We start from the raw sequence: 57,671 nt of genomic DNA, 5'->3' as shown, positions 1-57,671 counted from the left end.
TCTTTAAAGTCCTCTTAAAACAGTAGTACTTAATCAATTTAAACTCTTAAACTTGCACAGTCATAATTAATAGTTGATGATGAAGGATTTACAAAAGGCGATACTTTTCATGCTTTTCAGCACACTTGCGTTTGCGATAATGAACGGTGTTGTAAAATATCTATCTGATTTTAGCGCATTTCAATTAGTCTTTTTTAGATCTATTGGATCTTTAATCATCACCATGGTTTACCTTAATTTCAAGAAAATTTCGATTTTAGGTAATAAAAGATGGTTGTTAATTGCTCGTGGCGTCTTCGGTTCGATTTCGCTCTTACTGTTCTTTTTATCACTCAAGTATTTACCGGTAGGTACAGCGGTAACTTTGAGATATTTATCACCCATATTTGCAGCCGTTTTTGCGGTGATATGGCTTAAGGAAAGAATTAAACCTATACAGTGGTTGTTTTTTTTGATAGCTTTTTCTGGTGTATTTATCTTAAAAGGGTATGATGAAAATATATCACTAATCGGTATTGGTTTAGTACTATTATCAGCATTAGGTATGGGATTAGTATTTGTTGTAATCTCTAAAATAGGTAAACAAGATCATCCTATGGTTATCATTAATTACTTTATGGCGATAGGTGTTATAATCGGTGGTCTACTTAGTATTAATAACTGGATTCAACCAGTAGGAGTTGAATGGTTATTATTAGCTAGCTTAGGTATTGTTGGATTTATAGGACAGTTGTTTATGACGCGTTCTTTTCAAATAGCCTCAACTTCATTAGTTGCACCATTAAAGTATTTAGAGGTCATTTTTACGGTATTGATAGGTGCTACTTGGTTTATGGAAATTTATACAATATGGTCTGTATTAGGTATTGCTTTGGTAATAATTGGGTTAGTTCTTAATATACTTTATAAGTCTAAACGAAGCTTATAAAAATGTTCTATTAACCTCTCACTTAAGCAAATTCTCAATAATCCTACCTTTTTAATCAGATTGTTTAAACAAAAGACCTCTTGGATTTGCAATTCCACTATGAATACCTTTATTTTGGACAACCAGATTGGTAAACCAATTTTGATAAGACTGATTTCTATTACCTTATCTTTTAAACTTGACTGATTTATGCTTCAAAGAATTATAGTTCTTGCCTTTTTAATAATGACTGCCACTGCATGCGAGCAAAAGCAAACAGCGATAGAATCTTCTGGTTCAAGTAGTCAACTTCTTTTATCTACTTCAGGAATAAATGCTTTGAAAAATTCTGATAATTCAATAATTAATCAAGCCACAGAAAGTTTAGAGGATAAAGTGCAGGAAATATTAATTGAGCCAGTAATTATTCCACAGCCCGTTGATGCTGGTGGTGGTTATTCTCACGAGAAGCATAAAAGAAATTATGCAGAGTTGTATCAAGTTGCCATTTCATATAACCTAAATCCTAGTGATGAAAAACTAACTTATGTGAAAGAAATGTTTGATGGATATGCTAATATGTATCCTACGTTAGGAATGCATCCTAAAGATAAAGAGAATCATCCAGGTGGTAAATTATACTGGCAAGGCCTCAATGAAGCGGTAACGCTTTTTTACATGATACAGGCTTACGATATGACTCGTGATTTTATGACAGAAGAAGAACGTGCAAAAATTGAAAGTGATTTATTACGCCCTATGGCAAAGTTTTTAAGCGTCGATAGTTATGATGTCTTTAATAAGATTCACAATCACGGGACATGGTCTGTTGCTGCTGTAGGAATGACTGGGATGGTTTTGGGTGATGACGATATGATAGACCGTTCTATTTACGGAAGTAATAAAGATAGTAAAACAGGTTTTATAGCTCAATTAGATCATTTGTTTTCTATTGATGGGTTTTATAGTGAAGGACCTTATTACCATCGTTATGCTATTTTACCATTTATAGCTTTTGCAGAGGCGATTGAGAATAATCGTCCAGATGTGAAAATATTTGAGCATCGTGATGGTATTTTAAGAAAAGCTGTGACTACCTTATTGCAACTTACGGATGAACAAGGTCGTTTTTATCCTATCAATGATGCTATTAAAAGTAAGACATGGGAAAGTGATGAGGTTGTGTTTGCAACAAATATTGCCTATAAACAATATAAGGATGCATCTTTATTACCAGTAATTAAGATGATGAATAAAATATCATTAACAGATGCTGGTGCTATAGCTGCAAATGCTATAACAGATACCACTGAGGATTTTTATGAAAGACCTAGTATGTTCATTGCAGATGGAGTAGACGGTAACAGCGGTGGACTATCATTAATGCGCAGTCCACAAAATACAGCAGGTCAATTACAAACAGTTCTTAAATTCTCTACCCAAGGTATGGGACATGGACATTTTGATAGATTAACTTTATCTGTTTATGATCATGGCAATGAAATTATACCAGATTATGGAGCAGCAAGGTTTCTGAATATAGAAACTAAAAGAGGTGGAAGATATTTACCAGAAAATAAAACCTATGCTCAACACACCATAGCACATGGTGCTGTAGTGCTGGACCAAAAATCACAATATAAAGGAAATGTAAAATATTCTGAAGAGCATATTTCTCAACTTGTCAAAAACGATATGAGTAACGATCGATTACAAGTAACCATAGCAGCAGATACCATGGCATATGATGGTTCAAAATTGTCCAGATCAATCACCATGGTTAATGATGCAGATATCACAAATAGACCATTTATAATTGATTTGTATCATGTGGATTCTAATACAGGCCATCAAATGGATCTAAATTATCCATTCTTCGGTGATATTATCGACACGCAATTTGATTATAATAGACCAGTTAATAAAACTGTTTTAGGAACTGATAATGGATACAATCACCTGGAAGTTCTTGCAAAAGGTTCACCTAAACCTAACAGCACAAACTCTCAATTTACCTTCTTACAAGCTCAGCGATTTTATAGTATCACTAGCGTTACAGATCCGTCGACAGAATTATTCATCACTCAAACTGGTGCAAATGATCCAGAGTTCAATCTTAATCTACAGCGTCAGTATTTAATTAGACAACCATCAGGAAGTAAAAACCACACTTTTGTAAATATTATAGAACCGCATGGCTTCTTTAATCCTATTCAAGAAACGGTGACTTTCCCTAAATCTGCCTTTTCAGAATTAACGCATGAGCAACAAGGCGATTATGATGTGGTAACTTTTAAAATTGGAGAAGAGATTTATTTATACACGCTTTCGCGAAAGCGTGATGGCAAAAACAATCATACAATAACATTTAAAGGGAAATCTTATAGTTGGGATGGACCACATCAATTAATTAAATTATAAATGATGAAAAGATTTAGTGAAAAATACATTTTGACAGACCAAATGGAATGGGAGAATTTAGGAGGTGGAGTCTCTCGTAAATTTTTAGGTTATGACAATCAAATCATGATGGTTCAAGTGAAATTTGAGAAAGGTGCAGAAGGAGCGCCTCATCAACATTTCCATACACAAACAACTTATGTTGCTGCTGGAAAATTTGAATTTGAGATTGATGGAGTAAAGCAAATCGTGAGTGCTGGTGATGGCGTTTATATGGAGCCTAACTTGATGCACAGTGCGGTATGTCTAGAAGAAGGAATGTTAATAGATGTGTTTGCACCAGTGAGAGAAGATTTTCTCGATGGTAGCGGTGTATCTTACTTTGGAGATAAAGAAGCTTAAATAACAACAACAATAAATAAACAATCAATAATATGAGTAATAAAGGTAAAGTAGCCATAGTAACTGGCGCAACTAGCGGAATTGGGTTTGAAGTAGCAAAACGATTAGGAACTGACGGTTATACGGTAGTGTTAAACGGTTTACAAGATGATCAAGGAGCTGAATGTGTGAAAGAATTAACCGCACAAGGTATTACTTGCGAGTACAGCGGTTTCGACGTTACTAGTGAAGAAGCAGTAAGTGCTAGCATTAAAGCAATAGGTGAAAAATATGGTAGAATCGATACACTTGTGAATAATGCAGGTGGATTAGGTGGAAGATCTCGTTTTGAAGAAATGACTACTGACTTTTATAGAAAAGTAATGGCATTAAACTTAGACTCAGTATTTTTTGCGTCTAGAGCAGCTATTCCTTATTTAAAAAATGGTGAGCACCCATCGATCATAAACTATACATCTAATGCAGCATGGAACGCTGGTGGTCCAGGTGCAGGTATCTATGGAACTTCTAAAGCTGGTGTACACGCTATTACTAGAGCTCTTGCAAAGGATCTTGCAGAATACGGAATACGTGTAAATGCAGTATCTCCTGGTACAATTGATACACCTTTTCATGCACAAATTAAATCTACTAAGCCAGAGGTATTTGCTTCATGGGCAAATAACATTTTACTAGGTCGTCTAGGTCAACCAGAAGATGTGTCTGGAGTTGTTTCTTTCCTTGCGAGTAAAGATGCTTCATTTATCACTGCAGAGACTGTCCAGATAGGTGGTGGACAAGCTTTAGGTATTTAATTTAATAGTCATAATAAAATGAGTAAACTTAAAGGTAAAGTAGCTGTTGTAACTGGTGGCGCGCGCGACATAGGGCGTTCTATCTCTATACAACTCGCTGCCGAAGGTGCTAATGTTGTTATCAATTATAACAGTAGTGCTAATCAGGCAGAGGAAACTAAGAAAATGATTGAGGAAGCTGGTGGATCCTGTGCAATTGTACAAGCTGATTTAACTAAAATGGCTGGCGTTAAAAAACTGAAAGACGCAACTGTAGCTGCTTATGGTAGCGAGGTGCATATTTTAGTAAATAATACAGGTGGACTGGTAGCAAGAAAGAAAACAGAAGAAGTAGATGAGGAATTCTTTGATCTATTAGTAGATCTTAATTATAAATCTACCTTTTTTGTAACTCAAGCTATTAGGCCTTTAATGGGAGATGGTGGTTCAATAATTAACTTATCGTCTCTTGCTGGTCGTGATGGTGGTGGTGGTGGTGCTACTCTTTATGCTGCTGCAAAAGGAGCTATCATGACTCTTACTAGAGGTTGGGCAAAAGAATTTGGTCCTGATGGAATACGTGTAAACGCAGTTGCGCCAGGTATGATCGCAACTAAGTTTCATGATGACTTCACACCAGATGAGGTGCGCACTAAGGTTGCTGGAATGGCGCCTTTACGTCGTCAGGGATATGCAGAAGATGTTGCAGACCTAGTTGTTTATCTAGCCACTGATAAGAGTGCTTATATTACTGGTACTAATATTGATATTAATGGTGGACTAGCATTTAGTTAGTCTTTGAATTAGCCAAATATTCAAAACAAAAAAACCTGATAGATTATCTATCAGGTTTTTTTTATACTTATAAAATATGCTGGTTAGTACACTAATTTTAGAGCGATGTTTTCAACTACCTTAATTTCTCCAGAGTTGGTAATCGTGTTGTTGATAGGTTGTTGACCTTTTGCACCCCATAAGACCGCTGTCAGTTTGGTGTGATTATCTTTAAATGTATTGTCCTTAAAAGTTACATTAACGATACCTCTAGTATTCACTAATATTTCATCGCTATCTGTTTTTCCACAATTCATAAAAGTATTACCAGACAGATTTAAAACACCACCTATAGTTGATTCATCATATCCACCACGATAAAAGTCAATCACTTCATTGGATATATTTTCAAAGGTAGAATTAGTAACCGTTAAGAATTCTACGTTATAATCTCCTTTATCATCAGTTTCTTTATCCAGCAAGAAACCGTTTTCACAATTTTTAAACTGAGAATTATTAACTATAATCTCATCTGCAAAGGAACTTTTTGAGGCATCTATAACTGATTTAAAATTAGAAACACTAACATTTTTTAAATGGATTCCATAAGCCATGGACATATTCTCATCTAGCGTATTGAAAAGGTCTTGTTCTGGCGTTCCCAAAATATTTAAATTTTCTAAACTTAATAATCCTTTAGGTTGCATTAAGAAACCAGTTTTTAAGGCATCAAATTGAATTGTTGCTTTATCATTTGCTCCACGTATAGTAAGTTCCTTTGATAGAGGTATGGTTTTATCGATTAAGTAATTACCTTCACTTAAAACGATAACATCCTCAGAATTTGCATTTTCAATCGCGGCTATTAATTCGTTAGTGTTAGTAACCTTATGTGTTTTAATATCTTGATTTCCTGATGCAGCTGTAAACCATTCTGGACCGTAATTATCAGTCATTAATTGTACAGGTTCTTCTTGAATTGGTGGGATAATTGCACCTAAGTAATTTTGATCTTGATTTCTGTTTTTACCTAATGCATCTGTTTCTATAGCATTAAAGTTAAATCCATTGTATAATTCCTTTTCATAGGTTGTAGGAGTGTAGTAGATATCATATGCTGGTTTTAAGTCCGCTTTCGCGAAAGCGAAATAATCCAAATCTGTCGTATTATTATCATATGCAGTGGTCCATAGATTACTTTTAAACTTAACACCGTCAATTTTATCGTAAGCCTTAATAGGATAAGAGGTAGCTGACTGGTTATAAACAAAATTATTTGCAAAAATGACTCTTTCAGGCCTAGCAGATCTAATTTCTGATGGTGGTAGTACTTCGGCTTGATCTAGATTTACACCTACAGAAAAGTGAATAGGTTGCTCGCAGTTGATCCAGCTGTTGTGTGCAATTACAGCATCGGTAACTTGATTGTATCTATTTAGTGGTGATTTAGGGATACCATTCATCACTGCAAGTGCCGCACGAAATTCCTGACCTTTCAAGCCGTAAAAATAATTGTTAGTAATCCAGTGACCGGTATTGATAACTCTTATACCACCTACGTATGGATTATCATTTGCAATAAATAAATTACCACTGATAGTAGCATAATTACCATGACGCGTGACTACAGATCCTTCACTTTCTAAAAATACATTGTTGCTGAAGTTGTTGAAATTAGACTTACTAGATATGATTTCAACCTCACCATTACATTTTTCAAAAAGGTTGTTAGTTACCTGAGTGTAAGATGGAGTCATAGAAGTCATACTAGCTCCTAACTGCATAGTCTCTGCCTTAGGTCCTCCTTTTCTAGGGCGTGGTCCGAAATGATTATCATGAATTTTATGATAATTGTTAATATGTCTATTATCATTTAAATAAACTTTTACGGTTGGACCTTCATTTGATTTTCCAGCGATATAAGAATGGTCTAGCTCGTTATACTGTCCATAAAACTCTACCCAATGATCTTTTCTGTGTCTATCTAGTTGAGTGTAATCTTCTATTACGGTACCTGTAACGCGGCAGTTGTATGCTATAGAATCTGGACTATTGCGGAATATGATAACAGCCTCATCTGGTGTGTAACCATTCTTAAAATATAAATCTTTGACAATTAAGTGTTCTCCACTTATTTTTAAAACAGATTCACCTTCTAGCGTTACTTTTCCTGGCGTTTCTGCTCTCAAGGTTATAGGTTGTTTTTCAGTTCCTGTAGCATGAAATTTTATTTGAGAATTTTTCCATACGCCATTTGATAGAATGATCTCATCACCAGGTTGAGCATTATCAATCGCGTTTTGTAAATCTTCTATATTCTTTACAACTGTATCCGAAACATTATTTTGTTCTTCACTGCAGCTGAAGTTTAAAATTAATAGTAGAATAAGAAGTAGCTTTTTCATATGAGTGATTTAGAATATGAAATTACCTTAAATAGTTGATTTTTTATTTTCAAATTAATCATAGATAGTACAGTATTAGGGGAAAAAACATCCCGATTTACTGGTTTTACTGACTTAAGAAGATATCATATTGTCAGTATTGCTATATGAACAGTATTAATTTGATAATTACAATCTTCAATTTTGAAGATTGTATATCTGTGAATTGAAAAGAAATTTCTTTAACAATATTTAACTTCGTTTAGTTCGGTTGGTTCCGAACTAGTTATATATTTGCATGATTAAATAATGATAATAGGCTAATTTAAATAGAAATGAAAGATTCGATTTGCAAGGAAAAAATGGCGCTTGTTGAAAAATTAGGTGTTCATTTAGAAAATAGGGAACAGCTTGCACCTGTCGCAGCTCGGATATTATCATATATCATACTTACTGGAAAAAAAGGAAGTACGTTTGAAGATCTAGTGACAATTCTATGTGCAAGTAAAAGCACTATATCTACACATCTTAATCATTTACAAGATTTAAATAAGATTCAATACTTCACTAAAGTTGGAGATCGTAAAAAGTATTTTATCATAAAAAAAGATATCATAATTCAGCATATGGATAAAATGGTGAGTCATTGGGATGATGAAAGAGCCATACATGTAGAAATTAAGAACTATAAAGAGGTTATTAATAATAGCAAAATTGAGAATGAAGAAGAAAAATTTGATCTCAATTTTCACACAGATTATATAAAATACATAGACGATGCTACAGCGTCTATTTTAGAATTAAAAAGTAAAATATCAAATAATCAAATCAATATCTAAAGGTAAAAAGTGATGAATAATAGTATAGTTTATAAATTAGTAATGATGGCTTTATTGTTCGTTATCACCAGTTGTGGAGATAACAATGAACAAGCAGCTGCTGCAAAAGAGCAACAAGCTTTACCATTTCCTGTTACTCAATTACAAACCAAAACCGTTACGGGTTATACAGAGTATCCAACAACTATTGAAGGCAAAGTGAATAGTGATGTAAGAGCAAAAACATCTGGATACATAGAAAAAGTATACGTAGACGAAGGTCAAAAAGTGCGTAAAGGACAAGTGCTTTTTAAATTAGAAACACAATCGTTAAGTCAAGATGCAGGAGCAGCAAAAGCACGCGTTAATGTCGCACAGGTAGAGGTTGATAAACTAATTCCTTTAGTAGAAAAAAACATTATTAGTCCAGTACAGTTAGAAACAGCAAAAGCAAATTTAGCGCAAGCAAAAGCTAATTATAGTGGTGTGACTGCAAATATTAGTTATGCTACCATTAAAAGTCCAATTGATGGTTTTGTTGGAGCTATTAATTTTAGAGAAGGCGCATTAATTAGTCCAAGTGATGCAACACCACTCACAACAGTAAGTCAGATAGACGAAGTCTATGCTTTTTTTAGTTTTAACGAAGCGCAATACATTGATCACTTACAACGCTCAGAAGGTCAAAACAAAGCAGAGCGTATTAAAAATTCACCAGACCTAACTTTAGTGTTAGCAAATGGTAAGGAGTATTCTGAAAAAGGGCGTATTCAAACCAGTACAGGACAGATTAACCAAAGTACAGGTACGATTCAAATTAGAGCAGCTTTTGATAATCCAAACGAAATTTTGACTAACGGAAACAGCGGAAAAATCAAATTCCCAATAGAGTATAAAGATGCTATTGTTGTACCACAAACGGCAACTTTTGAGCAACAAGGTAATATTATGATTTTCAAATTAGGAGAAAATAATAAAGTAGAGACTTCTATTTTAAAAATAAAAGGTACTGTAGATAACTTATATGTTGTAGAGTCTGGTGCAACAGCAAACGACAAGATTGTAGTATCTGGTATAGGAAAACTAAGAAGCGGTATGGCAATTGCGCCTCAAGAAACTTCTTTTGAAGAGGCTATAATACCTGTAGCAACATTATTTAGAAATTAGATAACCACCAAACATATTTATCATGTTAAAAATATTTATTGAAAGACCAGTACTTTCAACAGTAATCTCTATTATCATAGTTATGCTAGGTGTTATTAGTATAACTACCTTACCAATAGAGGAATATCCAGATATAGCACCACCAACTATTAAAGTAACTGCAAATTATACAGGTGCAAATGCAGAGACCGTTTTAGAGAGCGTTATTGTACCTATCGAGGAGCAAATTAATGGAGTAGAAGGTATGACCTACATTACCTCTACAGCTTCAAACAATGGTACTGCCGAAATTACGGTATATTTTGATCAAGTAACAGATGCAGATATTGCAGCTGTAAACGTCCAAAACCGTGTAGCTAGAGCCACACCATTATTACCATCAGAGGTAACACAAACAGGAGTTGTAACACAAAAGCAGGAAACCAGTGCTTTGATGTTTATTTCTATGTATTCTGAGAACGATAACTACGATGCTACATTTATTCAGAATTACTTAAAAATTAATGTAATTCCAGCAATGCAACGTATTAGTGGTGTTGGTGATGTTAGTGTGTTTTCACAACAAGATTACGCTATGCGTGTTTGGTTAAATCCAGAAAAATTAGCGTCTTATAATTTAATACCTTCAGATATTACTGCAGCTTTGGCAGAGCAAAATTTAGAAGCAGCAGCAGGTTCTTTAGGTGAAAATAATGGTGAATCATTTTCATATACATTAACCTATAGTGGTCGTTTTAAAGACGAAGCGCAATACAGCGATATTGTAATTAAAGCTTTAGGAAACGGAGAGTTTTTACGCTTAAAAGATGTGGCAACTATAGAGTTAGATGCTCAATCATACTCATCTAATGCCATGAGTATGGGGAATCCAGCAGTTTTTATGGGAATTTTCCAAACTAAAGGATCCAATGCACAAGAAATTATTGAAAACATTAAAGTGACTTTAGAAGATGTAAAAGCAGATCTTCCTGAAGGTTTAGACATTTTTGTACCATACGATACTAGTTTATTCTTAAACGCTTCAATAGAAAAAGTAATTAGCACATTATTAGAAGCTTTTTTACTGGTATTCTTAGTAGTATTTATCTTTTTACAAGATTTCCGTTCTACTTTAATTCCAGCAATTGCAGTACCGGTTTCTATTATAGGTACCTTCTTCTTCTTAAATGTTTTCGGCTATTCTATTAACTTACTTACATTATTTGCCTTAGTACTTGCTATTGGTATTGTAGTAGATGATGCAATTGTTGTTGTTGAAGCTGTTCATGCTAAAATGGACGAAGGAGAACACAACCCGAAAAAGGCAACATTAACTGCAATGAATGAAATTTCTGGAGCCATAATCTCAATTACGTTGGTAATGGCAGCGGTATTTATTCCAGTAACGTTTATTACTGGACCAACAGGTGTTTTTTATGAGCAATTTGGTGTTACGTTAATTATTGCCATTTTAATTTCGGCAGTAAATGCATTAACCTTAAGTCCTGCATTATGTGCTTTATTATTAAAAGAACATAAAGAAGATGAAGAGCTCAAAGGAAAAGGACCATTAAAACGTTTTTATACCTTATTCAATCGTGGATTTAATGCAACCATTAATAGATACGGTAAATCATTACAGTTTTTATATAAAAGAAAATTTGTTTCAGTATTACTATTAATTATTGCAGGTGTTGGTATTTATTGGGCTTCAATGACAACTCCAACAGGTTTTGTACCTAATGAAGATAGAGGAATTGTTTTTGCAAACATCGAATTACCTCCAGGAGCATCATTGGATAGAACAGATGCTGTTTCAAGAAAATTATATGCTCAAATTGAAGGTATAGAAGGTATTGAAGCTGTAAACTTTATAAAAGGTAGAAGTTTAATAAGTGGTGCCGGTAGTAATTATAGTTTTGGTATTATAAAACTTAAAAATTGGGATGAACGTGAAGACGAGTCATTATCTGCACAAGCTATTACAGGAAAATTATTTGGTGTAGCAGCAGGAATACCTGATGCCAATATTATATTCTTTTCACCTCCAAGTATACGTGGTTTTGGTAACTCATCAGGTTTCGAAATCAATTTATTAGATAAATTTGGTGGTGAGTTCACAGATTTAGATCAAGCCAATACAGACTTTTCTATGGCTTTAATGAGTCACCCAGAAATTAAATATGCACAATCTTCTTTTAGTACAAACTATCCACAATATGAAATGGAAGTTAATGTACCGTTAGCAAAAGAAAAAGGCGTATCTGTAAGTAGTATATTTTCAACATTACAAGGTTATATAGGTGGAATTTATGCATCTGATTTTTCTAGATTTGGAAAACAATATAGGGTATACATTCAAGCATTACCGGAAGATAGAGCAGACGAGAATGCCTTAAACAGTATGTTTGTGCGTACAGATTCTGGCGATATGACGCCTGTTACACAGTTTGTAACCTTAGAGCGTGTGTATGGTCCACAATCGGTAACACGTTTTAACCTTTTTAATTCTACCATGATTTCTGGTGCTACTAACGATGGTTATAGTACAGGTGATGCTATTAGAGTTATTGAGGAAGAGGTAGCAAAACTACCAAGTAATTATACAGTTGCTTACTCAGGTTTAACACGTGAAGAGGTAAACGCAGGAAACCAAACGACGTTCATATTTATATTAAGTATCTTATTTGTATACTTTTTATTAAGTGCACAATACGAAAGTTACTTGCTACCATTTGCTGTAGTATTATCATTACCATTTGGTGTATTTGGTGCCTATATAAGTACTAAATTCTTAGGGTTAGAAAACAATATATACTTCCAGATTGCCTTAATCATGCTTATTGGTTTGTTGGCTAAAAATGCGATACTTATTGTTGAGTTTGCTTTACAGCGAAGAAAAAATGGTGAGAGCATTGTAGATGCAGCGATAGATGGTGCTAAGTCACGTTTACGTCCAATTTTAATGACATCGTTTGCCTTTATCTTGGGATTAATGCCTTTAGCATTAGCTTCAGGTGTTGGGTCAGAAGGAAACAACTCTATTGGTTCTGGAGCAGCAGGCGGAATGCTTATTGGTACTATTCTAGGAGTATTTGTTATTCCTATCCTATTTATATTATTCCAATGGTTACAAGAAAAAGTTTCGGGTAAACCAGCAGTACAAACTATTGAAGATTAAAACAATGAAGTCAATAATAAAACATAGAAACTTTAGTAAAGGCGCATTAATATTAGTTGTAGCATTAACACTACAAAGTTGTTTTGTAGCTCAAGATTATGTGAGACCAGATTTACCTGAAGTGACGCAAGAGCTTTATAGAACAGATAACTTGCCTATAGATAGTTTGTCCATGGCAGACTTATCTTGGAAAACAATGTTTAAAGATTCCGTTCTTCAAAATTATATTGAAGAAGGTTTAGAAAATAACATGGACGTTCGAATAGCAATTCAACAAATGAAAGCGGCACAAGCTTATGCAAAACAAGGAAAAGCAGGATTTCAACCTACTTTAAATGTAGGACCCAATTATACTCGTCAGGAATTTTCAGAAAATAGCCAGTTTGGTTCTATTTTTAGTGGTGGACTAAACACCTATGACATTACAGCAAATTTATCATGGGAAGCAGATATTTGGGGTAAAATAAGCAGTAATAATCGAGCTACACAGGCAGCATATTTGCAAAGTGTTGCAGGTCATCAAGCAGTGAAAACTCAGCTTATTTCTAGTATAGCCAGTGCATATTATAATTTATTAGCCTTAGATGCGCAACTAGAAATTACAAAACAAACTATAAAGACAAGGGAAAGTGGTGTAGAAACCATAAAGGCGTTAAAAGATGCAGGGCAGGTAACTCAAGTAGCCGTTGATCAAAATGTGGCTCAGTTTAATAATGCTAGAGCTTTACAGGTGGATATTGAGACAGCTATTTTTAAAACTGAAAATACCTTGAGTATTTTGTTAGGTAAGGGACCGCAAAATTTTGATAGATCAACATTAGAAAGCCAGGTGATTGAAGAAAATATTAAATTAGGTTTTCCTTCTACTTTATTACGTAATAGACCAGATGTAATGGCAGCAGAATATGGTTTAATAAATTCGTTTGAGTTGACCAATGTTGCTAATAGTAGTTTCTATCCATCGTTAACGCTTACGGCTTCTGGAGGTTTACAGAGCTTACAATTAGATGAATTATTGAGTGTTAACTCTCTATTCGCAAATATAGTAGGTGGATTAACCCAGCCAATTTTAAATAAGCGAAAGCTTAAGACGCAAAAAGAAGTTGCTCTTGCGCAACAAGAACAATCACTTTTAGAGTTTAAAAAAACATTGTTGATTGCTGGTAATGAAGTGTCAAATGCATTGTTTAGCTATGAATCAGAAACTAAAAAATATGAATTTAGAGTTAATGAAGTAGAGGCGCTGCGTAAAGCCGAAAGTAATTCTGAAGAATTATTAAAAAACGGCTATGCAAACTATCTTGATTTACTTACCGCCAGAGAAAGTGCATTAACAGCAGAGTTAAATATTATTGATAGTAAATTACAGCAATTAGTAGCAGTCGTTAATCTATATGAAGCCTTAGGAGGTGGATGGAGGTAACTTGATAGAAATATGCTTTTAAAGTAATAACAGTAAAAGCTTTAAAGATGGGATTATTACAATTTGTAATAATCCCATCTTTTATCATTAAAATTTAAGTTTATAGCATAAAAAAGGGTTTCAATTTCTTGAAACCCTTGTTATATCTAGTGACCTCGACAGGATTCAAACCTGTAACCTCTTGAGCCGTAATCAAGTGCGCTATTCAGTTGCGCCACGAGGCCTAGTTTCACGTCCAGCTTAACGCTTTAGCGGCTGCAAATATATACTTTTTGTTCAATTGCAGCAAAGCAGAATCAATAATAATTCAATTAAATTTTACTCTAGATTAATTCGTCTCCTTTTAGGATACTTAACTCGATAAGAAAAATGCTCTTGAACCTGACTACCACTACCGAGGTTGATTTCCCAAGTTAAAATTTGAGTTTCTTTGTCGACTTGTGCCGTTCCCGTTTCTACTTCATCTACTTTGATCTCACTATTGCCACTTATCGGCACACGATCTTGCAGTTTAACCACAACTGTTTTATTACGATTATTTTTTAAAGTAATTTCATAATTCTTAGAAACGATGCGATTGTTACCAAAGAAAGATTTTGCTTTGAAATCTCGTTTATCTTCTCGTTTAACACTTATCTGTGGATCAACACCTAATCCTACTACCAATTCTTCTTTTGTGGTATCGGTGTCAAAATATATTTTACCTATAAATGCATCCTCAAAATAAACATTTGCCTCTCCAGGTATTAAATTCAATGATTCCCAATTAGAAAGAGTAGCGGTCAGAAATACATTTTCATTAATTACAGGAGCAGCATAATAAGCATATGCAGCATCAACATTATTATTTGATATTTCTATATCTGTAGATTCTCCCGTACTAGGTATTGAGTAAAGCTGTGATAAATTAAAGGTGCGCGATGCTATATTCTCTTCAATATCTTCAACTACAGCTGGTACATAATCATCTACTTCAACTTCTTCAGCATCATAATCAAATCTACTTTTCTTTACAGTACGATAGGCTGAAATTACAACTGCATCTAATGATTCTTCCATAGTTACATTGATGTTGGAAGCATATATAGGTGTTTCTTGAGGTGTATAGCCAGCATAACTTATCACAAGTACTTCACCGTCTTCTGCATTGATACTATAGTTACCATCAAAATCGGTAGTCGTTGCTATAGAGGTTCCTTTAATTAATACCGTTGCTCCCAACACAGGTTCGCCAGAACTATCGGTCACTTTACCATTGATAGTTTTAACTAATGGATTATATCGTTTATTACTTCTACCCGTTGCTCTTGCGTTGTAATTCCTACTTACAAAACCTAGACGTTTTGTTTCTAGTTGGGGCATCTGGTTATCCATTTGAGGATCACCAGTTGATATCTTTAATTTTATATTATTCCAGTCTGTGCCAGTAGCTTGATAAGCTTGGGCTTTAAAAGCGAGATTTATTTTGTCATCAGTACCTTGTGCCGTGATATCATATATAGGTACCCATCCAGCGCTATATACATTATAACTAAAGTTGATCGAGTAGCGACGTGTTGATGGTGTGATGACTTTTAACGTTATCGTTCCTCGACGTTCATTAGCCTCGGGATTAAGTTTTTGCTTTTCGGTATTCAACTTATTCAGTTGCTCGCTGGCTTTAGTAATAGCCTCATTATTTGCATTGCGCTCATTAATAATAGCAGCAAATCTGGTACGGTAATAAGAACCAAATTCTTTAATTTGTGCGAGGCTCAATCCGGTATCTTTACTGTTAAGACTACGATTACTTTCTAATAATAATCTCTCTTGGTCCAGACCGCTATTAAGTGCATTTAACTTACCTATCTCATCTTTTACCTCTGCAATTTGAGCGTCTAGTGCTTTAATGTTATTGCTGGTTTCTTTCTTTTCTAATGCAGTAGCACTGTAAGAAAGTCCGTTAAGTCTCATTCCATCTAGATCTGTAATATTGATACTGGCCTCATCAATATCAGGTGATAAATCACTTAATTTAATCTCATGGGTGCCTTTTTTCAATTCTATACTAGTAGTACGTTCTATACGAGCACCTTGTAGGTATAAAGTGACTTCATTAATAGTAGAGGCTGTTTTTAAATCTTGACTATCGACAAATAATGAGGAAAGCAGTATGGTGATAAAAAGAATTCTCATAGTGAAATGTTTGACTCAAATTTAAAGATAAAATAAAAGGAACTTCTTACTTTTAGAAAATGAATAATGAATTTATAGAATCCCACATACACGACATCCCAGATTTTCCTAAAGAAGGAATCATTTTTAAGGATATTTCTCCATTACTCGCTTCCGCGAAAGCGAGATCAATCACCACAGAATTACTCGTTAGAGACTTTAGAGGTCAAACTATTGATGTGGTAGTAGGTATTGAATCAAGAGGTTTTCTTTTTGGAATGCTACTAGCAGATGCGTTAAATGCAAAATTTGTGATGTTGCGTAAACCTGGTAAATTACCTGGTGCAATTATTTCACAAGAGTATGAGCTAGAATATGGTACAGATACACTAGAGCTACAGGAAAATGCAATTTCACCTGGTGATTGTGTTTTGATACACGATGATGTGCTAGCAACAGGAGGAACCGCAATAGCCGCAGCTCAAATCATTCAGAAAGCTGGTGGGAAAGTAGAAGGTTTTAACTTTGTTATAGAACTAGACTTTATCAATGGGCGCGAAAAAATTAAAGATTATAAGATCGCATCAGTACTTCACTATTAAAAATTAAGGCATAAAAAAAGGTCTTAGTAAAACTAAGACCTTTTAAGGGTGGAAGACGGGATTCGAACCCGCGACTTCCGGCACCACAAACCAGCGCTCTAACCAACTGAGCTACAACCACCATATCAATGTGAGTTTTATTAAAGTGGATCTCAAGAATTCAACCACTGCGCCGTTAAGCGGATGCAAATTTAATACATTTCTGAATATTCAAAACACTTTATAAAAATTATTTTAGATCAAATATGCTATTTACTCCTGGATAGCGTTCTGACTTAAATCCTTCGGCGTGTTCTGTACCTAGATAACGACCTAAATTTGCAGCTCTATATTTTATAGAATCAAAGAAATTTTTATTACTTATCGGTGTCTCAGGTTCTTTAGAATTGGGGTCATAAAACTGTGAGCTATAAGCTGCTACAGATTTTATTTTTGTGTCTAGATGACCCGTTATATCGATCAGGATATCTGGTTCCATATCTTGCCATTGTATATAATGATACACGTGTTTAGGTCTCCAGGCTTCTTGAATTTGTCCTTCTAGTTTTGTTTCGATTTTACGTAGTCCCGATAAAAAACAGCTCTTACTTGTCAGTTCAGATCCCATTCCATGATCTGGATGGCGATCATAAATGGCATTACACAACACAATTTCGGGTTTGTACTTTCTTATGATTTTAATAATCTCCAACTGGTGCTGTTCATTATTAACAAAGAATCCATCACGGAAACCTAGATTCTCTCTTACGGATACACCTAATATTTTTGCTGCTGCTGCTGCTTCCTGATCACGTATGTCTGCAGTACCACGTGTACCTAATTCACCACGTGTTAGATCCAGTATTCCGGTTACCTTACCATTGGCAGCTTCTTTTGCAAGTACGCCTGCACAGCTCAATTCTACATCGTCAGGATGAGCGCCTATAGCGAGTATGTCGAGTTTTAAGTTATTCATCATTTTGCAATTTTACGGCTTTTCTCCATGGCGCGCTCAATATCTTCTATAAGACTGCTTACTTCTTCAATACCTACAGAGAAACGTAATAACTGATCTGTGATTCCTTGATCCTTGCGCTGTTGTGGTGTTAATAACGAATGTGATGTCTCGGTAGGAGCGAGAATAGTACTTTCTACACCAGCCAGACTTAAAGCTACTTTAACGATTTGTAATTCTTCTAGAAAACGATTGTGATTAATCGATTCTTTAAATTCAAATGACATCATACCACCATATCCATGCATTTGCGCTTTGGCAATTTTATAATCCGGATGCGATTTTAGACCTGGATAATTCACTTTTTTAATGGATGGATGTTTCTCTAGAAAGCGAGCTAGTTTTTTTGCGTTGCGAGTTTGTCTCTTAACTCTTAGACCTAGTGTTTTTATACTGCGTTCTAATAGCCACACGGTTTGATCACTTAAACTACCACCATAATTTTTTGCAGTTTTCCATATTTGATCCATGTGTTTTTGTGAACTACTTACGGTACCAGCACAAATATCGCTGTGACCACCTAGATATTTTGTCGCACTATGAATAATGATATCGATACCAAAATCTGCAGGATTCTGGTTAATAGGAGAGGCAAATGTATTATCGATAACGCTTATTAGAGAGTTCGCTTTCGCGAAAGCGGAAACCACAGTCATATCTACTACTTCTAATAGTGGATTGCTAGGAGTTTCTATGTAAATCATCTTAGTATTTTCTTTGAGATGAGCTTTAAGTGATTCACTATTAATTTGTTCTACAAATGAATATTCAATACCTAAGTTTGAAAATTCAGCATCTACAAAATGAGAGGTACCACCATAGATCGCACGTTGTAAAATAATATGATCGCCCGTTTTTAAGAACGCCATAAACACAGCACTGATGGCTGCCATACCACTACCGAAAATAAGTCCAGCCTCACAGTTTTCTAGTTCAGCTATCTTCTGACCTAAGGCAACTTGATTAGGTGTATTGAAGTATCGTGGATATAGATTAGTGCCTTCGCTACGGTAATCGTAAGCAGTTGAAGTATAAATAGGTGATGTAGCGCCACCATATTTTTCATCTTCTAAATTTCCTGCGTGAACACAAATAGTATTAACGGGTCTTTTTTTTGAGCTCATATCTGTTTTTTTAAGCAGTCCAAGTTACCGAATAATTGTGTTAAGATTTTCTCAAGTTTTACCACCTTTGTACATAGGTTTTAAAGAGCTTATTAAAAATACTATCTTCACACTATGTCTATATTATTTACTTACATCAAAGAATTGGTTCAAGTGCGAGAGCATACTAATGAGCCTTTAAGAGGTACTGCCATGGATGAGCTGCCGTCTATAAAAAATGCATATTTATATGTTGAAGATGGTCGTATTGTAGACTATGGATCGATGGATGATTTGCATCCTCATCCTGCAGAAGAAGTATACAATTGTGAAAATCAAATTATCGCGCCTGGTTATGTGGATTCTCATACACATCTAGTATTTGCTGCGACTCGTGAAAAAGAGTTTGAAGATCGTATTCATGGACTATCTTATGAAGAAATTGCTGCACGTGGTGGTGGCATACTTAACAGCGCTACAAAACTGGCTGATATGAGTGAGGATGAACTTTATTTACAAGCTCAGGATCGTCTCAAGCAATTGATAGCTATGGGAACAACAGCCATAGAAATTAAAAGTGGATATGGCTTAAGTGTGGAAAGTGAGATTAAAATATTGCGTGTCGTAAAAAGGTTGAAAAATGAAAATTATATTCCTATAAAAGCAACGTTTTTAGGAGCTCACGCCATACCTCTGGCATTTAAGGATGATAGAAAAGCATATCTAGATTTGATCGTTAATGAAATGTTACCTGTGATAGGTGAAGAAAATCTAGCTGATTATATCGATGTCTTTTGTGAAAAAAACTACTTTACAGTCGATGAAATGTTGCGAGTCATTGAAGCTGGTAGTGCATATGGATTGAAGGCCAAAGTACATGTGAATCAATTTAATGCGATAGGAGCGATAGACGCTGCTGTTAAAGCTGGTGCGGTAAGTGTAGACCATCTAGAAGTAATGACGACTGCAGATTATGAATCCCTTGCTGATTCAAATACAATCGCGACAGCATTACCTAGCTGTTCTTTTTTCTTAGGACTGGATTATGCACCGGTTAATGAGATGATTGACAAAAATACAGCCGTAGCATTAGCGACAGATTATAACCCAGGTAGTACACCATCTGGGAACATGAATTTTGTGTTTTCTCTTGCATGTATAAAAATGAAAATGACGCCTCAACGTGCATTTAATGCAATGACTGTTAATGCAGCACACGCAATGGGATTACAAGATGAGGTAGGTAGTATCTCTAGAGGTAAAAAAGCTCATTTATTATTTTTTAAAGATATAGATTCGATTGCAGCAGTTCCATACCATTTTGGTCACTCAATTATTGATAGGGTATTAGTAAATGGGCATCACATACAGAATTAAAGATGAATTTAAATCAGGTCACTGTTCCGTCGTTAGATTTAGAAAGATCTATTCCTTTTTATGAAAAGTTAGGATTAAAACTTATTGTTAAGTCTTTACCACATTATGCAAGATTTGAATGTCCAGATGGTAAGTCAACTTTTTCTATTCATCTAACGGATGAATTGCCTAAAGGTGAAGGTATTTATGTTTATTTTGAATGTGAAGACCTTGATCAGAAAGTTGAAGATCTAATTGAATTAGGAATAGAGTTTTACATGAAACCTAAAAACCAACCATGGTTATGGCGAGAAGCTAGATTAAAAGATGTGGACGGTAATTTAATCATTCTTTATTACGCTGGCGATAATAGACTCAATCCACCATGGAGGATTAATTAATAGTAACACTTATGATGACTCACTTTCATTTTTTAACCAGAGAAGAACTTCTATCTTATAACAGTAAAAGAGCTTCTATCGATGATTTTACGGGTGTAGAGCTAGAGGATGATTCAACCACATTTGCGCAAGCTGTAGATTGTTGTACTAGTCTAGCTGAATTAAAACAATCTCCATCAGATTATGTCATTATAGGAATCCCAGAAGATATAGGTGTACGAGCTAACTTAGGTAGGGTAGGAGCCGCACAGGCTTGGGATGCCTTTTTATCTTCATTCCTCAATTTGCAACATCATTCAGATAATGATGCTAATCGTTTTTGTGTTTTAGGCCATGTGATCTTAAATGATTTAATGGATGAGTGTCAATCACTCAATGTAAATAATCACAAAGAAAGAATTCAACTAAGTGAGGCAGTTCAAATCATAGATCAACGCGTCTCAACTATTGTAAAAGAGATAAAAGATCTAGGGAAATTACCTGTCGTAATAGGTGGTGGACACAATAACTGTTACCCTATATTAAAAGCTTTTAATGGTATAGATGTCATTAACATCGATGCACATACCGATTTAAGAGTTGCTAATGGAAGACACAGCGGTAATGGCTTTTCTCATGCATTAGAACACGGTTATTTGCGAAATTATTTTATGATCGGTTTACAAGAGAATTACTTGAGTAAATCGATGCGAGAAATTTTACACGATGATTTGAGACTGTCCTACACAGCATACCAGTATGATTACACTAATATAGCCGAAGATGTACAGCTAGCCATAGATCATATAGATTCTACTAATTATGGTCTTGAAATAGATATGGATGTGGTTGCTAATTTTCCGTCTAGTGCACAATCTCCTATTGGGTTTTCAATAGAAAGATTGCGCAAAACGGTTAAAGAAATACTAGAAGTAAGCGATGAGATGCCTCGATATATCCATGTTTGCGAGGCAGCTCCTATTTACGGTTACCCTAATCAAGTAGGTAAAGCACTTGCTAACTTTGTCAATGATTTACCTTAAATAATTATAAACTAATCGATAAACCGAGCATCAGTAAGCGTCTTCATAAAATTAATGATGTCATCCATCTCTTCTTGTGATAAGTTTAATGGTTCAGTAGGTAGTGTTTGATATTCTTGATCAATAATACCAATTCCATAACCACCACCACGGTTATAAAAATCAACAACTTCTTCTAAAGTTTGATACACACCATTATGCATATATGGAGCTGTTAGTTCAATATTACGTATGGTAGGAGTTTTAAAAAAGTGTTTTCTATTTTCTGTTTTAAAAACGTCATACCTTCCCAAGTCTGGATCGATACGACCATTAGAAATCACGGCTATTTCTGGAACACCTAGATGTTCCATTTCTGTATCCATATAATCTGGTGGCACGGTACCATTAAAAACCGGTGCAAAATGACATGTAGCACATTTTGCTTTACCATTGAAAAGATTGAATCCATTGATCTCTGACACTGTTAAATCATTTTGTTCACCTCTTATGTTTTTATCCCATTTAGAATCCCATTCATTCAGTGATCTTACATAGTCTGCAATGGCCTTTCTGACGGTTTGTTGATTGATAGTTACATTGTAAGCGGTCTTAAATTGATTTACGTAGCTAGAGTCTGTTTCAATGGCTTTTGTGAAACTTTTTAAATCAGAATGAAATTCATTGCTGTTATTGATAACAGATACAATTTGCCCTTCTAAACTACCAGCTCTTTTATCGTAAAAAAAGCCTTGCTGATAAGCACTGTATGTTAATGTAGGGCTATTGCGAGTTAGTCCTTTCGGTTTTGATATGCCATCTGTAAAAGCTAATTGTTCTATATGACAGGTAGCACAGCTTATCGATTTACTAGTAGATAGGTTTGAATCATTAAATAATTGTTTACCTAGTGCTACTTGACTATCGCTTGAGGATAATTGAGTTGTTTTAGCAAAATACTCTAAGGATAAAGTTTCATTAGAAAATAGACTAGCAGCCTCATTTTTAATGGCAAGTTCCATAGGGAAATCCACTTTCCAATCTTTTGCCGTAGCAGTCCATAATTTCAAGAATGGATCGATATGATTAGTAATGAATTCATACCTATTAAAATGATTAAAATCTGTTGACTGTAGAAAGGTTTTGGCCTTTTGAAAATGAGTATGCCAACGATTTTCTAGTGGTGACTCCTTAAATTTTGAGGAGTATAGCGATAGTATTTGTTCGGTTTTCGCAAAAGCGGTAATAGCATCGTCTAAACTATTTTCTAAGACTGGAGAGTCAAAGCCAGTGACACCGGTTGTAGCGGTACGTAGAATTTGTTTACGAACCATCCATAAAATATGGTAGGGTTGATAATAACTTAAATCTGAGTTTTTACTCAGTAATTCTAATCGGGATGCAATGATATTAGATGTTTTGTGAATGGATTCTACATCTAATTGATCTGTGAATATTAACTCTTCAAGTGTTTGAAAACTTTGCGGGTTATTAATTTTAATATCTGTTAGGTCTTCTTCTTCTACTTTAAGAATATTAGGAGCGTTTAAAAAATTATAGTTGTTGATATCATGAAACGACAATATGGGCTCAACTTTTTTAAAGGAGTTTCTAGCTTTTAAGAAATAAAATTCTAGCGAATCTCTGTTTTTTGATACGGACAGTTGTACAGTAAAGAATTTACATTCATTAATGTCATTGATATAAAGATCCTGTAAGGCTTGATTTTGATTAATAGGCTCACTAATACTATAATCCTTATTCTGATTACAAGAGATCAATAAAAAAATAAGACCTGCTATGATACAGGCCTTATTTAAAAACATTTTAATTCCTTTCATATTATCTTTCTAATCCCGAAATTACATACATCATACTACCTTCTTTACGACTAGAAGCTACATCAGATACTGCAGTTGGATCTGTGAAAGCACTACCGTCTGCAGGTTCCCATCCGTGATTTTGAGTCATCACTAAAAAGGTATTGTCCACACCTATAGTTTCTGATATGTCAATCATACCAGTGATTTCCCAAATGCTGTTTTCAGTACCTATTCCTGCAGCAGCTGCGGCTACTTGATCACATTCTAACACTGTTTTCAATTCGCCAGTATTTAAATTGTATTGATATAATCTAGCATAGTGTGTTCTTGCAGCATCATCAAAGTATCCATTAGGATCCTCTTGGATATAAGCATAGTTTTCTGTTACTAAAATGTTGTCTGGACTATGGAAACCCCATGCTTTTCCACCTTGCTTATCACCATCTAATACACAAGTGATTTTTGCAGGACCTGTAGGGTCATTTTCATTAAGTTCTACTTTATAAATTCTACCATAAAGAGATCCTTTACCTACTAGATCAGCTTTAAGGCGTCCTGTAACTGCAAAATATATTTCTCTTTGATTATCATCGCTACCTCTTCTCCAGTCGATGTCTTCTAATCTAGAGAATCCCATAACGCCTTTCTGTTTAGCTTCAGCGTCAAGTAAATCGATATTTCTTTGATTCAGTTCTACAAACTCTGCATCATAAGTTTGCCCTTCTACCATGTCTACTTCAAAGTTGATTCCAGCGGTATTTACTTTTAATCCATAAAGTTTACCACTATATAAATCACCACGATCACCTACATACATACCAAGTTGGCCTGATGGAGTGCTGTTATCTGAATGATCATCACCTATAAAAACTACTGTTTTATCATCATAAGCATCCTTTCCTATAGCGACAGCATTTTCTGTACTCCATTGTCCCATTGCTGTAAGAATCTCTGGAGTAGTACGAGAAGAACTAGGCTTGAAAGGTTCAGTAACAAAAACACCTTTTGATGCGCCACCCCATTCACCACCAGATAAATATAACGGGCCAAAACCATGCTCTTCTGGTGTAATTAAAGAACCTGAACATTGTGCTGTAGCGGCAGTGGCATTTGAATTGAGAATATATTCTCCTGCAACAGGCTTAAACGTTTTATCTAATGTGATACGAGCGATTGAATAATCTGCTTCAATGTTATTAATCAACATAAAATTATCATCTTGTTGATTGTACATTAATCCAGCTCCGTCTGCCATTGATCCATAGATAAAATTAGGAGTGTCTGGTAATTGATCTGCACTAGAGAGAATAGGATAGACATCTACATTACTAAAAGAAGATGTTGTCTTAAGAAAGTTAGGTGTTGTGGAGTGAGATTGTAACACAATATCCTTTCCTTGAGCACCATTTGTTGCGTTGTCATCATCATTATTACAGCTTACTAATAAGGTTAATAACGAGGCAGAAAAGAGTAAATATTTTGTTTTCATTAGTTATGATTTTTTAGTTGCGGCAAAAGTAAAAGTCCCATCCAGCAATTTTTAAAAATCAAAATCAATGAATCTTTAAGCATTTGTAATCTATATGGATCTGCTCGTTACTCAAAGGTTAAGAGTTTTAATTAAATGTTTATTATACTGTTTAATTAATTCATAACCAATGAGCTAAAAGATGTGTTTATATTTTAACTAAAGGTTAAAATTTTGCTAGCTTTATTTAATCTGTCTTAAATTGATTGTGATAAATCCATCTTAATTGGTTGGTAATAGATATCGCTTTCGCGAAATTTGAATCTTAAAACAATTGTATTTATGAAGAATATTATACTATCAATCAGTCTTATTGCTTTACTAACAGGCTGTAAAAACGAAACCACCAAAGAAGTAAAATCAAAAGTGCAAAATGAGGTTGCTTCTATTGATAGTTATCAACCTAAAATAGAAATAATGCCGATTTCTCATGCGACCTTTGCGATGAAATGGGACGATAAAGTATTTTATATTGATCCAGTAGGAGGAATAGAAGCTTTTCAAAACATGCCAAAAGAAGATGTCATTCTAATAACAGATATACATGGTGATCATCTCAATTTAGAATCATTAAATGGAATAAGAAGTGAAGGGTCTTTATTAATCGTGCCTGAAGCCGTTAATGAAAAAATAAAAGAAGATCAAAGTGATGCTGAGGTGATACATAATAATCAATCTACAAGTTTCGACGGTTTTAAAGTGACCGCAATACCTATGTATAACCTCACAGAAGAACGTCTTAAGTTTCATGAAAAAGGAAGAGGTAACGGATATGTGATTGAAAAAAATGATTATAAAGTGTACATATCTGGTGATACAGAAGATATTCCTGAGATGAGAGCGCTTCAAGGAATTGATAAAGCCTTTGTTTGTATGAATTTACCATATACTATGACGGTAGAAAGTGCAGCTGATGCTGTACTTGACTTTGCCCCAGTTGAGGTTTATCCTTATCACTATAGAGGAACTGAAGGTAAATCTGATGTGATTAAGTTTAAAGAATTAGTGAATACAGGAAATAGCGATATACAAGTGAATCAATTGGAGTGGTATCCAAACTAATTTTGTTTAATTTATTAATAAATTAGTTAAACATTAACAAGCGTTTTACAGGTAACTATTTAATTTTAAACAAATTAAATAGCATGAAAAACAAAGCAATACGTTGGGTGATTTTTACCACTGCATTTTTAGTCCTAGTAACGATTTTATCATCTTATAATGTAACTTTCAAGTGGATATTTTCATTAGTAGTATTAGGTCAGGCATCTTTAATAATATCTGTTTATTTGGTGCTGAGAGATGAATATTCTACAACTCTAACTTTTAAAGATGGTTATCAAGATCATCACTTAGAGAAGGATATAGAATAAAAATTAACATTAATTGATATGAGCGACCCAATCGGGTCGCTTTTTTTATGCTCTTCAATTATAAAAATCATACCGTGATACTTTAGTTAACAGTTTGAAACTTTATTGAAATCTTAGACGTATAAGTTTGTCATCTCAAATCGGGATAAATGTCACATTGCTATCGGGAATAATATAACACCTATTAGGCACTATCATAAAATTACAAGCCTAAACCGCGATTTACATTTGTCATATAAATATTTAATAATAAATCTGTTATGAAAAAAATACTCACCATACTATTCTTCATTAGTCTAACAATATCTGCCACAAGTAAAGGGAATGATAATTTTTATAATGAGGCTAACATGTTTTTGCACACTCATGTAAAAAATGGTTTAGTTGATTATGAATCAATATCAAAAGAGCCATCTCAACTAAATAAATTGATAGGTATGATTGAAGTCGCACAAGTTGAGCAATCAAATTCTTTAGATTATCAAGCCTTTTATATTAATGCTTATAACCTATATGTTATAAAAGGTATTGTAGATGATAAATTATCGTCACCACTAGACAAGAAAGGTTTTTTTGATTCTATAAAACACAAGGTAGCAGGAGAGTCTTTGACATTGAATGATATAGAAAATAAAAAGCTTAGAGCCGTATTTCATGATGCACGTTTTCACTTTGTATTAGTATGCGGTGCCCTAGGTTGCCCACCTTTAATCAATCAGTCATATCGTCCAGCTACATTAGAAAAGCAACTAGAAGAACAAACTATTAATGCTTTAAATGACGATCATTTTATACAAATTAAGAAAAATAGAGTAGCAGTATCACAAATCTTTGAATGGTATCAAGAAGACTTTACAGCTTCAGGAAAAAGCATACTAGAATTTATATCCAAATACAGGAAACAAGCTCTTCCAGAAAACGCCAAACTTTCTTTTTATACCTATAACTGGAAAGTAAATAAACAATAATTAATCAAACATAAAAGTATCTATATCCATGAAATCAATCCATCAAATTTTTGTTCTAATAGCCTTAATATTAGGATTATCAACTTCGGCACAAGAGAATATGAATGATGAGCCTAAAGGTTCGGTTATTCAAACATTAACACCTTCAAAATTAATAGGTAAAGGGCAATACGATATTAAGTGGTTCAATAATTTATATACTCAAACTAGAAGTACATTTTCTAATGGAAGAGAAGATAGACAAACTTTCTTTACATCAACCTTAGAAGCTTATACCGGTATTGGTGAAAATAAAAGATGGAATATAGGATTGATTCTAGAAGCACGTAGTAACGTGGTTGCTGACAGGTCTGCTCTAGACGTTTTTTCATTTGATGGTGAATATGCTACCGCTCGTTCTGGTCTTACATCTATCGCACCATCAGTGAAATTTGTACCTTTTTCAAAGGTTAATAATTTCTCGATACAAAGTTCACTTTTTATCCCTTTAGTTGATAATGAGTCAGAAGATTTTGATGCTATTAATAATAATAACGGTGTCTTTCTAGATCAAAATGGTTTTACCTGGCAAAATAGATTTTTCTATGATTACACTTTTGACGGTAACAAATGGCAAATCTTCGGTGAACTTAATTCTGAACTCAACTTTGGTGATGAAGATAAGAGCTTTGCCAATAATAGTTTAAATCTTACTCCTGGTGTGTTTTTAAGTTATTTTCCATCTTCTAAGTTTACCGTACTTGCACTGGCGCAACATTCACAGCGTATTGATTTAGGGAATAACTTTACTCAAGATTTTACCGCCATAGGGACTGGAGTTAAGTATCAACTGACAGATGAACTTAATATAGAATCCTTATACACCAATTTTATAAGAGGTAATGATACAGGACTAGGGCAAACCTTTAATATAGGTCTGCGATTTGTAAAGTAAATATGAGGACACAACTAACCACCATTTTTTTATTTTTTATTATCGCGCCCTATGCTTTATCACAAGTGATCAGCGAGATTGTTATTCAGGATAATAAAAGGACTAAAACAGGCTATATTACATCATTAATTGATCTTAAAGTAGGGCAATCATTAGATAGCCTTACCCTTAAGAGTGATGTCTTGCGCCTTAAACGAGAAGCAGGAATTGCCCATGCATATTATCAAGTTCATCTAACTGATCAAGGATATAAAATAGTGTATGGCGTAGAAGAAAATTTCACCATCATACCATCTTTTAATTTTTATACCACAAATGATGATGAAGTGGCTTATCGTATCGGTATTGCAGAATTTAATGCTTTAGGGCGCGGTATCTCTATAGGTGGTCATTATTTAAGAGATATCTATGATTCTTATGGAGCAGGAATACGAGCACCGTATCTATTTAATAAGCATATAGGTCTAGCTGTTAATTATCAAAACTTGACAACTGAAGAGCCTGTGTTTTTTAATGAAGGAACTGCTTTATATAGGTATAATAATAATTCTATTGAGCTTTCTGGTCTTTACCAATTCAACCTAAAAAATAGAGTAGAATTAGGTTTTAGTTTATTTACAGAGAAATATGATTATAAATCTGGTACTATCAGTAATCAAGCACCATTAAACCTCGATGTTGATAAGCATTTATTAAAATTTATCTACGAATATAATGGTGTTGATTTTTATTATCAGTACAGTGAAGGTTTTAGAAATGTGTTCAACGCACAATATGTAGAAAGTACCAATAGAACACTACCTAGTTTTTTAATCGTTAGAAATGATTTAACTTATTTCAAAAGAATAAAGAAACGAGGAAATTGGGCTACTAGATTAACACTAGGTCTGGCTACAAATGATGAGTCACCATTTGCACCATTTGCGGTGGATAATAATTTAAATGTGCGTGGTGTTGGAAATTTAATCGATCGTGGTACAGGATCTGTTGTCATAAATACAGAATACAGACATAGTATAATTGATAAGGAATGGTTTGTATTGCAAGGAAACGCCTTTATAGATGCCGGGACATGGCGCAATCCAGGAGGTTCTTTTAGAGATTTTACTAATTCCAATAATGTACGTGTCTATCCGGGATTAGGAGTGCGTTTTATGCATAAGCGTATTTTTAATGCGATACTACGTATTGATTACGGAGTAGGCATTACACCAGGATCAACTCAAGGATTCGTTTTTGGAATAGGTCAGTATTTTTAATGACGCTTTCGCGAAAGCGATTTAAAAAATCATCCAAAAAATACACCATGCAGGTATCTGCCAGGCACTAATGTAAAACCACCTGCAATCATGATAGCGCCTACATAGAGCATGATCATTTTAATTTTGTGTTTACGTACGTTACCCTTTTTTATAGCTATAAGAGCTGTAGGAATAGAGTAAAGCGTTAAGAAACTGAAAAGATGAATCCATCCAAAATGATTTAACAACTGTGGTCCTACCAATGCTGGTAAGAACAGAGAAGCGATCGCAGTAATCATCATTAAGGTCATGTAAATTTTACCTAATACTTTATGAAGTGAATTCCCTTTTCTAAAAAAAAGTAAGTATGCTCCTAAAAATATACAAGGTACAACGGTACCCAAATGTAGGTACATCAATAAATTATAAGAATTACTATATAATAACATGAGATTAATTTTAATAAAGATAAACAGCGATATCAAAATCTGACATTTCAAGATACTCAACTGTTAGTTTTTAACTCTCAAATGTGTATTTATAGAAAATAAAAAAGTCCTGATTGAAACAATCAGGACTTTTATTTTTTTAGATAAGTATATATAAATTATCCAATAATCGAATTAAGTGTAGCACTAGGGCGCATTGCTTTTTCTTCTTTTACCGGATCTGCTTTGTAATATCCTCCTATGTCCATAGGTTCACCTTGAACGGCAATCAATTCTTCATTTATCTTAGTCTCATTGTCAGAAAGTGATTTTGCAAGTGTTGCAAATTCAGTTGCTAACTCTGCATCTTTAGATTGTCCTGCAAGTTCCTGTGCCCAGTACAAGGCTAGGTAATAGTGAGAACCACGATTATCTAATTCATTTACCTTACGAGATGGAGACTTACGGTTTAATAAGAATTTCTCAGTGGCAGCATCTAAAGCATCTGCAATAATTTGAGCCTTTTGATTGTCGTATTTTACAGCAAAATGCTCTAAGGATACGGCAAGAGCAAGAAACTCACCTAAAGAATCCCATCTTAAGTGGTTTTCTTGTTCAAATTGTTGAACGTGCTTTGGAGCACTTCCACCAGCACCAGTTTCAAATAATCCACCACCATTCATTAACGGCACTATAGATAACATTTTTGCACTTGTTCCTACTTCTAGGATAGGGAAGAGGTCGGTATTATAATCACGTAAAACATTACCAGTTACTGAGATAGTGTCTTCACCATCTTTCATACGACGCAATGTGCGTTCTGTTGCTTCAACAGGTGATGCTATAGAAATGTCTAGTCCTGTAGTATCATGATCTTTTAAGTACTGATGCACCTTTTCAATAATCTGTGCGTCATGAGCACGATTTTCATCTAACCAGAATATTGCTGGCGTTTGGCTTGCACGAGCACGAGTTACCGCTAGCTTTACCCAATCTTGGATAGGAGCATCTTTAGTCTGACATGCTCTCCAAATATCTCCAGCCTCTACTTCATGTTCTAGATAAACAGTTCCGTCTGCATCTACAACTTGTACTGTTCCACCAAATCCAATTTCAAAAGTTTTATCATGTGAACCATATTCCTCTGCCTTTTGAGCCATAAGACCTACATTAGGTACAGTTCCCATAGTTTTAGGGTCAAAGGCTCCATTTTCCTTACAGAAATCTATGGTAGCTGCATATATTCCAGCATAAGAACTGTCTGGGATAACTGCTTTTGTGTCTTGAGATTCTCCGTCTTTATTCCACATCTGACCAGAATTTCTAATCATCGCAGGCATAGAAGCGTCAATAATAACATCACTAGGTACATGAAGGTTAGTAATACCATGATCACTATTCACCATAGCTAGAGATGGTCTGTATTCTAATACTTTACGGATTTCATCTTGAATTTCTTCTCTTTCTAGTTCTGGCAATTCATGCAGTTTGCTTAATAAATCCCCAAAACCATTATTTACATCCACACCTAGTTTATTGAAAACAGTTGAGTACTTATCAAATAATGGTTTAAAGAACACTTCTACTGCATGACCAAAAATGATTGGGTCAGAAACCTTCATCATAGTGGCCTTCATGTGCAAGGAGAAAAGTACATCTTTCTCTAAGGCGTCATCAATTTGTTCTTCTAAAAATTCTAATAATCCAGCCTTACTCATGTAAGTTGCATCTAGAATTTCACCTTTCAATAAGGCAAGGTCTTTTTTAAGTATATGAGTTCTGTCAGCTTTATCAATAAGTTGAATAGTTACAGAAGTATCTTTACTTGCTGTAAAACTTTTCTCATTATGGGCAAAGTCACCATGTTGCATCGTTGATACATGAGATTTTGAATCTTTACTCCATGCACCCATGCTATGTGGATTGTTACGAGCATACATCTTTACAGGTTTAGGAGCTCTACGATCAGAGTTTCCTTCTCTTAGTACTGGATTAACAGCACTACCTTTTATTTTATCGTAACGTTGTTTAAAATCTTTTTCTTCATCTGTTTGTGGATCTTCTGGGTAATCTGGAAGATTGTATCCTTTTGCTTGTAATTCTGCAATGGCATCGTTGAGCTGTGGTACGGATGCACTAATGTTAGGCAGTTTAATAACATTTGCTTCTGGTTGCTTTACTAGTTCTCCCAGTTCTGAAAGTGCATTTTCTTCTTGCTGACTTGTTTCTAAACGATCTGCAAAAACAGCAAGGATACGCGCAGCTAGAGAAATGTCCTTAGTCTCTATGTTAATTCCTGCAGGCGCAATGAATTTTTTTACAATAGGTAAAAAAGAAGCTGTAGCAAGTGCTGGTGCCTCATCAGTTTTAGTGTAAATTATAGTAGGAGTCTTGGACATTTATTATGAATTTTAATTAGTATTATAATCTCAAATTATCTTATTTGAGTAGTCTAGCAAATATAATATTTAACAGGCTTATTTAAAACCTAAATTATCATAAGCTTAGTAGTTTAAATAGAGCTTATGGATGTATTGAATGATTGATTTTGCAATTGTAGATGAAAAGGGTTGAAACCTCACTGTCAGATTTAAAAATATGATATAAAAAAAAGCTGTCCATAGGACAGCTTTTCTCTAATATAATTAAGATCTAGTAGATTATTTTCTACGAGCTTCTTTGATACGTGCTTTTTTACCAGTAAGCTCACGGAAGTAATAGATACGTTTTCTACGCACAGCTCCGGCTTTGTTTAATTCAATTTTCTGAATCGCTGGAAGGTTGATAGGGAAGATACGTTCTACACCTATGTTACCACTCATTTTTCTAATTGTAAAAGTTTTTGTAGCACCTGTTCCTCTTACTTGGATTACAACTCCACGGAAAAACTGTGTACGGCTTTTTTCACCTTCTTTAATTTCATAGTACACTGTGATTGTATCACCAGCACTAAATTTAGGGAAATCTTTCTTTTCAATGAATTCGTCTTGTACGAATTTTACTAAATGTTCCATGTTGAATGGGAATTAATTTGTTTAAGTAAAGAGTAACATTCACGAAGATCGTCAGAGGTTAATTTTTACGAGCTGCAAAAATACAAACTTCTTTTACTGTTACAAAAATTTTTGAAGAAAATAATCGAATACTTCTGGTTACTGTATGATCAGTTTTTTTACGGTACTCTGTGTGTCACTTTGTATACGTAGGAAGTAGATTCCAGCTGCTAATTTAGACACATCAAAATCGATAACCTGTTTATTTAAACCACTTTTTGCATTATAAACTTGCTCTCCTAAGGAATTAATAATTGTAATGCCTATACTTTTAGTATCTGTTTGGTTTACTCTCAACTTGAGTACTCCATTTTTTACAGGATTAGTTAAAAGTGTAAACTCATCCTCTATATCTATACGAGATGAATTGGAAACAATAATATCATTTACAGGAGCCGCTGCTGTAAATACAGGACTAGTAAAAGCTATTAAGAATATAAAAAGTAAAAATTGTTTCATGTTTGTCTACATATTAGAGTAAATCTACGACATTTTATCAAATATTAAACGTTAAATATCGCTTAAAAGATCCGGTCGTCTATCCTTAGTTCGTTGTATGGCTTGGTCTTCTCTCCATTGATCTATTGCTGGTAAATTACCACTCAATAGAATTTCAGGAACTTTGTGGCCTTTATATTCTGCAGGTCTAGTATAAACCGGTGGTGCAAGAAGGCCATCTTGAAAACTATCAGTCAATGCACTAGTCTCATCACTAATCACGCCAGGAATTAATCTTATGATAGAATCACATAAAACAGCAGCTCCTAATTCACCGCCGCTTAATACATAATCACCTATTGAAATCTCTTTTGTAATAAACATATCCCGCACTCTCTGGTCTATACCTTTATAGTGCCCACAAATAATCATTAGATTTTCTTTGAGAGAAATGTGATTTGCAATTCCTTGATTTAAAGTCTCACCATCAGGTGTCATATATATGACTTCATCATAGTCACGTTCACTTTTAAGATCTGTAATTATTTTATCTAATGGCTCAACCATCATCACCATACCAGCGCCACCACCATATTGATAGTCATCAACCTGATTATATTTGTTGAGGCCATATTTTCTTAAATCGTGCATATGCACTTCAACAAGACCTTTTTCAATGGCTCTCTTGAGAATAGAAGCTTCAAAAGGACTCTTAATTAATTCTGGTAAAACGGTAATAATATCTATGCGCACAGTAGCAAGTTTTAAAATGCAAAAATAGGTTTATTAAGTGATTGCTCTCTATACTAATTAATATTACCAGTCACGTTCTTCAAAACCTTCATTTCCCTTCTTCTCAATTCTTTTAATGATTAAGTAGATTATAATCCCAATACAGGCTGCGATTCCTATTAAATAAAGTAAAATTATAAATAGAGCCGCCATCTTATTTTAGTTTAACTGCAGTGCCATAAGCAAGAATTTCACTCGCACCTTGCATCACCATCGATGATGTAAGTCTTACGTTGATAATTGCATCTGCGCCCAGTCTTCTAGCATCATCTACCATTCGCTGCATGGCCTGATCTCTACTATGTGCTTGTAATTTTGTGTACTCATCAATTTCTCCGCCTACTAGATTTTTTAGACCTGCAAAAATATCACTTCCTACATTTCTGGCTCTAACAGTGCTGCCTCTAGCGACTCCTAGTATCGCTTCTATTTCTTTTCCAGGTATAAAATCAGTTGTTGAAACTATCATAATTTGTTTTTATTTATTTTCACGGGCTTATTATCAGCCTTATGAAATTTAAAGTTACTATTCTTTGTTGTGTTTTCGCTTTCGCGAAAGCGGAATTTTCCAATTCTCAAAATAACGAACTGGGAGAAGTGCTTACCGATATGTTACTCATATCTGATAGATATGTGCAACCAGCAGCAGAGGCATCTGTGATGCAATCTAGTGCTGGTTGGTATTATAGTGCTAATACTTTAAGTAAATATAAGGTTACTGTTGCGTTACATGCCAATGCATTAGTTTTTCCATCAAGTAAGAAAAGTTTTGAAATCAATAATGATGAATTATTGAATTTAACGATACGAGGTGACGAGTCCACGACTATACCTACTACATTAGGTGGTGAACAACGCACATTCTTTGATTTTACTATAGATGGTGAGGAGTACGAATTTCAGGCTTTTGAAGGTATCGATACGGGATTTCTAGCATATCCATTCTTACAGGTAGGAGTAGGGTTGTGGCAAGAAACAGAGCTTCTGTTAAGATATTCACCTAATATAAAAATAGATAAATCTGATTATGCAATTTATGGAATTGGAGTAAAACATAATTTATCACAATATTTATTCAAGGGTGATCGTCCTGTTGAGCTGGCGTTTTTAACCAGTTATTCTTTATTTGATTTAAATCTATCATTCAATCCATATGAATTACGATCTGATGATAATTCTCCACCATTAGCAGTAATTGATGGATCTTTAGTTGATGCTCATGCTATATTATTTCAATTAATAGGTAGTAAAGATTATAACAATTGGACCTTTAGTTCTGGTGTTGCTTATAATCGTAGCTGGATAGATTATGAGTTAAGTGGAGATGACGGTTTTTTTCTACAGACCTTGAACGATGTTCTCAGTGTACTAAGTGAAACGCAGCATAGCTATAAAGTGGATTTAGGTGCAACCTATCATTTTAATAATTGGGATTTGAGTACTCAATTAAGTGCTGGTAATTTCATCAATTTAAATATAGGTGGTGTTTATCATATTCAATAAATGAATTTTTTAAAAAGTGCAGCTTATTTTAAGATTTTTGTAGTAAAAGAGGTTGATTGCGTTAATATTGTAGCATATTTTGTTAAAGGAAACATGTTTTTTGTATAAATCTTAATTTAATAGTTTTCATTGGTTTCATATTCAAATTTATCTTTGTGTTATAAAAATTAAGTATAACTAATATAAAGATTTAGACCAATGAAGAAGAGAATTTTAAGTACAATAGCTGTAGCAGGATTATTATCATTAAACGCGGTAAATGCTCAAACCTACGAGCCATTGCCGGGCGTTAATAAAGGAACAATTACTAATGTTAACGGTATCGCAGATGATTTAAAAAATGAAGGTATCGTAGGAGTAGGAAGTTGGTCAAGCTTCAATACCTTGTCTAATCATATGTATCTCTTAGAAGGAGCTAATCTAAAGCAAACTAAGATGTTAGTTTCAAAAATGGAAACTAATATCATGATGTTAGATGATACTATTCCATCTTGGGTAGATACGGAAGAGATACGAGAAGATGTTGCAGATGTTCAAAAAGAGTTTAAGGAGCTTATCGCTACTAAAACAGATAATGATGAATATATGGAGGATCTGGAAGAATTGACTGAACAATATGAAGACTTGAGAGAAGAGCTTAAAGAAGTAACCAAGGAATATATTGAAACTTTAGATGAAGCAAATGAAGAGCGTAAGGATCAATTAGAAAAAGGTAATTATGAAAAAGCTCAAGAAAAATATCAGAAAGAGATTCAGGAATTAAATAATATTTCTGAAAATAAATAGAGGTATAGATACTAGAGTTTTAAATAAAAAAAAATCCCATCATTACTGATGGGATTTTTTATTTGCGAGAGGTTGTTAAACCTAATTTATTTTACTTTGTTTACAACAGCTTCAAAAGCTTCTGGGTGATTCATTGCTAAGTCAGCAAGAACTTTACGATTTAACTCGATATCATTCTTCTTAACAGCTCCCATAAACTGTGAGTAGCTCATTCCATGCATACGTGCACCAGCGTTGATACGCGTGATCCATAAGGCACGGAAAGTTCTTTTCTTATTTCTTCTATCACGGTAAGAGTAAGACATTGCCTTCTCTACTGCGTTTTTTGCTACTGTCCATACGTTTTTACGACGTCCGAAGTAACCTTTTGCTTGTTTAAGCACTCTTTTTCTGCGAGCTCTGCTCGCTACTCTGTTTTTAGCTCTAGGCATAATTTTAATTTTTTAGTAGGAGGCGATTCATAAAGAATTCTTGATAAGCCTTTCTACTGGGTTTGTTATTAATTAATAAACCATCAAGGTTTACAACAAGGTCTTATTTAAGACGTAATTGTAACTTGATATTGTTTTCATCTGCTTTGTGCACAAGTCCATCGTGCGTTAAAGCTAGTTTACGCTTCTTACTTTTCTTAGTAAGGATGTGACTCTTAAAAGCGTGTTTTCTTTTGATCTTACCAGTACCAGTAAGCTTGAAACGCTTCTTAGCACTAGATTTAGTTTTCATTTTAGGCATAATTTCCTTTTTTAATTCTCGCATTCTCAGCCCGAAAGCTGTTTAAATAAAACAGCCCTCATTTTGAGGACTGCAAAAATAGTATTTTTATTGATATCTACCTACTTTTTCTTAGGCGCAAGAAACATATTCATGCGTTTTCCTTCTAGTTTCGGCATTTGCTCAACTTTACCTAGTTCTTCTAGGTCACGAGCAAGTCTTAATAATAGAATCTCTCCTTGATCTTTATAGATAATAGAACGACCTTTAAAGAATACATATGCTTTTAATTTTGCTCCTTCTTTAAGGAATTTTTCAGCATGTTTTCTTTTAAACTCGTAATCGTGATCATCCGTATTAGGTCCAAAACGGATTTCTTTGATGACTACTTTAGAGGCATTTGCCTTCATCACTTTTTCACGTTTCTTCTGCTCATAGACAAACTTTTTGTAGTCCATGATTTTTGCTACCGGCGGATCTGCTTTAGGTGAAATTTCTACAAGATCTAACTCCATTTCACGAGCTTTTGCAAGCGCGTCTCTAGTGTCTAGAACTTGTGGTTCAACTCCTTCACCTACAAGGCGTACTTTTCTAGCGCGTATTTTTTCATTAATCGCGTGCTTGTCTTCTTTGATAATACGAGCCGGTCCGCGGCTTCTGCGTCTTCTTATTGCTATGGCTATATAATTTTAATTAAACTTCAAATGTTTTTATTGTCGAGGCGATTTCATCTTTAATATACTGGCTAAACGCTTCAACCGTCATATTTCCTAAATCATCTCCTCCATGTTTACGTACAGAAATTGTGCCGTCTTTTTCTTCTTGTTCTCCTACTATGAGCATGTAAGGCAATTTATTCATCTCTGCCTCACGTATTTTTTTACCCATGGTCTCGGCACGATTATCCATCGTTGTGCGAATTTCGTTAATTTCTAGCAAATTAGCCACCTGTTTAGCATAATTTTCATATTTCTCGCTGAGAGACAGAATAGTACACTGCTCTGGCATCAACCACAATGGGAAGTTACCGCCAGTATGTTCTAATAAAATTGCTATAAAACGTTCCATACTACCAAATGGAGCTCTATGGATCATTACAGGTCTATGTGATTCATTATCAGCGCCTTTGTACCATAGGTCAAAGCGTTCTGGTAAATTATAATCTACTTGAATAGTTCCTAATTGCCAGCTGCGACCTAGAGCATCCTTAACCATAAAGTCTAGTTTAGGACCGTAAAAGGCAGCTTCGCCTTCTTCTATCACATAGTTTAGACCTTTATCTTTTGCAGCACTGATAATTGCATTTTCTGCAATTTCCCAATTTTTAGTATCACCTATATATTTTTCTGGTTTTTTAGGATCACGAACACTTACTTGTGCAGTAAAATTTTCAAATCCTAGTGAACCAAATACATAGAGAACTAAATCGATAACGGCTTTAAACTCCTTATCTAGCTGTTCTGGCATACAAAAAATGTGTGCGTCATCTTGTGTAAAACCTCTCACGCGTGTTAGTCCGTGTAGTTCACCACTTTGCTCATAACGATATACGGTACCGAATTCTGCAAAACGTTTTGGTAAATCTCTATAAGACCATTGTGAACTTTTATAGATCTCACAGTGATGTGGACAGTTCATAGGTTTTAATAAAAACTCTTCATCATCATTAGGCGTTTTTATAGGTTGAAAAGAGTCTGCACCATACTTTTCATAGTGACCAGAAGTGACATATAGTTCTTTAGAACCTATGTGGGGACTGATTACCATTTCATAACCAGCTTTTTTCTGAGCTTTCTTTAAGAAGTCTTCTAATCGCTCACGTAATGCAGCACCTTTTGGTAACCACAATGGCAACCCTTGACCTACACGTTGAGAAAAAGTAAAAAGTTGTAACTCTTTACCTAATTTTCTATGGTCTCTTTTTTTAGCCTCTTCTAGTAATTCTAGGTACTCCTTAAGGTCTTTCTGTTTAGGGAAAGAGGTACCATACATACGAGTAAGTTGTGGGTTTTTTTCATCACCACGCCAGTATGCACCAGCAATACTCATAATTTTCACAGCTTTTATAATCCCTGTATTAGGAATATGACCACCACGACATAAATCTGTGAAAGTGTCATGATCACAGAAGGTAATCTCACCATCTGTTAAGTTTTCAATAAGCTCTACCTTATAAGGATTGTTTTGATCCTTATAAAATTGAAGAGCATCTGCCTTACTAACACTGCGCATGGTAAACTCATGTTTGCCACGTGCTATTTCAAGCATTCGCGCTTCTATCTTTGGAATATCACTTTCAGATATGGAATGCTCTTTAAAGTCTATGTCATAATAAAACCCATTATCTATAGCAGGTCCTATTGTTAAACTTACACCTGGAAACAACTCTTCAATAGCTTGAGCCATGATATGAGATGTTGAGTGCCAGAAAGCTTCTTTTCCTTCTGGATTGTTGAAGGTAAAGAGCACTAAACTACCATCTTCTGTAAGTGGTGTTTTAGTCTCTACTTTAATTCCGTTAAAACTAGCGCTTATTACATTGCGAGCAAGTCCTTGTGATATGCTCATCGCGACATCCATAGGTGTGGTGCCGTTTTCCATTTCTTTTATACTACCGTCTGGTAAAGTAATTTTAATCATAACTACAAAATATGAACTTGCAAAGTTAATCGCTTTATAGGAATGACAATATTATTTTGATGTCATTTAGCGCCTATTTTTGTAGATTCTTCTAATTTAAAAACAGTATTAAGGCTGCTTTTGATTATTTGTTTACTTTAGGAGTCATAAATTAAACGACGATGACTTCATTTGTAGGGAAATGGAAGTTGTTAGTGATCGTGTTCTTTGTTGGGTATTACGCTTTCGCGAAAGCGGAAACACCAGCAACCATTGCACATACTATCTACTCCAATACAGAAATTGCAACCTTTAGTATAGATAAAAGTTCTACACGAACCGAGATTTTTGAACTTTTCAAAGAGCTTTTTATAAATCATAGTGTCAAAGCCAAATTAAATGGATATAAACGTCATGGTGGTGTCATAACCTTACTAGACCTGACGTTGACTGATCAAAATGGAACTATTTTTCCTTTAAATCTTCAAAATGATAAGGGTATCGATACTGTTTGCTTAACGCTTAATCCTGCACTCAATAATATTGTTGAATTTGCACCATGTGATGTTGCCTTAAAAGCTGTTACACCTATAAGTGCCTCTCAATATGGTCAGTTTTATGAGACAACTTTTGTGGACTCTACAGAAGTTGATGAAAAACAAACGGTTCAGAAAGCAGAAGAAACTGTGAAAGAAAAAGCAGATTCTCGACAGACTGCTCAAGAAGTGATAGCTGCACGTAAGGCAAAGACAGAAACGGAAATAGAAGCGGCTAGATTGAGAGTGAAACAGCAACAAGAGCAACGACGTATAGATGTGCTAGCTAGAAAAACAAAACTAGAGGCACAACAAGCAGAAAAGCGTATTCAAAATGAACAATTAATTGCAGATCGAACTTTGAAACGAGAACAGCAATTAAGAGAGGTAAGTGAACGACAACTGGCGAGAAGGCAAGATGCAGAAGCGGCACGTATAGCAAAGTTAGAAGAGGAAAAAAGGCAAATAGCTATTGAAACGGCTAGATTAGAAACTCTTGCGCAAGAAGAACGTCTTCAGTTAGAAACACTAGAAAAGGAACGGCTAGCTGCTCAACAACGACAAGAACAACGACGATTACAGGAAGAGCTAGATAAAAAAGAAGCGCTGCGATTAAAAGAGGAAGAAAAAGAACGTGCTCGAGAAGTAATACGCGTGCGTAAAAGACTGGAAGCTGAACGATTAGAGCAAGTTAATGCAGAAAATGAACGAGTAAAGAAAGAAAAAGAGGCTCTAGAATTAAAACGGTTAGAAAGACAGCTGGAACTAGATAGACTCGCCCTAGAGCGACAAGCTTTACAAGATGAACTTAATGCACAATTAGAGAAAGAACGTCTCATCGAAGAAGAAAAGAGAAGAGCGGCGCTGTTAAAAGCAGAACAGGAATTAATTGATGAACGTGAAAGGTATAGAGAAGATCTGGGCCAGGCAGACTCTCGTAAGCAACTGATGGTTAATGCAAATGAACAAGGCTATATTGCTATAGAGGACCGAATTATAGAGCAAGGCTATTTAATGTTCAATGCAGAGCAGTGTAGCTTTAAAGTTTACATGGGTCGTACTTTTATTTATGACGCCTTTGGTGCTAAAATATTAACCATCGATGATGAATTGACAGATGCACCACAAAGTGGTAAGGTTATCGTTAATCAAGTAGAGGCTACTTATGAATTTACAGAGAATCTACTTATAATTAAAAATTCACAAGGTCAACTTATTGATGAAGAAGGTAAAGTGGTAGGTGCTGGGGTTAATAGTACCGATTCACAAAGTCAAGATTTTAAAACAACGCATAGTTTTAAAATACAGATTCATTTTTCTGATGATGAAATAAAAAACGTTTTTAATCAAATCGAGCAATATCAGTTTGATACAGAGCTGTTAGAATCCACATTTAATCAAAGCGGTAGTCTGACTAATTTGGTATTTAGAATAGATGACGAGTCATTTGTTTTCAATGTATTGGACTCAAATTCATTTATATTAATAGATATCGATGAGAGAAATAATCGAGTAAATGTAAGTAAGAAGGAGAATTAGATGCCGTTTACCTTGTAAGTTATGTATTTAGTGGATTTAACAATAACTATATTATTCTAATAATTATTAAAATTTATAACGGTGTATTTTTGCAAACTGAATAAATAACGATAAAAATGTTCTCTAGATTATTAATGACTGTCTTTACAGTTGTTTTATTTTTAAGTAATTACACGCAAGCAAGTTCTTTATCTACCATAGATATTGAAGGTGTGAATCAGACTATATTTAAGTTAGATAGCAATAGCAGTAAAGATGATCTCTTTTTGTTTTTTGATACGTTAAAAGAGTCTTTTGAAATTAATGCACAACTCATTTCCTATAAGGCACGCAATGGAAAAGTGATGGTTCTAGGTATTGCTTTTCAAGAAAAGACACAACGTTCCACAAAATTCATTATTAAGTCTAATTCTGAAATAGATGACTTGTGTATTGTAATTAATAATGTGACAAACATTGTGAGTTATGCAGGTTCTTGTGATGAGGATGGTCCGTCCATACTACATCGTGATCCTGTGCAAGAAGCAAAAGAAAGAAAAATATATAATGCTAGAGTAGAAAAGCTCAAGCAATATAAACAACGTATAAAAGATATTTTTGTAAAGGAAGATATAACAGTAGAGTATGATGAAATAGCTGATGATCAAAAACAAGCAGCCCAAAAGGCTCGTGAAAATTCAAGACGCAATCAATCATCAGGTGGCTATTCAACACTTTCACAAGCAGTCAATAAAGATTACAATGCACGTAAGGACTCTTTAAGGAAAGTTAAAGAAGCAAAACTTGAATTAGAAAGGTTGAAAGCACAAGAAATAGCCCTTCAAACCAAACACAGAAAAGATTCTCTTAAGAAGGCTCGTGCCAGTCGTCAGAATGGATTAATGCCTAGAGATAGTGTTAAAAAGCCTGTTGTCATCATTGTATCAGAATCTGTAGAGGATCAAGTTGATAATGCCGGATCAGAAGTTCAGTCTATCTCAAGTATTCAAGAAAGGAATAGAATTGAAGATGAACAAAACACTGCTGATGTACTAAATGCAATGAAGCAAAATGCGGCAGGTGTCGATGCTGCAATAGAGTCTAATACAGTCTTCTTTTCAGGCGAACAGTGTACTTACAAGGTTTATTCTGATAAGACTTTTATTTATGATTCGTCAGATAAGACCATTATGATCTTAGATAAACCGTTAGCAAATGAACCTGAGAATGGAACCACAATGCTTAAAGGTGACACTTATAGTTTTGAGTTTGATGGCTTATCGCTGGTTTTGAAAAATAGTAATGGAATGCTCATTAATAAAGATGGTAATCTACTCAACCCATCGGCATCATTTGATAATGAAGTTGCCATAGCGACCTTTCAATTGACTGAAGAGTTTGTAATTACAAAAAACTCAAAATCTCTGGATGTTCAAAAACTTGTTTCTGAGATAGAGAAAAAGAAATTCAATTGTAGTATTCTTGAAAACATAAGTAATACTAAAAATGTCATTACTAACATATCTTTTAAAATTGATGATAAGATTTACAGCTTTGATGGTGAAGATGGAATACCTGTTTTATTAATTCAATTAGATGAAATTCACCATAGGGCAAGAGTTCAAACCGCTTATTAGTCTTAAAATTAATCTCTTATAAATCCCGTACTTATTACAAGTACGGGATTTTTTTATACAAAAACTACAATAATAGTTAATCAACTACGTTTTTAGTTTGATAACTATAAAAATAGTTATATGTTTGAACATCGATTAGTGATGGTAGTAAAAAATATTAAATATGGAGAAGCTCACACAAAAGGAAGAAGAAATCATGCAAGTGCTTTGGCAATTAGAGAAAGCATTTGTAAAAGAGATTGTACCACAATTATCAGGTACTAATCATTACAATACCGTTTCTACTATTGTACGCAAGTTAGAAGAGAAAGGATATGTGGCTTATGAGGCTTTTGGTAAAACACACCGCTATTATCCTATAGTAGATAAAGAAGTTTACCGCAACACCTTTGTAAATAATGCGATGACCAGATATTTTAACGATAGTTATAAAAATATGGTTTCGTTTTTTGCAAAAGAAGAAAAAATAAGCGCAGCAGATTTGAGAGAAATTTTAGAAATGATAGAATCTAAAGAAAAATAAGATGGAAGCAGTTATAGAATATTTACTTAAAAGTGCTGGTGTACTAAGCATCTTTGTCTTTACATATCATTTTTTATTACGACGGTTGACTTTTTTTCAAGCAAATCGGTGGTTTCTATTTTTAGGTATTATTGCATCCATTGCCTTCCCACTGATAGAAATTACACAGACTGTTTATGTAGAACAACCCATTCAACAATATACATATGTACCACAGCAAGTAGCAACGCCCATGGCAATAATGCTAGAACAGCCTGCAATTCCAGTAGATACACCTTTTGATTACTGGCAGCTTTTCGGCTTTTTATATGTGACTGTTATGGTTTTCTTTATTGGTAAAATGATAGTAGAGCTTAGCTCACTGTATCGTTTAATACGTTCAGGTAAGACCGTTAAGAGCGGGAATTTTGTTACGGTTACGCTTTCGCGAAAGCTGACTCCTTTTAGTTTCTTTAATTATATATGTATTAGTGAATCAGAAGAGCCCAGTGCTGCGCTAGATGTCATATTAGATCATGAGAAGGTACACGCCAGACAATGGCATAGTATTGATGTATTGCTGAGTCATTTATATAGAGCCATCTTCTGGATCAATCCGCTGGCGTGGTGGTTAAAAAAGCAAATAGGAGAGAACCTAGAGTTTATCGCAGATGCCGAAGCAAAAACGCAAACTAAATCTGGTGTAAGTTACGAGCGTACTTTATTGAGTAGCGCTGCATTTCATCTACAACCTTCACTAGCTAATAATTTTTTCACGCCATTTATTAAAAAACGTATTATGATGTTACAAAAAGAAGCCAGTGCACGCTGGAACGCATATAAGTATGCATTGATATTACCAGTAATTGTTGTTTTTCTCTACAGTTTTAATGTTGTTACTGAAGTTGAGTATCTAGAATTAGAAAATGATCCAACTCTAGAGATTCAAAATTCATTAAAAGAGAGCAATGATCTAAATATCATCAATGCTGTTAAGGTTTCTAAAGCAGATTCTATTCTTAAAACCTCTGAAGAGCTTATCTATGATATCACAGCACAGACAACTGATGAAGATTTAGATAGGTATGCATCACAAATCAATGACCATGCAAGTTATCAAGTGAAATTTAGTGATCAAGAACGTGATGAAAGAAATAGATTAAAACGTCTTAGTATCTCTACAAAGTTTCCTGAAACAAAATGGGACAAGAACATGACTATTGGGACTGAGCCTTTTAAGTTATTACTTATTAAAGCTAGTAAAGAAAAGCTATGGGTGAATGATGATAATTCAAGTGAGACATTATACATCACTAAAGATGGAGTTCATGTAGAAATGGGAGACGATTGGACCTATGGAGATTTAAATATAGAGCAAGATGAAAATTTTCAATGGAGTGAGGTGAACTCTAAAGATGTGAAGATTTACATTAAAATCACACCTACATCTACTAAAGAGTCTTTAGAAGAACATAAAAAGTTTTTAAAAGAATCTTATAACGTTGATTTCAAATACAGTAAGCTTAGATATAAAGAAGGAAAGCTGGTGTCTATTAAAATAGAACTGGATGATAATGATGGAGCAAAAATAGCACAGACCTATAAGAATGACACCGCAATACCTAATATATGTATTAACGGTTCTATAAAAGGAGATCACAAAAACTGGAAGCTCAACAATTGCGAGGATGCACCTCAAACTACCTATCAATTAGGTGATGTTAAGTATATGAACTTATCACCTGATGAATATCATCAACTGACGCAAATGAATGTAGATAGTATTATGCAAACAATAAAATTGAGTACTATAAATATGGACTCATTACAGAATCAAATTGATTTGCAGCTTATGAATATCAATTTTGACTCTATTGAATCACACATTCAAAAATCCTTAATTTATATCAATTCAGATTCAATAGGTAATTATTATCAAGAGTTACCAGATTTAAATGACTTAGATGATATTGATTACTCGCGGTTTGAAATGCCTAATAGTAATTTAAGCTCTGGTAACTACATCGTTATGAATAACTCTGATAATGAGAAACAGTTAGTTATAGTGGATGGTAAAGAATCTAATGACTCTGTTTTTAGCGGGAATATGGACATGAGTAATGTTGCTTCAATGAATATCTTAAAAGGTGAAGATGCAACTGATTTATATGGTGAGAAAGGAAAAGATGGAGTTGTGATTATTGTTACTAAAGATGGTGAAGGACTTAAAGAATTGCCAAGTAGTGTTGATAGAAGAGCACTGATGGATCAAAGACGATTTGAAATGGATTCTTTAAGAGCGATGAGAAGAGATCAAATGGAATCTAGAAGGCAAGAACTATTACAACGCAGAGATGAAAAGAGACAACAAGCTCTCATTGAAAGAGATAGCTTAAAAAGAAGAGTTTCTATAGATTCTATAAGAATAGATAGAAACATGAGGATAGAAGAAAGACATACAGCTATACTACAAGAAAGAGAAAGGAAAAAGGATGAAATAAATAAAAGGAGAGAACATATTATTGCTAACTCTCGTAATGGTGAATCTACACTTAGTGAAATTATAACCTCAGATACGCTTATGAACTTTAGTGAAGGGATGCTGGAAAAGTATGGAGAAAAAGTAAGAGCCAAAGGATACTCTTTCAATATCAAAACCTTTAAAGAACGCAATGGTAAAGTTGTAAAATTAAAAATAGAATTTGCAGGCACTGATTATGCCATTGCTACTAATAAAGGAATAAATAAACTCACTTTTGACTATTTCAAGGATGGGTTAAGTCCTAAAATGACATCCGTAAGTAACTAACTAGATTTAAAAATTAATTAGCCCTAAAAAGCCTGTCTTTAATTAAGACAGGCTTTTTTATATTTAGAGAATTGAACTTATCGATAATAAGATACCTTTGCATCATGAGAAAAAAGCTCTTTAAAATATTAGCCCGAGTTAATAAAGCCGTTTTACCCAGCTTTACAAAACGTCGATTAGATTTAAGCAAGGCCAGTAAATGGCAAATGATGATCTTCGGTTATAAATTATGGGTAACTAAAAACGCACTTGACTAATGTTTATATCAATCACTGACCAATGTTACCGTACTGTTGATTTACCACAGCGCCCTTTGCGTATTGTTTCTTTAGTACCTTCACAAACAGAGCTTCTTGTAGAATTAGGACTTGAAGAATACCTAGTAGGTATTACTAGATTTTGTGAATATCCAACTGGATTAATTGATAAAATAAAAGTGGTAGGTGGTACAAAAAAGGTGATTGCTTCACGTATTTGGGAAGTGCAACCAGATCTTATCATTTGTAATAAAGAAGAGAACACACAAGAGATTGTTCTAGCTTGTCAAGAAATCGCACCTACATACGTGTCAGATATAGCTAATCTAGATGATGCTATTGAAATGATTGCAGACATAGGAAAAATGACTGGGACTAGTTTTAAAGCTAAATCGTTAGTGAATAGAATCAAAATCAACTTCAATCATTTTGATAAAGAATCACAGAGTGCAGTCAACGCACTATATTTAATATGGAAAAATCCTTACATGACAGTTGGTAGCGATACCTTTATTCATGATATCATGGAGCGTGGTGGTTATAAAAACATCATGGATGGAGCTAGTCGTTATCCAGAATTGACGTTACAAAACATAATTAATTTAAATCCTGAAGTGATTCTGTTCTCATCAGAACCTTATGCTTTTAATGATTTAGATAAGAAGGAAATTGAAGACGCTTTCGCGAAAGCGGAATTAAAAAGTCCCAGATTGTTAACCGTAGATGGGACGTATTTCTCATGGTATGGCAGCCGTTTAAAAGACACACCAAACTATTTCAAACAATTGAATTCTAATTAAATAGTGTTTGTTTGAGCTGAATAATTTCTGCTTTAAGCTGTTCTGCTTTTTTAAGAATAGCCTGGCTGCGATCTCTATCTTTTAAGGCTACTTGAAACGATTTTCTTATCATAGAACAATACAAACGCTCTTTCTTGTACAAATCTAAAGTGCGGTCACTCATTTTATTATTTAATTTAGAAAACAAAATTAAATGTAGTCTGTCTATTTATTTCCCCATTTAAAGTTAATAACGGTTAACAAAATATCAATTGTGAGTTTGTTCACAAATAATATTTCATAAAAAAAAGGCTGCTTCAGTAGAAACAGCCTTCTTAAAATCCCCTTAATGATGTCGAAACATACATTTACTAGACGTTAATCTTCTTAAAAGGTTGCGTGAGATTTTAAATAAAAAAAAGAAACCATCAAAATAGATGGTTTCTCCTTTCAACTAACCCATAATAACGCTCCAACAGCAGGGCAAATTTCTATAAATTTCTTATTAGACGAGTTAACTGATTGTAAAAAGTCCGTTACATTTAATCTTGTAGAGCAAATACACGTTGTAATAAATCTGTACCTCTAGAAGATACTTTGCTACGTATTTCTATTTCTTCTTGAGCAATCATTTTATAAACTCCTTCAAGTGCCTTTTGAGTAACATAATCGGTAAGGTCTGGATTTACATCACTAGTTAATGGTAAAGAATTGTATTTATTTATAGCACCAGACCATAGTTCTGTTGCGCCTACTTCACCTAATTTATTACTAATAATAGGACTGAATTTTGCATACAACGCCTGTTGTGTTGCATTTTCAAGATAAGAGGTCGCAGCACGCTGATCACCTAATAAAATCTGTTTTGCATCATTAAAAGATATTCCTTTTACAGCATCAACAAATATAGGAAGAGCTTCTTTTGTAGCATCCTCGGCAGCACGATTAAGAAGTTTGAGACCTTCATCTGCAACACTAGATAAACCTATTTTACGTAAACCATCATCTACTTTTTGTAATTCTTCTGGTAATAGAATTTTAACCAGTTCATTTCTATAGAAACCATCTGTAGCCATAAGTTTAGAAACTTCCTTGTCAATTCCTTGATCAAGAGCTTGTCTAAGTCCATTACCTATATCTGCTTGAGATAAAACACCGCCACTACCTGATGGTATACTATTAACAATTTCATTGAGACTACCGCAACTGTTAAAACTAATAGCGATGGTTAAAAGGATTATGATCTTTTTCATTTATAATATTTTTCACAAAGATAAAATATATGTTCTGTATCCTGTTTTTTTAATCGTTATTAGTTTAGCATGCTTTTTGATAACAGATGAACAACCAAAAATTAATGTTATGAAACAATTTTTCACACTTCTATTAATGACTTTTTTTATTTCTAGTTGTTATACCTCAAATAGTCTAGCTAAAAGAATTAATGAAAATCCAATGGTACTCACACCTACTGCACTAACTGGATTGTATGAGAATAGAATTGAAGGAGATGATGAGAATAGTCTATGGAATGATTTATGTCTTCATAATAAAGATAAAAAGCAAAATATAGCTGAAGGAAATCAAGTCTTTCTATCTTATACCAAAGGAAATGAAATCACAGCCGAGCTGTACCAAGGGGAATTTTTAATAGACACCATGACATTACCAGGTAAGCCCAAGGATAAATTTTTTACTATAAGAAAAGGAAGCCATTTCTTTTCTTTGATTTTTTTGACTTCAATTCAAAGTAAAAAAACGATTTTAGGTAATGATGCAAATGCAGATTTATTAGTAGCGCAAGGTCATTCACACAAAACCATGCTGATGGAAGATGAAGCCATAGATGACGCAGAGATTGTCACAGCAGTTTACTTAAGAAGAAGTGATCAAAGACCTGATAGAAAGGTATTAAAATAAAAACACCTTAAGTTTTTAAGTTTAAGGTGTTTAAATCATATGATATATGTCAATTTATAGATTAAGTCTATATATCGCATCAAAACCAAAATATACACTGCTATCAAATTCATTATTTAGTCGTGCTCGATCATCTCCATTAACTTGAATCGTTAAGATTTGTGCACCTATCCTGTCACCAGAATTATAAAGACCATAATCTGTAGTATCTAGACCTGCCTTGGCTCTTAATATGAGTTTATCATCCATTAAAGAGTAAGAGGCATATAAACCACCGCGTATGGATTCTTCTTGTACATAGCGATCAGTTAATCCTAGATTGTATGATTTAACAGATGTACGTAAATCAGCTCCTAAGCTGAATTTTTTAGTCACGTTATAGTTTGCCTCCATACGTATAGGGAAGGCAGCATCTATGTAAAATTTATTATTAGGCGTTCTATAATACACTCCAAGTAATGGAGTAATGATTGTACCAAACTCTTCTGAAGAGCTATACAAACCATACTTTGTTCTGAATCTATTTTTATGCCTGTATTCCAGTAATGCGATAGCGCCTATTTGAAAATCTTGACTTGCAACTTCATTAAGATTAGAAGCTATTTTAGGTAATAACAAATAGGTTCCAGTCCATTTTTTAGAATGATAAACTTTTGCTCCTAAATTAATTCGAGTCATTATTAAATTTTCTCTTGATAGTCCATTGCTTAAAACAAGGCTCGAATTCTCGGCTGTAAGACCTGTAATTAAAATAGTCTTATCATTAATCGGAGTCGGAAGAAGAAATTCAAGATTGACATTAGTAATGTTAGTCTCGTGAGTTTGTTCTAAATCTTCTAGGGTAGTATTAGAGATATTAATACGTGCAATGTCCAAATAGTTCTGTGCCGTTGCAATGCTTAATCCTAGAAGAGCAATAATAATAGTTAATTGATTTTTCATATAAATAGGGATATGTTAAAATCAAAAATATTAAAACAGTAACTAGAAATAACGAAAAACTCATTTTTATTATCAATTTTTTGCTTAATTAATAATTTTATAAATAAAAAAACCTCAAAACGTTAAGGGTTTTGAGGTTTTTTAATAATAATGTTAAACGTTATTGATCTATAGATCCCATAACTTTTTGTGCGAAAGCATTTGCGGCTTCTATTCCGCTCATACCTTGTGCAACATTAGCGTGTACTTCTAGAGCACCACATATATTGGTAATTAATTCACCTACTACATCCATTTCCTCTTCAGTTACAGACCTGTGTTCTGAAAAATGTTCTAGAACCTCTAGAGTTGCTTCTAATTGTTCTGGAGTAGTACCTTTTTGTAAATGTCTAATTATTGGTAACTTCATGTACTAAGTCTTTAAGATTTTCAAATTTGTTAGTTTGTACTTGATTTACAAAAGAACCGCCTTTGAAAGTTGCAAACGTAGGTAGGTTATCTACAGTTGCCATTTTACGTGATTCTGGGAATTTTTCTGCATCTACTAATAAGAATGTAATATTCTCATTTTCGGTAGCTAGTTTTTTAAATTTAGGTTTCATTAAGCGGCAGTTACCACACCAGCTAGCCATATATTGTACAACTACAGTATCGTTGTTTGCAACGATTTCCTGTAGGTTATCTTGATCTAAAGTTTGCATATGATACTATATTATAAAAACACAACAGATCTCTTTTAAAGAAACGACCTGTTGTGTTTCTTAATTAATTTAATAATTAGTTTTGAGAAAGGTAAGCGGCAGTTCCTTTACGATCTGCGCTCATTGCGTCTTTTCCTTCTTCCCAGTTTGCAGGACATACTTCACCATTCTTTTGAACGTGAGTGTAAGCATCAATCATTCTTAAGAATTCATTTACGTTACGACCTACTGGCATGTGGTTAACACCTTCATGAAATACGGTACCTTCTTCATCAATAAGGTATGTCGCACGGAAAGTTACGTTATCTCCTTTAAGGATATAACCTTCTAAGTCATCATTGTACTCTTCTTCTACATCTAGGATATCTAGCATGTTTGCAAGGTTACGGTTAGAGTCTGCAAGAATTGGGTAAGTTACACCTTCAATTCCACCATCATCTTTTGCAGTATTCAACCATGCAAAGTGTACTTCTGGAGTATCACATGAAGCACCAATTACGATAGTGTTTCTTTTTTCAAATTCACCTAATGCAGTTTGAAAAGCATGTAATTCAGTAGGGCATACGAAAGTGAAATCTTTAGGATACCAAAAAAGTAATACTTTCTTATTCTTATTTTTTGCTTCTTCAAGAACGTTTAATTTAAACGTATCTCCCATTTCGTTCATTGCGTCTACATCGATACTTGGAAACTGTCTTCCTACTATTGCCATTGTTGTTAGTTTTAAATTGTGTTGTTTTTCAGGCTGCAAAAGTAGTTCAGAGCGACGGTTTTTTAATGTGTTTTACAATCTTATAACATAATAGTGTTATAGTTTATGATTATAGTAGGCGAAGCTTGTAATAGTCTAAAGTTATTTGTGTTGTATTCGTTTTACTAGTGTTAATGCAATCCAATAATTATAGAGATAAAGTGTCTTTTATAAAAGATGGAGTAGTAGAGCAAGGAAGTAATTTGCTTTATTCTTCTTGAGGCTTGATTTCGCTCGTTTTTTCTGTAGTGCTTGCGGCATATTTAAATCCGCTATTCCACCAGTTAGTCATTTTTGATTTATTAAAAATGAGCGAATTCGTCGTTAATACCGTAGGTGTGTAATAGAAATTAAGAATAGCATCGTGATGGTTTGCTGTAAACTTTCCTATCGCTATATTCTGTTTTTCAATACGATCCATCATAAAACCATGAAGGCTTGTAAGTAGTGAAAAGACATTAGTCGATGGCAAGCTATTATAGTAAGTAGCTTCTGTTTCTAGTACAATAACATCGACTGTTGTAGCGCCACGTTCTATAGCTTCTTTAATAGGTACCATACTACCATAGCCACCATCTGCATACTCGCAGTTATCTTTCTTAACCATGCTCATAAAAGGGATATAGTTACAAGAAATCCATATCCAATCACAAAAGTCCTCATAGCTCACTTCTTGAATCGATTTATATTCGGTTTCATTAAGTGAAAGATTAGATACGGTAACGATGACTTCTTTTTGCGTCGCCTTTAACTCGTTAAATTCATCAATGGTAAAAATCTTTGTGATTAGTTTTCTGAGGTTTTTGCTTTCACCAAAGGTTTTATTACCATTTAAAAAATTGCGTAGAACATTCCAGTGATTGATTTTTATTTCCTCAACACCATATTTACTTCTCTTAATTATGAATGGGCAATTGCTGAATATTGACTTTTGATTTACATTAGTATAGACCTCTTTAATCTTTTCTATTTTATGAAGTGCTAGATGAGAAATAAGAAGACTGCCTGTAGATGTCCCTATATAAATATCATAGTCTAGTTTTTTTTCTTCAATGAGGTATTGAGCAACGCCACCGGCAAATGCACCTTTACTACCACCGCCAGATATGACTAATGCTCTCATTATTTAAATTATAAAACTAATTATAGACCTGTGATGCTCTCGTAAACGGTAGTTCTAAAACGCTCTGCATCAATAAAGCCATCTCCATAAGCTTTTGCATCATATGCTGCTGTTATAGTCGTGTCTGCGATAATATCTTCTTTAGAAACACCTTTCTTAATTTTTGAAGCAATGTTTTCTTTGATATCCACTAACATTTCAATGTTATCTCTTAAATCTTCATAACTAGCTAATGTGCCATGTCCTGGTATGATCTTAGTCTCCTCATTAATAGTAGACAGGACTCTTTCTTGAGCAGCGATATAACCATCGATAGAGCCGCCGGATTTTAAATCGATATATGGATATTTTGCATTAAAAAATACATCACCCATATGTACCACATTTTCTTGAACAAAAAAGATAAATGTATCACCGTCAGTATGGGCGTTGTGTACATGAATTAATAAACAGGTTTGAGTAGGTAATTGTAATTCTAACTCTTCCTCTAAAGTCATTTCTGGTATAAAGTTCTCTTCTTTACCTTCAGCAATTAAGCGTTTTTTTACGTTCACGTGAGCAACGATTGTGGTTTCTTTAGAATTAAAATTTCCATTGCCACCTGTATGATCTCCGTGATGATGAGTGTTAATTAAGTAAGTGATTGGATATTCTGTAATGCCTTTAATTGCATCTTTAATTTTATCACTAAGTGGTGCAAATTGATCATCTATCATTACCACTTTCTCTTTGTCTATCGCAATCATGATATTACCGCCAGCTCCAGTAAGCATAAAAGTGTTTTCGCTTACCTCAGTAGATGTAATTTGAACTTTTGCAAATCGGTCTTGTGCACCAGCATTAAGAATACTTAAAAGTGCAAATACAGATAATAAATTTTTCATTGTTAATGTGTTGATATTATTCTTCACCTATAGTATCTAGGGTAGGTGTTTTAGTAACTAATTGTTTAATCTTAATACTAAACGCTGCAAAAATAAGCGTCATGATAGGAGATAACCAGCTAAACATAGCATAGATAGCATAATCCAATACACTTACACCTAAAGTACCACTGTGGTAAGCACCACAGGTATTCCAAGGTATTAAAACAGATGTAACTGTTCCTGAGTCTTCTAGTGTTCTCGATAAATTCTCTGGTGCGAGTCCTTTTTCACGATAAGCTTTCTCATACATTTTACCAGGTACAACCAGTGCTAGATATTGATCACTTGCAGTGAAATTAATCGCTATACAACTAGCTACCGTACTAAAGAATAATCCAAAAACACTACTAAATAGATTCAGTAGACTTTTTGAAATCCTGCTCAATGCACCTATAGCATCCATGACACCACCAAAGACCATAGCGCAAATAATCAACCATATAGTACCTAGCATCGATTCCATTCCTTTTCCTTCAAATAGTCCTGCTAGTTCTTCAACAATTTTAGGATTGTCAGATATCGGGTTAACAGTGGTCTTTACAGTGATGGCATTCATGATTCCTTTATAACCAGCTTCAAAACTCCATTCTTTCATTCCAGAAACAGCTAGTACAAGATCGGGTTGAAAAATCAATGCAAAAACCGCTGCTAGTAACGTACCAGCCAGTAAAGCGATTAAAGGCGATATCTTTTTAACTATCATGGCAATTACAGCAATAGGTACTATAAATAGCCATGGTGTGGTATTGAAGGTAGCATCTATCGCACCTTGATATTGAGAAACATCGGCAGCACCGGTCGTGTCATTAGTAAATCCTAGTATAATAAAGAATAATAGAGTTACAATGATAGTAGGCACTGTCGTGTAAGTCATATATCTGATATGAGTAAATAAATCAGTACCAGCCATAGCAGGAGCAAGGTTAGTGGTGTCACTTAAAGGACTTAATTTATCACCAAAATAGGCACCACTCAATACGGCACCAGCAGTCATTCCAGGACTTATCCCTAATGCGCCTGCAATACCTATAAGTGCGATACCTACTGTTGCACTAGTAGTCCAGCTACTACCTGTTGCAACAGAAATAACAGCACAAATAATAACACATGCAGCCAGAAAAATAGTTGGGTTTAAGATATCTAGTCCATAATAAATCATGGTAGGTATAATGCCACTGACCAGCCAGGTCCCAGCAAGCGCACCTACCATTAAAAGGATAAGAATAGCGCCAGTAGTAGATTTTAAATTTTGAGCAACTTCCTCAACCATAGATTTATAAGAAACTTTGTTTTTAAAGCCTACGATAGCTGCAATAGCTGCACCCATAATTAATATAAATTGGTTAGAACCACCTAAAGCGCTATCACCAAAAACGAATACATTATATGCTAGTAGTCCAACTAATGCTATTACTGGAATTAGCGCTTCCCAAATGTTTAATTCTTGATTAATGATTATTTTTTCGTCCTCGTGGTTGATATTTTGACTTTCCATGTATCGGGATTATTGAGTGTAATGTTACGATTTTGAAAACGCGTTTGCAAGTACTGCCTTAACCTATGACATATTTGTGTAGCAATTTCTTTTCGTATCCCAGCTTTCGCGAAAGCGTATATAACATCATCAAAACGGGTTTAAATAACTTAAAGAGTAAGCTATCTACCTGAGTATCGCCCCATTTAAGTAAAATAATAGCATAGAATGGATTGAACGGAATCTGGTTCTTTCCAAAAGTTTTACCATCACTAACCAGTCCAAAAAGTGCTGCCATGAAATTTTCAAATCCAGGCTGGCCAGGTTCTAATTTTGCTCTAAAGACGATAGGTCGATCACCTGGATTATAAAAACGATGATTATCTATTACGGGTACTTTAAATATTTGACCAGGTTTTAAGCGTATTTCTTTACCTAAATGATGAACACCTAAAATACCTTCAATAGGTTCAAACTGTTCTGTGAAATATTGATGATAGTGGATAGGATTACCACCACCAGGCTGTAACTCTACCTCTATATAGGTAAATGCTCCATCAGTTTGTGCGCTAGTCTTAAGTATAGTAGCGCGTTCTTTTGTAATAGGATTGATATAGGTATGGCCCATGGAGTAAAAATAGAACAGGTTGATATGGTTTTCCTTAATAAAGTGATAATAAATAGTGATAGATGCTTTTGAAAAAAAGCTTATAGTTTGATTATTTTTACATTCCAAAGTTTATACAATGTCAGAACAAATAGAAAGAGTTAAGTGTTTGATCATAGGATCAGGACCAGCAGGATATACTGCAGCGATATATGCTGCACGTGCAGATATGAAACCATTACTTTATACAGGTATGGAACCAGGTGGACAGTTAACGACCACTACTGAGGTTGATAACTTCCCAGGATATCCAGAAGGTATTGATGGACCATCAATGATGGTTGATTTGCAGAAACAAGCAGAGCGTTTCGGCACTGAGGTACGTATAGGAATGGTTACTGAAGTAAATTTTGCCAGTGAAAAAGGCGGTATTCACACAGCAATTGTAGACGGGAAAACTAAAATTGAGGCGCATACCGTTATCATTTCTACTGGTGCCACGGCAAAGTATTTAGGTTTACCTAGTGAACAACGACTACGCGGTGGTGGAGTTAGTGCCTGCGCCGTTTGTGATGGATTCTTTTATAGAGGTCAAGATGTCGCTATTGTAGGTGCTGGAGATACAGCTGCTGAAGAGGCTACTTATCTAGCAAATATTTGTTCTAAGGTGACCATGTTAGTACGTAAAGGAGAAATGCGTGCATCTAAAGCGATGCAACATCGTGTTGCTCAAACAGAAAATATAGAAGTTTTATTTAACTCAGAGGTTGATGAAGTACTAGGAGATCAGGTAGTGGAAGGTTTACGTATTGTAAATAATCAAACTTATGAAAAGCATGAGATTGCCATCACTGGATTGTTTATTGCGATAGGGCATAAGCCAAATACTGATATCTTTAAAGGGCAACTTGATATGGATGATGCTGGTTATTTAATAACTAAAGCTGGATCTACTTATACTAACATCCCAGGTGTGTATGCTAGTGGAGATGTACAAGATAAAATATATAGACAGGCAATTACCGCTGCAGGAACAGGTTGTATGGCGGCTCTTGATGCTGAGCGCTATCTAGCTGAGGTAGGTATAGTGGAAGAGGTGATAGGAGGAAATTACTAGTCACTCTCTAGACTCGAAATAAAAAAGCCTCGCATCGCGAGGCTTTTTTTATTTAA

General features: G+C 34.4%; 55 protein-coding genes and 2 tRNA genes. 28 read left to right on the top strand and 29 right to left on the bottom strand.

Features of this window, described 5'->3' with window-relative positions:
- The first annotated feature begins 79 nt into the window (after positions 1–79).
- From ACJJVI_RS02535 to ACJJVI_RS02515, 5 genes are all read left to right on the top strand, one after another.
- Positions 80–928 carry a DMT family transporter gene (locus tag ACJJVI_RS02535; protein WP_405350114.1) on the top strand — a complete coding sequence of 283 codons (849 nt, stop codon included), beginning with the start codon at positions 80–82 and terminating at the stop codon, positions 926–928.
- 189 nt (positions 929–1,117) lie between these two features.
- Entirely contained in the window at positions 1,118–3,328 is a 2,211-nt protein-coding gene (locus ACJJVI_RS02530; protein WP_405350112.1) for a heparinase II/III family protein, read from the top strand.
- Positions 3,329–3,331: 3 nt separating this feature from the next.
- Positions 3,332–3,709, top strand: coding sequence for a cupin domain-containing protein (locus ACJJVI_RS02525; protein WP_036585354.1), 378 nt, complete (start codon positions 3,332–3,334; stop codon positions 3,707–3,709).
- 32 nt (positions 3,710–3,741) lie between these two features.
- Positions 3,742–4,503: an SDR family NAD(P)-dependent oxidoreductase gene (locus ACJJVI_RS02520; protein ID WP_042247739.1), complete on the top strand. Its 762-nt coding sequence runs from the start codon at positions 3,742–3,744 to the stop codon at positions 4,501–4,503.
- A gap of 18 nt (positions 4,504–4,521) precedes the next feature.
- The gene (locus tag ACJJVI_RS02515) at positions 4,522–5,277 is read left to right on the top strand and encodes an SDR family NAD(P)-dependent oxidoreductase (protein ID WP_042269879.1); all 756 of its coding nucleotides are present in this window, start codon (positions 4,522–4,524) and stop codon (positions 5,275–5,277) included.
- A gap of 83 nt (positions 5,278–5,360) precedes the next feature.
- Here the strand turns inward: ACJJVI_RS02515 and ACJJVI_RS02510 are convergent, their stop codons facing one another.
- Entirely contained in the window at positions 5,361–7,661 is a 2,301-nt protein-coding gene (locus ACJJVI_RS02510; protein ID WP_405350111.1) for a chondroitinase-B domain-containing protein, read from the bottom strand.
- A 314-nt stretch (positions 7,662–7,975) separates the two neighbouring features.
- On the opposite strand from ACJJVI_RS02510, the gene ACJJVI_RS02505 reads away from it, so the two are divergent.
- Genes ACJJVI_RS02505 through ACJJVI_RS02490 form a run of 4 tightly spaced genes read left to right on the top strand, consistent with a single transcriptional unit; the run spans position 7,976 to position 14,208 of the window.
- Entirely contained in the window at positions 7,976–8,479 is a 504-nt protein-coding gene (locus ACJJVI_RS02505; RefSeq protein WP_036584325.1) for a GbsR/MarR family transcriptional regulator, read from the top strand.
- A 12-nt stretch (positions 8,480–8,491) separates the two neighbouring features.
- Positions 8,492–9,625 carry an efflux RND transporter periplasmic adaptor subunit gene (locus tag ACJJVI_RS02500; protein ID WP_397300628.1) on the top strand — a complete coding sequence of 378 codons (1,134 nt, stop codon included), beginning with the start codon at positions 8,492–8,494 and terminating at the stop codon, positions 9,623–9,625.
- Positions 9,626–9,647: 22 nt separating this feature from the next.
- Positions 9,648–12,785: an efflux RND transporter permease subunit gene (locus tag ACJJVI_RS02495; protein WP_405350110.1), complete on the top strand. Its 3,138-nt coding sequence runs from the start codon at positions 9,648–9,650 to the stop codon at positions 12,783–12,785.
- Positions 12,786–12,789: 4 nt separating this feature from the next.
- Positions 12,790–14,208: an efflux transporter outer membrane subunit gene (locus ACJJVI_RS02490; RefSeq protein ID WP_405350109.1), complete on the top strand. Its 1,419-nt coding sequence runs from the start codon at positions 12,790–12,792 to the stop codon at positions 14,206–14,208.
- A 150-nt stretch (positions 14,209–14,358) separates the two neighbouring features.
- Here ACJJVI_RS02490 and ACJJVI_RS02485 read toward each other — a convergent pair.
- A tRNA-Arg gene (locus tag ACJJVI_RS02485) sits at positions 14,359–14,432 on the bottom strand.
- Positions 14,433–14,526: 94 nt separating this feature from the next.
- Positions 14,527–16,383 (bottom strand): mucoidy inhibitor MuiA family protein, encoded by a 1,857-nt coding sequence (locus ACJJVI_RS02480; RefSeq protein ID WP_042270035.1) that lies wholly within the window; start codon positions 16,381–16,383, stop codon positions 14,527–14,529.
- A 59-nt stretch (positions 16,384–16,442) separates the two neighbouring features.
- Here ACJJVI_RS02480 and ACJJVI_RS02475 point away from each other — a divergent pair, with 59 nt between their 5' ends.
- The gene (locus tag ACJJVI_RS02475; RefSeq protein ID WP_036584339.1) at positions 16,443–16,964 is read left to right on the top strand and encodes an adenine phosphoribosyltransferase; all 522 of its coding nucleotides are present in this window, start codon (positions 16,443–16,445) and stop codon (positions 16,962–16,964) included.
- A gap of 46 nt (positions 16,965–17,010) precedes the next feature.
- Here the strand turns inward: ACJJVI_RS02475 and ACJJVI_RS02470 are convergent.
- The 3 genes from ACJJVI_RS02470 to ACJJVI_RS02460 all read right to left on the bottom strand — a co-directional run bounded on the left by ACJJVI_RS02470 (position 17,011) and on the right by ACJJVI_RS02460 (position 19,082).
- A tRNA-His gene (locus ACJJVI_RS02470) sits at positions 17,011–17,086 on the bottom strand.
- 107 nt (positions 17,087–17,193) lie between these two features.
- Positions 17,194–17,919 carry a bacillithiol biosynthesis deacetylase BshB1 gene (bshB1, locus tag ACJJVI_RS02465; protein ID WP_405350107.1) on the bottom strand — a complete coding sequence of 242 codons (726 nt, stop codon included), beginning with the start codon at positions 17,917–17,919 and terminating at the stop codon, positions 17,194–17,196.
- Positions 17,919–19,082, bottom strand: a complete 1,164-nt coding sequence (locus tag ACJJVI_RS02460) for a trans-sulfuration enzyme family protein (RefSeq protein ID WP_405350105.1) — start codon at positions 19,080–19,082, stop codon at positions 17,919–17,921. Before ACJJVI_RS02460 ends, bshB1 begins: the two co-directional genes overlap by 1 nt.
- Positions 19,083–19,196: 114 nt before the next feature.
- Between ACJJVI_RS02460 and hutI the strand changes: the two genes are divergently transcribed.
- The 3 genes from hutI to ACJJVI_RS02445 are packed head-to-tail and all read left to right on the top strand — an operon-like array spanning position 19,197 to position 21,840.
- Positions 19,197–20,438, top strand: coding sequence for an imidazolonepropionase (gene hutI, locus ACJJVI_RS02455; RefSeq protein ID WP_042270039.1), 1,242 nt, complete (start codon positions 19,197–19,199; stop codon positions 20,436–20,438).
- Positions 20,439–20,440: 2 nt separating this feature from the next.
- On the top strand, positions 20,441–20,818 hold the full coding sequence (locus tag ACJJVI_RS02450; protein ID WP_036584345.1) for a VOC family protein: 378 nt from the start codon (positions 20,441–20,443) through the stop codon (positions 20,816–20,818).
- Between the two features lie 11 nt (positions 20,819–20,829).
- Positions 20,830–21,840, top strand: coding sequence for a formimidoylglutamase (locus ACJJVI_RS02445; protein ID WP_405350103.1), 1,011 nt, complete (start codon positions 20,830–20,832; stop codon positions 21,838–21,840).
- A gap of 11 nt (positions 21,841–21,851) precedes the next feature.
- Here the strand turns inward: ACJJVI_RS02445 and ACJJVI_RS02440 are convergent, their stop codons facing one another.
- Together ACJJVI_RS02440 and ACJJVI_RS02435 are read right to left on the bottom strand one after the other, a co-directional pair.
- Positions 21,852–23,660 (bottom strand): cytochrome-c peroxidase, encoded by a 1,809-nt coding sequence (locus tag ACJJVI_RS02440; RefSeq protein ID WP_405350101.1) that lies wholly within the window; start codon positions 23,658–23,660, stop codon positions 21,852–21,854.
- A 1-nt stretch (position 23,661) separates the two neighbouring features.
- Entirely contained in the window at positions 23,662–25,131 is a 1,470-nt protein-coding gene (locus ACJJVI_RS02435; RefSeq protein WP_405350099.1) for an alkaline phosphatase PhoX, read from the bottom strand.
- Positions 25,132–25,452: 321 nt separating this feature from the next.
- Here ACJJVI_RS02435 and ACJJVI_RS02430 point away from each other — a divergent pair, with 321 nt between their 5' ends.
- The 5 genes from ACJJVI_RS02430 (at position 25,453) to ACJJVI_RS02410 (ending at position 29,704) form a co-directional block, all read left to right on the top strand.
- Positions 25,453–26,232 (top strand): MBL fold metallo-hydrolase, encoded by a 780-nt coding sequence (locus ACJJVI_RS02430; RefSeq protein ID WP_405350097.1) that lies wholly within the window; start codon positions 25,453–25,455, stop codon positions 26,230–26,232.
- 83 nt (positions 26,233–26,315) lie between these two features.
- Positions 26,316–26,543, top strand: a complete 228-nt coding sequence (locus ACJJVI_RS02425; protein ID WP_036584357.1) for a hypothetical protein — start codon at positions 26,316–26,318, stop codon at positions 26,541–26,543.
- A 260-nt stretch (positions 26,544–26,803) separates the two neighbouring features.
- Positions 26,804–27,511: a DUF547 domain-containing protein gene (locus ACJJVI_RS02420; RefSeq protein ID WP_042270047.1), complete on the top strand. Its 708-nt coding sequence runs from the start codon at positions 26,804–26,806 to the stop codon at positions 27,509–27,511.
- A gap of 28 nt (positions 27,512–27,539) precedes the next feature.
- Positions 27,540–28,445: a hypothetical protein gene (locus tag ACJJVI_RS02415; RefSeq protein WP_036584361.1), complete on the top strand. Its 906-nt coding sequence runs from the start codon at positions 27,540–27,542 to the stop codon at positions 28,443–28,445.
- A 2-nt stretch (positions 28,446–28,447) separates the two neighbouring features.
- Entirely contained in the window at positions 28,448–29,704 is a 1,257-nt protein-coding gene (locus ACJJVI_RS02410; RefSeq protein ID WP_036584364.1) for a BamA/TamA family outer membrane protein, read from the top strand.
- A gap of 29 nt (positions 29,705–29,733) precedes the next feature.
- On the opposite strand, the gene ACJJVI_RS02405 is transcribed toward ACJJVI_RS02410, so the two are convergent.
- The 7 genes from ACJJVI_RS02405 to ACJJVI_RS02375 all read right to left on the bottom strand — a co-directional run bounded on the left by ACJJVI_RS02405 (position 29,734) and on the right by ACJJVI_RS02375 (position 34,866).
- Complete coding sequence (locus ACJJVI_RS02405; RefSeq protein ID WP_405350096.1) at positions 29,734–30,135, bottom strand: DUF2306 domain-containing protein; 402 nt, start codon at positions 30,133–30,135, stop codon at positions 29,734–29,736.
- Positions 30,136–30,293: 158 nt separating this feature from the next.
- Positions 30,294–32,513, bottom strand: coding sequence for an NADP-dependent isocitrate dehydrogenase (locus ACJJVI_RS02400; protein ID WP_348022385.1), 2,220 nt, complete (start codon positions 32,511–32,513; stop codon positions 30,294–30,296).
- 261 nt (positions 32,514–32,774) lie between these two features.
- Complete coding sequence (gene rplS, locus ACJJVI_RS02395) at positions 32,775–33,128, bottom strand: 50S ribosomal protein L19 (RefSeq protein ID WP_036584372.1); 354 nt, start codon at positions 33,126–33,128, stop codon at positions 32,775–32,777.
- Positions 33,129–33,266: 138 nt separating this feature from the next.
- Positions 33,267–33,626 carry a T9SS type A sorting domain-containing protein gene (locus tag ACJJVI_RS02390; RefSeq protein ID WP_042247636.1) on the bottom strand — a complete coding sequence of 120 codons (360 nt, stop codon included), beginning with the start codon at positions 33,624–33,626 and terminating at the stop codon, positions 33,267–33,269.
- 51 nt (positions 33,627–33,677) lie between these two features.
- Positions 33,678–34,358 carry a tRNA (guanosine(37)-N1)-methyltransferase TrmD gene (gene trmD / locus ACJJVI_RS02385; RefSeq protein WP_042247634.1) on the bottom strand — a complete coding sequence of 227 codons (681 nt, stop codon included), beginning with the start codon at positions 34,356–34,358 and terminating at the stop codon, positions 33,678–33,680.
- Positions 34,359–34,421: 63 nt separating this feature from the next.
- Entirely contained in the window at positions 34,422–34,550 is a 129-nt protein-coding gene (locus ACJJVI_RS02380; RefSeq protein ID WP_262496358.1) for a hypothetical protein, read from the bottom strand.
- 1 nt (position 34,551) lies between these two features.
- Positions 34,552–34,866, bottom strand: a complete 315-nt coding sequence (locus tag ACJJVI_RS02375) for a YbjQ family protein (RefSeq protein ID WP_036584379.1) — start codon at positions 34,864–34,866, stop codon at positions 34,552–34,554.
- 41 nt (positions 34,867–34,907) lie between these two features.
- Between ACJJVI_RS02375 and ACJJVI_RS02370 the strand changes: the two genes are divergently transcribed.
- A complete protein-coding gene (locus tag ACJJVI_RS02370; RefSeq protein WP_042247631.1) occupies positions 34,908–35,900 on the top strand; it encodes a DUF6588 family protein in 993 nt (330 codons plus the stop codon).
- Positions 35,901–36,098: 198 nt separating this feature from the next.
- A complete protein-coding gene (locus tag ACJJVI_RS02365; RefSeq protein ID WP_405350092.1) occupies positions 36,099–36,686 on the top strand; it encodes a hypothetical protein in 588 nt (195 codons plus the stop codon).
- Positions 36,687–36,772: 86 nt separating this feature from the next.
- Here ACJJVI_RS02365 and rplT read toward each other — a convergent pair whose 3' ends face one another.
- From rplT to thrS, 4 genes are all read right to left on the bottom strand, one after another.
- A complete protein-coding gene (rplT, locus tag ACJJVI_RS02360) occupies positions 36,773–37,117 on the bottom strand; it encodes a 50S ribosomal protein L20 (protein ID WP_006795594.1) in 345 nt (114 codons plus the stop codon).
- 103 nt (positions 37,118–37,220) lie between these two features.
- A complete protein-coding gene (gene rpmI, locus ACJJVI_RS02355) occupies positions 37,221–37,418 on the bottom strand; it encodes a 50S ribosomal protein L35 (RefSeq protein ID WP_036585360.1) in 198 nt (65 codons plus the stop codon).
- Between the two features lie 101 nt (positions 37,419–37,519).
- Positions 37,520–38,035, bottom strand: a complete 516-nt coding sequence (infC, locus tag ACJJVI_RS02350) for a translation initiation factor IF-3 (protein ID WP_262496364.1) — start codon at positions 38,033–38,035, stop codon at positions 37,520–37,522.
- A gap of 55 nt (positions 38,036–38,090) precedes the next feature.
- Entirely contained in the window at positions 38,091–40,037 is a 1,947-nt protein-coding gene (gene thrS, locus ACJJVI_RS02345; RefSeq protein ID WP_405350089.1) for a threonine--tRNA ligase, read from the bottom strand.
- 161 nt (positions 40,038–40,198) lie between these two features.
- On the opposite strand from thrS, the gene ACJJVI_RS02340 reads away from it, so the two are divergent.
- The 6 genes from ACJJVI_RS02340 (at position 40,199) to ACJJVI_RS02315 (ending at position 48,075) form a co-directional block, all read left to right on the top strand.
- Positions 40,199–42,091, top strand: a complete 1,893-nt coding sequence (locus tag ACJJVI_RS02340) for a hypothetical protein (protein ID WP_405350088.1) — start codon at positions 40,199–40,201, stop codon at positions 42,089–42,091.
- Between the two features lie 116 nt (positions 42,092–42,207).
- Positions 42,208–43,707, top strand: a complete 1,500-nt coding sequence (locus ACJJVI_RS02335) for a hypothetical protein (RefSeq protein WP_042270060.1) — start codon at positions 42,208–42,210, stop codon at positions 43,705–43,707.
- Positions 43,708–43,870: 163 nt separating this feature from the next.
- A complete protein-coding gene (locus tag ACJJVI_RS02330; RefSeq protein WP_036584397.1) occupies positions 43,871–44,230 on the top strand; it encodes a BlaI/MecI/CopY family transcriptional regulator in 360 nt (119 codons plus the stop codon).
- A 1-nt stretch (position 44,231) separates the two neighbouring features.
- Positions 44,232–47,018 carry a M56 family metallopeptidase gene (locus ACJJVI_RS02325; protein ID WP_405350086.1) on the top strand — a complete coding sequence of 929 codons (2,787 nt, stop codon included), beginning with the start codon at positions 44,232–44,234 and terminating at the stop codon, positions 47,016–47,018.
- Positions 47,019–47,122: 104 nt separating this feature from the next.
- Entirely contained in the window at positions 47,123–47,275 is a 153-nt protein-coding gene (locus ACJJVI_RS02320) for a hypothetical protein (RefSeq protein ID WP_036584403.1), read from the top strand.
- Positions 47,275–48,075 (top strand): ABC transporter substrate-binding protein, encoded by an 801-nt coding sequence (locus ACJJVI_RS02315; RefSeq protein WP_405350085.1) that lies wholly within the window; start codon positions 47,275–47,277, stop codon positions 48,073–48,075. The genes ACJJVI_RS02320 and ACJJVI_RS02315 overlap by 1 nt, the downstream gene beginning before the upstream one ends.
- On the opposite strand, the gene ACJJVI_RS02310 is transcribed toward ACJJVI_RS02315, so the two are convergent.
- Together ACJJVI_RS02310 and ACJJVI_RS02305 are read right to left on the bottom strand one after the other, a co-directional pair.
- Positions 48,068–48,238, bottom strand: coding sequence for a hypothetical protein (locus tag ACJJVI_RS02310; protein ID WP_193741942.1), 171 nt, complete (start codon positions 48,236–48,238; stop codon positions 48,068–48,070). The genes ACJJVI_RS02315 and ACJJVI_RS02310 overlap by 8 nt on opposite strands.
- A gap of 358 nt (positions 48,239–48,596) precedes the next feature.
- Positions 48,597–49,307, bottom strand: coding sequence for a DUF4197 domain-containing protein (locus tag ACJJVI_RS02305; RefSeq protein WP_397300557.1), 711 nt, complete (start codon positions 49,305–49,307; stop codon positions 48,597–48,599).
- A gap of 109 nt (positions 49,308–49,416) precedes the next feature.
- Here ACJJVI_RS02305 and ACJJVI_RS02300 point away from each other — a divergent pair, with 109 nt between their 5' ends.
- Positions 49,417–49,974, top strand: coding sequence for a hypothetical protein (locus ACJJVI_RS02300; protein ID WP_238566566.1), 558 nt, complete (start codon positions 49,417–49,419; stop codon positions 49,972–49,974).
- A 54-nt stretch (positions 49,975–50,028) separates the two neighbouring features.
- Here ACJJVI_RS02300 and ACJJVI_RS02295 read toward each other — a convergent pair whose 3' ends face one another.
- The 8 genes from ACJJVI_RS02295 to ACJJVI_RS02260 form a co-directional block, all read right to left on the bottom strand.
- Complete coding sequence (locus ACJJVI_RS02295; RefSeq protein ID WP_042270069.1) at positions 50,029–50,916, bottom strand: DUF6268 family outer membrane beta-barrel protein; 888 nt, start codon at positions 50,914–50,916, stop codon at positions 50,029–50,031.
- A 160-nt stretch (positions 50,917–51,076) separates the two neighbouring features.
- Positions 51,077–51,325 (bottom strand): DUF6952 family protein, encoded by a 249-nt coding sequence (locus tag ACJJVI_RS02290; protein WP_036584414.1) that lies wholly within the window; start codon positions 51,323–51,325, stop codon positions 51,077–51,079.
- Positions 51,306–51,617, bottom strand: a complete 312-nt coding sequence (locus ACJJVI_RS02285; protein WP_405350082.1) for a thioredoxin family protein — start codon at positions 51,615–51,617, stop codon at positions 51,306–51,308. Before ACJJVI_RS02285 ends, ACJJVI_RS02290 begins: the two co-directional genes overlap by 20 nt.
- Positions 51,618–51,693: 76 nt before the next feature.
- Positions 51,694–52,329 (bottom strand): peroxiredoxin, encoded by a 636-nt coding sequence (locus tag ACJJVI_RS02280; RefSeq protein WP_036584418.1) that lies wholly within the window; start codon positions 52,327–52,329, stop codon positions 51,694–51,696.
- A gap of 247 nt (positions 52,330–52,576) precedes the next feature.
- Positions 52,577–53,491 carry a patatin family protein gene (locus ACJJVI_RS02275; protein ID WP_042270073.1) on the bottom strand — a complete coding sequence of 305 codons (915 nt, stop codon included), beginning with the start codon at positions 53,489–53,491 and terminating at the stop codon, positions 52,577–52,579.
- Positions 53,492–53,511: 20 nt separating this feature from the next.
- On the bottom strand, positions 53,512–54,375 hold the full coding sequence (locus tag ACJJVI_RS02270) for an MBL fold metallo-hydrolase (protein ID WP_405350080.1): 864 nt from the start codon (positions 54,373–54,375) through the stop codon (positions 53,512–53,514).
- Between the two features lie 16 nt (positions 54,376–54,391).
- Positions 54,392–55,912: a Na+/H+ antiporter NhaC gene (gene nhaC, locus ACJJVI_RS02265; protein WP_397300544.1), complete on the bottom strand. Its 1,521-nt coding sequence runs from the start codon at positions 55,910–55,912 to the stop codon at positions 54,392–54,394.
- A gap of 58 nt (positions 55,913–55,970) precedes the next feature.
- A complete protein-coding gene (locus ACJJVI_RS02260) occupies positions 55,971–56,519 on the bottom strand; it encodes a cupin domain-containing protein (protein WP_397300542.1) in 549 nt (182 codons plus the stop codon).
- Positions 56,520–56,637: 118 nt separating this feature from the next.
- Here ACJJVI_RS02260 and trxB point away from each other — a divergent pair, with 118 nt between their 5' ends.
- Entirely contained in the window at positions 56,638–57,615 is a 978-nt protein-coding gene (gene trxB, locus ACJJVI_RS02255) for a thioredoxin-disulfide reductase (RefSeq protein WP_042270079.1), read from the top strand.
- The last annotated feature ends 56 nt before the right edge of the window (positions 57,616–57,671 follow it).

The sequence above is a fragment of the Nonlabens sp. Asnod3-H03 genome (assembly GCF_045063665.1).
Taxonomy (GTDB): domain Bacteria; phylum Bacteroidota; class Bacteroidia; order Flavobacteriales; family Flavobacteriaceae; genus Nonlabens; species Nonlabens ulvanivorans.
This window is presented reverse-complemented; position numbering and strand designations above follow the sequence as displayed.

What these genes read in the sequence shown, in the direction of transcription:
- nhaC (WP_397300544.1), bottom strand. Translation starts at nt 55,912, where the DNA reads ATGGAAAGTCAAAATATCAACCACGAGGACGAAAAAATAATCATTAAT.
- ACJJVI_RS02320 (WP_036584403.1), top strand. Translation starts at nt 47,123, where the DNA reads ATGAGAAAAAAGCTCTTTAAAATATTAGCCCGAGTTAATAAAGCCGTT.
- ACJJVI_RS02290 (WP_036584414.1), bottom strand. Translation starts at nt 51,325, where the DNA reads ATGAAGTTACCAATAATTAGACATTTACAAAAAGGTACTACTCCAGAA.
- ACJJVI_RS02450 (WP_036584345.1), top strand. Translation starts at nt 20,441, where the DNA reads ATGAATTTAAATCAGGTCACTGTTCCGTCGTTAGATTTAGAAAGATCT.
- thrS (WP_405350089.1), bottom strand. Translation starts at nt 40,037, where the DNA reads ATGATTAAAATTACTTTACCAGACGGTAGTATAAAAGAAATGGAAAAC.
- rpmI (WP_036585360.1), bottom strand. Translation starts at nt 37,418, where the DNA reads ATGCCTAAAATGAAAACTAAATCTAGTGCTAAGAAGCGTTTCAAGCTT.
- ACJJVI_RS02525 (WP_036585354.1), top strand. Translation starts at nt 3,332, where the DNA reads ATGAAAAGATTTAGTGAAAAATACATTTTGACAGACCAAATGGAATGG.
- trxB (WP_042270079.1), top strand. Translation starts at nt 56,638, where the DNA reads ATGTCAGAACAAATAGAAAGAGTTAAGTGTTTGATCATAGGATCAGGA.
- ACJJVI_RS02410 (WP_036584364.1), top strand. Translation starts at nt 28,448, where the DNA reads ATGAGGACACAACTAACCACCATTTTTTTATTTTTTATTATCGCGCCC.
- ACJJVI_RS02285 (WP_405350082.1), bottom strand. Translation starts at nt 51,617, where the DNA reads ATGCAAACTTTAGATCAAGATAACCTACAGGAAATCGTTGCAAACAAC.
- ACJJVI_RS02500 (WP_397300628.1), top strand. Translation starts at nt 8,492, where the DNA reads ATGAATAATAGTATAGTTTATAAATTAGTAATGATGGCTTTATTGTTC.
- hutI (WP_042270039.1), top strand. Translation starts at nt 19,197, where the DNA reads ATGTCTATATTATTTACTTACATCAAAGAATTGGTTCAAGTGCGAGAG.
- ACJJVI_RS02480 (WP_042270035.1), bottom strand. Translation starts at nt 16,383, where the DNA reads ATGAGAATTCTTTTTATCACCATACTGCTTTCCTCATTATTTGTCGAT.
- ACJJVI_RS02335 (WP_042270060.1), top strand. Translation starts at nt 42,208, where the DNA reads ATGTTCTCTAGATTATTAATGACTGTCTTTACAGTTGTTTTATTTTTA.
- ACJJVI_RS02495 (WP_405350110.1), top strand. Translation starts at nt 9,648, where the DNA reads ATGTTAAAAATATTTATTGAAAGACCAGTACTTTCAACAGTAATCTCT.
- ACJJVI_RS02435 (WP_405350099.1), bottom strand. Translation starts at nt 25,131, where the DNA reads ATGAAAACAAAATATTTACTCTTTTCTGCCTCGTTATTAACCTTATTA.
- ACJJVI_RS02295 (WP_042270069.1), bottom strand. Translation starts at nt 50,916, where the DNA reads ATGAAAAATCAATTAACTATTATTATTGCTCTTCTAGGATTAAGCATT.
- ACJJVI_RS02340 (WP_405350088.1), top strand. Translation starts at nt 40,199, where the DNA reads ATGACTTCATTTGTAGGGAAATGGAAGTTGTTAGTGATCGTGTTCTTT.
- ACJJVI_RS02390 (WP_042247636.1), bottom strand. Translation starts at nt 33,626, where the DNA reads ATGAAACAATTTTTACTTTTTATATTCTTAATAGCTTTTACTAGTCCT.
- ACJJVI_RS02400 (WP_348022385.1), bottom strand. Translation starts at nt 32,513, where the DNA reads ATGTCCAAGACTCCTACTATAATTTACACTAAAACTGATGAGGCACCA.
- ACJJVI_RS02425 (WP_036584357.1), top strand. Translation starts at nt 26,316, where the DNA reads ATGAAAAACAAAGCAATACGTTGGGTGATTTTTACCACTGCATTTTTA.
- ACJJVI_RS02380 (WP_262496358.1), bottom strand. Translation starts at nt 34,550, where the DNA reads ATGGCGGCTCTATTTATAATTTTACTTTATTTAATAGGAATCGCAGCC.
- ACJJVI_RS02270 (WP_405350080.1), bottom strand. Translation starts at nt 54,375, where the DNA reads ATGAAAAATTTATTATCTGTATTTGCACTTTTAAGTATTCTTAATGCT.
- ACJJVI_RS02365 (WP_405350092.1), top strand. Translation starts at nt 36,099, where the DNA reads ATGAAGAAGAGAATTTTAAGTACAATAGCTGTAGCAGGATTATTATCA.
- ACJJVI_RS02510 (WP_405350111.1), bottom strand. Translation starts at nt 7,661, where the DNA reads ATGAAAAAGCTACTTCTTATTCTACTATTAATTTTAAACTTCAGCTGC.
- ACJJVI_RS02415 (WP_036584361.1), top strand. Translation starts at nt 27,540, where the DNA reads ATGAAATCAATCCATCAAATTTTTGTTCTAATAGCCTTAATATTAGGA.
- ACJJVI_RS02530 (WP_405350112.1), top strand. Translation starts at nt 1,118, where the DNA reads ATGCTTCAAAGAATTATAGTTCTTGCCTTTTTAATAATGACTGCCACT.
- ACJJVI_RS02490 (WP_405350109.1), top strand. Translation starts at nt 12,790, where the DNA reads ATGAAGTCAATAATAAAACATAGAAACTTTAGTAAAGGCGCATTAATA.
- ACJJVI_RS02405 (WP_405350096.1), bottom strand. Translation starts at nt 30,135, where the DNA reads ATGTTATTATATAGTAATTCTTATAATTTATTGATGTACCTACATTTG.
- ACJJVI_RS02260 (WP_397300542.1), bottom strand. Translation starts at nt 56,519, where the DNA reads ATGGGCCATACCTATATCAATCCTATTACAAAAGAACGCGCTACTATA.
- rplT (WP_006795594.1), bottom strand. Translation starts at nt 37,117, where the DNA reads ATGCCTAGAGCTAAAAACAGAGTAGCGAGCAGAGCTCGCAGAAAAAGA.
- ACJJVI_RS02420 (WP_042270047.1), top strand. Translation starts at nt 26,804, where the DNA reads ATGAAAAAAATACTCACCATACTATTCTTCATTAGTCTAACAATATCT.
- ACJJVI_RS02440 (WP_405350101.1), bottom strand. Translation starts at nt 23,660, where the DNA reads ATGAAAGGAATTAAAATGTTTTTAAATAAGGCCTGTATCATAGCAGGT.
- ACJJVI_RS02475 (WP_036584339.1), top strand. Translation starts at nt 16,443, where the DNA reads ATGAATAATGAATTTATAGAATCCCACATACACGACATCCCAGATTTT.
- ACJJVI_RS02520 (WP_042247739.1), top strand. Translation starts at nt 3,742, where the DNA reads ATGAGTAATAAAGGTAAAGTAGCCATAGTAACTGGCGCAACTAGCGGA.
- ACJJVI_RS02275 (WP_042270073.1), bottom strand. Translation starts at nt 53,491, where the DNA reads ATGAGAGCATTAGTCATATCTGGCGGTGGTAGTAAAGGTGCATTTGCC.
- ACJJVI_RS02515 (WP_042269879.1), top strand. Translation starts at nt 4,522, where the DNA reads ATGAGTAAACTTAAAGGTAAAGTAGCTGTTGTAACTGGTGGCGCGCGC.
- ACJJVI_RS02535 (WP_405350114.1), top strand. Translation starts at nt 80, where the DNA reads ATGAAGGATTTACAAAAGGCGATACTTTTCATGCTTTTCAGCACACTT.
- ACJJVI_RS02375 (WP_036584379.1), bottom strand. Translation starts at nt 34,866, where the DNA reads ATGATAGTTTCAACAACTGATTTTATACCTGGAAAAGAAATAGAAGCG.
- ACJJVI_RS02325 (WP_405350086.1), top strand. Translation starts at nt 44,232, where the DNA reads ATGGAAGCAGTTATAGAATATTTACTTAAAAGTGCTGGTGTACTAAGC.
- rplS (WP_036584372.1), bottom strand. Translation starts at nt 33,128, where the DNA reads ATGGAACATTTAGTAAAATTCGTACAAGACGAATTCATTGAAAAGAAA.
- ACJJVI_RS02330 (WP_036584397.1), top strand. Translation starts at nt 43,871, where the DNA reads ATGGAGAAGCTCACACAAAAGGAAGAAGAAATCATGCAAGTGCTTTGG.
- ACJJVI_RS02460 (WP_405350105.1), bottom strand. Translation starts at nt 19,082, where the DNA reads ATGAGCTCAAAAAAAAGACCCGTTAATACTATTTGTGTTCACGCAGGA.
- ACJJVI_RS02370 (WP_042247631.1), top strand. Translation starts at nt 34,908, where the DNA reads ATGAAATTTAAAGTTACTATTCTTTGTTGTGTTTTCGCTTTCGCGAAA.
- ACJJVI_RS02445 (WP_405350103.1), top strand. Translation starts at nt 20,830, where the DNA reads ATGATGACTCACTTTCATTTTTTAACCAGAGAAGAACTTCTATCTTAT.
- ACJJVI_RS02305 (WP_397300557.1), bottom strand. Translation starts at nt 49,307, where the DNA reads ATGAAAAAGATCATAATCCTTTTAACCATCGCTATTAGTTTTAACAGT.
- ACJJVI_RS02430 (WP_405350097.1), top strand. Translation starts at nt 25,453, where the DNA reads ATGAAGAATATTATACTATCAATCAGTCTTATTGCTTTACTAACAGGC.
- ACJJVI_RS02300 (WP_238566566.1), top strand. Translation starts at nt 49,417, where the DNA reads ATGAAACAATTTTTCACACTTCTATTAATGACTTTTTTTATTTCTAGT.
- ACJJVI_RS02280 (WP_036584418.1), bottom strand. Translation starts at nt 52,329, where the DNA reads ATGGCAATAGTAGGAAGACAGTTTCCAAGTATCGATGTAGACGCAATG.
- ACJJVI_RS02505 (WP_036584325.1), top strand. Translation starts at nt 7,976, where the DNA reads ATGAAAGATTCGATTTGCAAGGAAAAAATGGCGCTTGTTGAAAAATTA.
- ACJJVI_RS02310 (WP_193741942.1), bottom strand. Translation starts at nt 48,238, where the DNA reads ATGAGTGACCGCACTTTAGATTTGTACAAGAAAGAGCGTTTGTATTGT.
- bshB1 (WP_405350107.1), bottom strand. Translation starts at nt 17,919, where the DNA reads ATGAATAACTTAAAACTCGACATACTCGCTATAGGCGCTCATCCTGAC.
- ACJJVI_RS02315 (WP_405350085.1), top strand. Translation starts at nt 47,275, where the DNA reads ATGTTTATATCAATCACTGACCAATGTTACCGTACTGTTGATTTACCA.